Raw genomic sequence first — 56,783 nt, forward strand, 5'->3', positions numbered from 1 at the left:
TTCGAATAACTTTCCAAGAATAATCAATGTAATTAAAATAGCACTTGTTTCAAAATAAAGTCCTTCGATATGGGTTCCATTTTTGAGCCAGTCGATGGATAAATACAAGCTGTAAAAATAAGCGGCTGATGTACCAAGTGATACGAGTACATCCATATTGGCACTGCCATTTCTAAGTGCTTTATAGGCTCCTACAAAAAAATGTTTGCCGATATAAAATTGAACAGGAGTCGCTAAAGCCATTTGAACCCAAGGATTCATGAATGCATCTGGTACATATAGGAAAGAAGTGAAACTAAAATGACCAACCATCGCCCATAAAAGCGGAAGCGATAATATAAGAGAGAAAATAAACTTCCCTTGCTGTGTCTCAATTTCCTTCAATCGTTTATCTACCGTTTCTTTTTCGCTTTCATCACTTTTTACACTTGCTCCATATCCTAATTTTTCAACCTTTTGGATCATTTCTTTCGGTGAAAGCAAGGATGGATTATATTCCACAGATGCCTTTTCTAGGGCAAGATTCACGTTAGCGTTCATAACCCCATCCATTTTGTTAAGCCCTTTTTCAATTCTTGTAGCACATGCGGCGCATGTCATTCCTGTAATATCGAACTCAGCTTTTTCTGTAACTACATCGTAACCTAAGTCTCTGATTTTTTTCTGAATATCGGCAGGTCCCATCGAGCTTGAGTCGAATTTAATTGTAGCCTTCTCTAGGGCGAGATTGACGTTTGCCTCCTCTACGCCATCCATTTTCTTTAATCCTTTTTCAATTCGGATTGCACATGCTGCACATGTCATTCCTGTTATTTGAAATTGGCTTTCTTGGATTTTTTCACTCATATCCATTCTCCTTATACCTATATAGGGTATATTTTTTTGAAAAAGAGAGCGTGCTATTTTCTAGCACGGTCTCTTTTTGCGTAATCTAGCGCAAGCGTCCTAGCCCCAATGTACATGATGTACTAGTGTCGACAATACGACAGGACGTCGAGTTTTGTTTAGTTAACATCATATCCTTGATCATCAATTGTTTCTTTAATCGCATCTAAAGTTACTTCAGCTGAATTGTATTCTACATCCACTGTTCCATTTTCAAGATGAACCTTAACACTAGAAACTCCTCTTAACTCACCAACGCTACCTTCAACTGACTTTACGCAATGTCCACAAGACATACCAGCTACATTTAATGTTACTTTTTCCATGATTATCGTCTCCTTTTATTTTGGCTGTTTTAAAATAGCCTTATTTTTTCATTAATCGTTGAATGGTTACAAGAACCTCATCTAGAACTTCCATATCGCCTTCTTGAATTCTATCAGCAACACAGCTTTTCAAGTGACCTTCTAACAAAACCTTTGCCACACTATTTAATGCAGATTGGGTCGCTGATATTTGGGTAATGACATCGTCACAATACGTGTCCTTTTCAATTAATCCTTTAATTCCGCGTATTTGTCCTTCAATCCGATTTAAACGAGTAACTAAATTTTTCTTTACTTTATCGGAGTGATGGCTTTTGCGATCGCTAGAAACGGTGCAACAATCTTCTTCGATGTGGAGTGGATCATTTTCAAATTCATTTACCATTTTCATTCCCTCCTTGGTTTTTATTATATTATACCCCCGTACAGTATGTAAAGTACTAAATTAAACTTTTTTTATTATTTTCTATAAAAAAGAAAGAGATTGAATTAATACTTCATGCATTTTTGAAAATGAGACATGAGCAAAAGAAATTTATAATAGTATGAACAAAATTGAGTACTTGATTTAGGAGGTTCAAAATATGCTAAATTGGGAGCAGATAAGAGAAAAGAGAAAACGACGTTTTGTCATGCTTTATGGATAGTCCTATCAGTACCCTTTATTCTTGACTATTATCTCATTAAGTTTATCATTCATTCATTCATTCATTCATTTAGGTTGGAGTTTATCTTTTTTGAATTTGTAATATTTTGGATAACTTACATTTCCCTTGGTTCACTCTTTGGTCTATATGGTTGGAGTAGGATGGAAAAGGATATTGGGGTTATATATAGAATTATAGGATAAGCTAATGAGATAGGTGGATATGTATGAGCAAAATAATAGATTATTATAATCAATTTGATGAATGGGGAAGACTAGATCGGGAACCGATTGAATTCCAGGTTAACTGGCACTATATTAAAAAATATTTACCTAAAAAAGGATGTGTTCTTGATAATGGTGCTGGACCGGGTAAATATTCAATGGAACTTGCCAAAGATGGTTACCGCGTAACACTAACGGATCTAACTCCAAAATTAGTTGAAATTGCTGAAACAAAAGCTAAAGAACTTGATTTAGTCAAACAATTTGATGGTTTTTATTCTGCTGATGCTAGAGAACTAATCATGATTAAAGACGAACAGTATGACGGAACCTTAATGCTTGGGCCAATGTATCATTTACAGGAAGAGGAAGACCGTGTGAAAGCCGTGCAAGAATTATTTAGAGTTACAAAAAAGAATGGATTGGTCTTTGTTGCTTTTATGCCTAGAATTAGACATATACTGACATCACTTTTATCCCCAGAAAATTGGAAACCGAATAATAGTATGGATACAATCATGCAATTTTCTAGGTCAGGTTGCTTTAACCACCAAGATGAGGGGCGTTTTACGGGTGCTTATTACATTAATATAGAAGAGATTAATCCTTTTATGGAGGCACATGGATTCGAAAGTTTGGAACTAATTGGTTCAAATGTTGGAGCTATATTATCCAATGACAGTTGGAAATACTGGAGAGACAAAGGAGAAAAGGAGGTGAATAAAATAATTAACTTAATTAAAGATAGAGCTTCAGATCCCTACATTCTAGGGGTTTCCTCACATTTGCTTTATATTGGGCGAAAAAAGTAGCTTAATATCAAAACTTTTAATTTTTGTGAAATATTTGAGAAAAGGAATTAGTAAAATGACAACTTCAAAAAAAAATCTAAGGACCTGCAACAAAGGACACAACTATTATAAATCCAGTGACTGTCCAACCTGTCCGATTTGTGAGCAGGAACGTAAACCTAACAATGGATTTCTCTCAATTCTCTCAGCACCGGCCAGACGTGCGTTGGAAAACAATGGGGTAACCTCATTAAAACAACTATCAAAATTTAGCGAAAAAGAGATATTGCAATTTCACGGTATGGGGCCAGCTTCTTTACCTAAACTTAGAAATGCTTTACATGAAAATGGCTTATCTTTTAAAAATTAACACATGATGTCAATCCTAGCCTAGATTTTGCGGACATCATTTCCGTTATTTATGGAAAAATGGGTTAATATCTTATTTTTGTGGACTAATGTATGTTCTCTTAGTCTTTAAATTAAGGTCAGTTTATTTAAATAACGTACTCAGTGTCCGCGAAAAAAATTAATTTAATTGATCATCTGTTTTGCTTACTGAATTACTTCTTCTTTTTATCTTTTTCAAAGTGAACAAGCATTCTCTGGTTTCCTAGGTCTTCTTACAAGTTCTCCCCCACAATTTGGACAAATATGATTCATTTCGTCCGAGCAAGGGGAGCAAAATGTACATTCATGAACACAAATATAAGCGTGAGAATGATCCTCAATTGATGAATTACAACGTTCACATTTATTTCTCATCTCTAATGTCATATTAATAGTTGCCCCTTTCTAATATGATTACAGGATAAATATAACATTATAATCCAATCGATTTAAGGGACAGTTTTTGACTTGAATTTGGGGACAGGTTTACGTTTTTGCACTCCTGAATTTAAGCGCTCGTTTATAGAAAGTGATTTCGTTGCAAGTTCCAAAGCCATATCCTTGGTTTTCCCTAAATTAGATATATAGAACCATCAAATCCTCGTCAAAATATTGACCGTTAAATTTTAAGGCATTTCGTTCTACGCCATAGACTTCAAATCCCACCGACTTGTATAGCCTCTTTGCGAAGTCATTTTTAGATACAACAGCTAAGTTTATTTGTTCCAAACCATCAAAATTGCTTGCCTTTTTTATAAGTTCAAGCATTAGCGATTTTCCTATACCTAGCCCGCGACTTTCTCGTGCTACATACATTCCGAAAACATTCCCTTTATGATTTGTTTTAAGGCTGTTTTCACGTATAAAAGTAACGATTCCAACTAACGATCCCTGATCATTGCAAGCACCAAGAACAAATTTATCCGCAGTTGGTATTATTCGCTCTCCGACAGTTTCTAGTGAGAATTCTACTTCTCTTTCATATGTTGAGCCAAATGCTTCAGGATTCACTTTTAATGCAGTCAATCGTAATTCTTGGTAAATCTGAGCATCAAACTCATTTAAAACTCGTATATTCATTAGCTTTCCCTCATAAATTAATGTTTCACTTCTATAAAATACATGGTATCCAACTAAAAAGCTTTTTTCTACAAAAAAATAACATCATCGCCATTAAATTAGCTCTGATGTTTATTAATTTAGCTTAGTACACCTTAGATTGAGCCATTTTCCTAATTTCTCTAAAAGCCAAAAATATATAAGTCGGCTTTACTTAGGTTTCTCAACCATTCAAATTATTTTTCCGACTTATCAGCCTTTTTCAACCCCGTCATTGATCGATATATTTGGGTATACATACTTCCTTGAACAATGTTTTCTATGAAAAATTCACTGATTAGTGTCTTATATTCTTCATCCTCAAACATCTTCTTATTTTGTAATTCCATTTCTGCTAGACCTTCGTAGGTTGATAGAAAAACATAGGTATGATCCTCACCAGATATAGGTGCTAATAACTCAACCTTATGATCATATTGTTCTTTCCTGTAACTCTGGATCATTCTTAAATTCTTAATTGCATCCACGAATTTATCCTGTTTGATTTCGAATGTTTGGTACACATAAACTGACATTCATAAGGCCTCCAAGCGAATCAAAATAATATCGTTAGAATACCCTACATTGTTACAATATATTCCAAAAGGGAAATGATCGATCAATAAGCTTCAAAAAAACAATAGCATTTTTCATATAGTTTTGGAGCTACTATTACAAAACTAGTTGTATGTTTGGTTATTTTCTTTTAGTTTTAAATTAGTAAGATATTCATAAAAAGGAAGCGAATTAAATGGAAGCCGTTTTACATGGAATCATTTTAGCATTCGGTCTCATATTACCTTTAGGAGTACAGAATGTATTTGTATTTTCCCAAGGAGCCACACAACCAAGACTCCTTCGAGCACTCCCAGCAACTATTACAGCTGCTCTATGTGACACATTTTTAATCCTTTTAGCTGTCTTTGGATTATCTGTTATCGTTTTGCAATTTGAATGGCTTCGACTTAGCTTAATGATTGTAGGAATTTTATTTCTACTTTACATGGGGTATGCAATTTGGCGATCCAAACCAGCAACGACTGAAACGAATAAAGCATTACCAATCCGTCAGCAAATCATCTTCGCTTTATCTGTTTCTTTATTAAATCCTCATGCGATATTGGATACAGTAGGCGTCATCGGTACAAGTGCTTTAAAATATGTCGGAACGGAACAGGTTTTATTTACCATCGCATGTATTACTGTGTCTTGGATATGGTTCCTTGGATTAACACTTGTAGGTACAATCATGAAGAAGTTAGATCGATCAGGAGGTCTGATGAACATATTTAATAAATTCTCTGCTTTATTTATTTGGGGAACAGCTCTCTATCTTTTGATTGGAATTATCTAACACAATAAGAAATTGGAAAATAAATTATCATCTAAATAAATCGATACATAGAAGATAAAATTGGCAAAAAATAGGCAGTCAAGAAAGTCATTGCAAGCGACTTTTTTGACTGCCCTGTTAGATTCAATTTATATGGTTGATACTAGTCTTCCAGTCGTATCATCATTGATAGTCTGGGCTGGATAGAGGTAGACATCTGGGTTACGCTTACATAATTTATCCCAAGCTTCTACACATTTAGGATCAAAGTGACTACCTTTTTGCTCTATCAGGTACTTCATTGCATCTTCATGTGTCCACGCCTTCCGATAAGATCGCTCTGAGGTCAAAGCGTCATACACATCGGCAACAGCTACAATTCTAGCTAAATATGGAATTACTTCGCCCTGTAGTTGCTCCGGATAACCACTACCATCCCATTTTTCATGGTGAGATAAGATAATACTTAATTCCTCTTTTGTAAACCCAAGATCTCTACACATCTCATATCCTTTTACGGGATGTGCTTCAATCAGAATTCTTTCATCCAAAGTTAATCTTCCTGGCTTATTTAATACTTCATCAGGGACACTCATTTTCCCGACATCATGAAGTAATGTTCCTTGAACAATTGAACGAAGCTTTTCTGGTTTTAAGTGTAGTTCCTCTGCTAGTTTTAAAGCATACATCGTTACTCTAAAAGTATGACCGGCTGTGTATGTATCTTTTTTTTCTGTAGCAATAACGAGATCTTTAACCCTTGGTGATATACTGCTCGTAATTCTTTCAATTGGGTCATTCGTGAACAAAGCAAGTAAAGAACCAACAAAATTCCCTCTAATAAAGTATTGCTTTATTAAACCGACAAGCATAATAATCATCGAAGCTAGTAATAAAAAATGGTATAACCACCAACTCAATTTCCAAACTTCCCCAAATGTCATAATCACCTGTGAAACGATAATCCAACCAGAGCTGTAAACAATAGAAATTTGCAGTGGAAACTGTGTATATTCATAGGATTGATAGTATCGATACATTGAAAAAATATTTAAGATGACAGTAAATGCCATAAAAATCCAATTAAATGGTTTGTTCGTAATTGGAATGAAATCGACTAAATGCGGAGCAAACATACTTGATAGCCCAAAGATCGTTAAAGCCCCGATCCATATCGGAAGTAAAAATCGCTGACGTTCCGCAAACCATTCTACTAATCGATGATCCGATGGCAAGGAAGATAACCATATCCAAAATGTAGCGAGAAGCATACTTAGCTGAGCAGCTATACTCGGTAAATGTGACATTTTAATAAGAAAATCTGGTGTCGATAATCCATGCACGGAAAACATTTGCGCAAGAGAAATAAAAGACAAAGCGAGAAAGCTGATCTTTATATTCCTAAGCTTACTCCCAACAATCCCTACTGAAATAGCTATAATACTAGATAAAAAAGACACAGCACTTACAATATAAAAATGACCGTTTGGCGCATGTAAATTTGGATCCACAAATAAACCTAAGTTGAAACATTCGAACAGTAATAAAGGTAAGGTCATAGCTATAACTAAACTTACCAAACGGTAATTCTTCATGGATTACCTCCAATTTTCGACAAATTCAAACAATTTATTCAATTTAATATTACCACATTTAGATTAATCCTTCTATTCCTTAGATGTCAGAAAATTATTATTTTTTTGGAGATAGTAGTAATGACCTTTAGTCTTAATTTTATAGATAAAGGAGAAGCTTGATAATAGAATAATAAAAATCCCTGACACGATTAAACGTGACAGGGATTTTTTTATTCCTTCGTTTCCAGCATAAGCTCTAATATCAATTGATCTGTTTGCAGTGTACCTTGATTTCCCAGCTTACAAAAGCTTTCGATACTTTTTTCGACATTATTATGAATAAATCCATCTGTGGCTTGGATTTTTTTCTGATTCATAGCTAATAATGCAGATTGAACGGCTACATTTGAACAGGTGGATACTTTCATTGCACAACCTGCCTTTGCCCCATCACAAATCATTCCTGTTATATTACCGATTGTGTTTTGAACAGCGGCTTCCACTTCAATAAGTCCTCCACCTAATAAGAAAGCAATCGCACCGCTCGCCCCCATCCCTGCAGCAGTGACACCGCAAAGAGCTGAAAGTCTACCAAATTTAGATTTAATGTGAATCGTTAAAAGATGGCTTAGTGCCACTGCTCGAATCATCGTGTCTTGATCGACATTTAATTTTTCGGCTACTGCTACAACTGGCAAGGTTACGGCAATACCTTGATTACCACTTCCCGTATTAGCCATAACCGGCATAGTTGATCCGGCCATTCTTGCATCAGAACCCGCTGCGGCCAGTGACATTGCTCTTGTTGCCAAATCATCTGATAAATAACCATTTTCAACGTTTTCCCGAATAGTTTTACCAACACTGAGACCGTAGGGATTTTCTAACCCTTCCAAACCAATGGCTTTGTTTAATTCAATACTTTTTTTCACAAGATCAAGTTGACCCAAATCTACCTTTGTAATAAATTCAAATACTTCAGCAATATTAATTTCTTCTAATGAATCTTGATCGGATACGATTCCGATATTCTCACATCCTCCTTGATAAATGGCTTTTCCATTTACTTCAATGAGGGTAATATTACTATGATTATCTGCGATAACGACCTTTACTTGTTCTTCGTCTGATTTTGCGGTGATCTCAATGTAAAGCTTTTTTGGGGATTCTGCTATCGCAACATTGATTCTCCCAGTTTGAATTAATTTCAACGCTTCTGTTTCATCTTCAGCTGTTAGATTTTCAAGTACCTCCAATTTTTTATCTGGATTACCTGCGACAAATCCAATGGCAGTTGCAAAATCTATTCCCGTTGATTTCATCCCCGGAATTCCGACCGCTTTTGCATTTTTTAAAATATTCCCACTCACTTGAACTATAATTTCTTGTACAGGTTTTTTTATATATTTCTTAGCCGTTGCAGAGGCTAATGCAATGGCTACTGGTTCCGTACAGCCTAATGCGACAACTAATTCTTGTTCGAGAATCCTAATCATTTTTTGCTGATCCATTCTGACATCCACCTCTATATTGTGATTATCTACATTATCTAATGGGACGATTTAATTCCTTAGTATAAAGTATAAGTGAATAATCAAAATATTGCACCGAAAAGAGATTTAAAAAACGCAACTAGGTTCCTCACCTAATCACGCTGTAAAATCTTTTTAAAGTAATTTGATGACTTAAGGCTTATTTGATGATCCCAGTTTCAACAATTTCCGTTTCAATTTTAGTATTTATTTCAATTGTGGGGTAAACCTTCTCCCAATTCATAAGCTTCCATTCCTTAGGATGGTACGCTTTTATTCTCTTACCAATTCCGAAATAATCACTATTTGCCTTTTGGAGTTCACTTATTACACGATCCGACATTTTAGCTAATTCTTCATTAATCCTTTTGGTCAATTTATTTATCTCTCTTTTACTTTCTAAGTTGTCTAAAGGATATTCTATAATATGCAAATTCAATTTTATCTTAATCTCCGCCTTAATGTGATCACCAGAACCTACCTTTATTTTAAGATCATGTTTTTTTAAAAAAGCATGTATATTAACAAATTGATTTCTTTTTCTTTTCTCCTTTGGGTTTACTTTCAAAGTAAATCGAGTTAAGTTACTTTGTTCATTATTTAATAGTAATAAAAGGGTTGCGTCTTCTCCGGTAAGACTCACTCCAGAATACTTTTTTCCATGAAAAAGTGCCATTCCAGAAATTTTTATTTGATCATTATCCGATTTTTCAATCATAGGCAAAGCAAAATCTTGTCCTTCATTAAAGATGATCGGGCATATGGACTGGATATTTACTTTCGGAATAAAAGTATCATCTTCCGCACTTTCAATTATTTTTAGAAGTGCATCACTAACCATCTTTTCTTCGACCAGCTTTAAGGAAATAATATCTTCAGCCCTCCCTTTAGTTATCGCTATTTTTGCCCCTAATGAATTCCTTGGATAGCGATACAGCACATCAAAAATAGGGTAAATATCTTTCTTCGCTAAGTCCTCCCCTATCACATAAGCCAATATTTTATTTGGAGCATAGTTCCCAGCTACTTCTTTCTCTAAATTCATCCTTGCTTGGCGAAAAGTATTCCCACTTGATTTCATAATAACCGATGTAAATGCTGGTCTGCCTGTTCCAGCCGCATCTTGCTTTGGGACATGGATATCAGTTGTTTGGCGTAACTCTCCATTTTCAGTTTCATCTAGCCCAATTCCTATAGCTAACCGTGCTTCCTTGAGTTGCTCTTGATCCCAACATCCTGAGAGTAGGAAAACGGAAACGGATAGAACAAAAATCAATAATGGTATCTTCATGAACTAAAACTCCTAGTTTTGAACTTTTTCAATATTAATGAAAGGGCTAAAAGAATCAATGGAATGACAGCAATAAATATATAACTAGCTAATGAAACATACTTTCCAAACGCCTGAATTTCCTTCTCTGATGATGGAATAAGGGCTATACCGTAAACAAGAATGGATAAATACCAAACCGGATACTTTCTTTTTCCTTTATGAAACAGCTTAGCCGCGCCCATACTAGCGATATATAAATAAACAACGCACGAGGTCATCATTGGAAAAATCCAATAAGACAGCACAATCATGTCCACTCTTTCAATCAAGCGAAAACTCAAGCCCTTCAACATATACAGAACAGGTTCAGGAATGATAGCTATTTCCTTTGGGCTAAATATAACTAGGCTTAGTATTGAAAAATATAGATAAAATAGAATAACAGCCACATTGGCCCATGCAACTCGCTTATACGATCGAAATTCTATTCCTTGTGTAAGTGGTAGAATGATTAATATAATCTCAAATCCTAATAAAGAAACGATAACTTCATGAGCTCCTAATACAATAGGTTTAAATCCCGTGTGACCAATCGGTAGTAGATTAGTAAAGGATAAATTTTGGGAAAAAGTAAAAAGAGATACGACAAACAGAACTATCAATATCACATTTACTATTGTAAAAAATCGAGCAATCACTCTTAAATTTTGTTTGCCTAGGTAAATTCCCGCAGTTAATATCAACAGAAGAGTCACCGCTTTAGGTGTCGTTTCTAATATCCATCTTTCGATCAGATCCCCAAATAAAACCAATACTAGACTCATTACCATTACACCATACAGTATATATGCGGTATTAATTATACTTCCCACATACTTCCCTAATACTGTTTTAGAAATTTCAAAAATCGTTTTACCTTTATGCTCTCTCATTAATAGCCATATAAGCAATATGAAAATCTGGATGCAAACACCCGCCATTATAACGGAAATCCATGAATCACTTTTCGCATAATGATGAGCATTATAGGGTAGCGATAGGAAACCAATCCCAATTTGTGCTTGAATAATAACGAAAAACAATTGATTTTGAGTAATTGTTTTTTCATTCATTTTTCTTCCACCCTCTTGGATTACCCATTCTTCTCACATCTTGTGATCTCGTTGTTGATGGCCTTTTTTTCATCGTCCAAATTGGAAAACGAAAAAAAGTATCCTTGTTTTCTTCCAATTTAAAGGGTGCTAATGGAGAAAAATATGGTTGTCCAAAGGATTCTAATTTACATAAATGAATGAGAATAATCATTAAAGCAAAAGCAATTCCGATAAATCCAAATAAAGAAGCTGCTATACTAATAGGAAAACCTAATAATCGAATTGTTGAACTCATTTCATTTACGGGTATCGTATAGGATGCAATCGCTGTCAATGCAATGACAATAATCATCGAATTGGACACTAAGTTGGCTTCTACTACAGCTGAACCAATTACTAAACCTCCGACAACACCGATGGTTTGGGCAATCGGACTAGGCAGACGGGTGGCTGCCTCACTTAATAGCTCTAAAATAATCGCCATCGATAATGCTTCAATAATTGGAGGGATAGGAACATATTCTAACGTTCCTTTTAATGTGAGCATAAACTCATAAGGAACCACTTCATAATGGAAGGATACTACGGCAATATACACTCCAGGCAACACCAAAGCAATATACAGGCTGAGGAGACGAATCATGGTAAGAAAAGATCCAATAAAAAAGCGGATATTATAATCATCTGGTGATTGGAAAAAGGCAAAAAAATTAATCGGTGCAATTAGTGCAATCGGACTGCTATCTGCTAATAGCGCAAATCTACCCTCCATTAAATTCGCAACGACACGATCAGGTCTTTCGGTACTCAACATTTGCGGAAAAGGCGAAAAAGATTCGTCCTCAATAAACTCAAGTAGATATCCTGGTGATTGAATATATCCTACTTTTGAGTAGGATAATCTATATTCCAATTCTTTTAAGACTTCTTTATTAATAAGGTTATCAATATAGACAATCGCAATTTTTGTATTTGACCTTTCCCCAAATTCCATATATTTAACAACCAGCTTTTCATTTTTGGCGACTCTTCGCACCATCTGTATATTTGTAGATAAGCTCTCAATAAAGCCATCATGTGAACCTCTAATAATATGCTCACTTGAAGGTTCTTGTATGGCTCGATCCGTTAATCCAGATGTACTAAAAATATAGGCAAATTCCTTATTTTCTTGCAGTAATATAGAATAACCATTTAATAGTTGGACATTTAAATCATCCAAATTATCAATTTTTTGCGCTTTTAACAGGATATCGTCAGACTTGTTCAAGCCTTGAATGATAATCGTTTCTATTTTTTCTTTATCTACTAACGTATCGATAAATATTAATGTTCCAATATGATCAATTTCTCTTTGAACTAAATCGCCTGTTTGTACAAAACTTTCGGTAATACTATGAATATTCTCCTGTAAGTGTGGGGAGAGTTTTTTTCGATCCTCACTGACAGAATAACTAATTTTCGTTTCATCACTTTTTCTTCGTATTCTCTTTTTAAACATCCTCACCCTACCTTTATATTAGTCATAGGAAAATACTTGTAGGTTATTTTGTTATATTCAGTAGTTACTATTCATATTAAAATGAAAAAATATGCAAAAAAATGCCCTTCATTTATAAATGAGGGCATTCGTTCATTATCTATTCATATACTGACCAATTCACTAATTTCTCTAATAAAATTGAAATCAATACTCCCATAATCAGTCCATTTGTTATAAAAGGCTGTACAAGTATAGGCAGGTTTGAAAAAACGGTAGGTGAGATATTCATCAAGCTAATCCCGACTAACACAGGTGCCGCTAAACGAAAAATGGTATTAGAGTTGAAGGTTTTTCCATTAAGACTGCTAAAAGCAGTACCGAATAATTGAAGATAGGCAACAAAGAGTACCGCATTTCCCACCGTAATCGGCATTGTTGCCAAAAAAGTACCTAGTACTGGTATTAGACCCATAAGCGATAATAATCCTCCCCCAATAAAGAAAGGCTCTCGTTGAAAAATACGGGTACTCTGTAAAAAACCAATCGATGATGTAAACGGTGTGTAAGGTATAAGTCCAAATCCAGTACCGATTATTGAAAATAAAGTCGTTATCACAATCGAGTTTCGGTATTCCTTCTTTGAAGCTTTTTGTTGTAAAAGACTTTCTGCAGCAGAAATGGACGCTACCGTATTACTTAAATTCATAATCCCTGCAAAAAAGGACACCCCAATAATTCCTAATTCCAAATTTGGTCTCCCTAATGGAAACAAGGAAAAGGCGAAATCTCCAGTCCCTGAAACGGGCTGAACTTCGTGAATAAATAAAATTTCGTAGCCAATCCAGCCGACTAATAATCCGATTAAAATTGAAAAGTTACTGATAATTTGATTTCCTTTTAATTTTAACAAGCTGACTAAAATGACGAGACCTACTGAAAACAGACCGACTGAACCATTGATTGTTCCTTGATCTGTAACAGGTAACATCCCTTTAAAAAAGATAAAAACTAGTTGGACAGATAATAAGAAGAGATACACCGTCATCACCATCGGGCTAAACACCGCTTGAAGAAGCTTTATTCCATTGAACACTGCAAGAATCAAAGCAAAAAGACAGGCAAAGAGAATTCCTGTTGCAATTCCACCACCAATCGCAGACAAGCTTATACCCATAGAAGATGCAGAAAGTCCTAAATTTAGAATGACTCCCCATAACAATCCAGAATGTCCCTCCATGAGTGGAAATCGATGCCCACCCCAGCCTTGTATAATACAGGCAATCCCTGTAAAGATGAGCGAACTTCTTAGCATCATGGCTGTAACTTCTGGGGAAAGATGAAACGCAGAGGAAACTGAAATTGGCACCACTACTGTATTAGCAAAAATAAAAAAGAGCCACTGAACGGAAGAAAATAATGTCATTGATGAAAACCATTTGTTCATGAAAAGACCCGCTTTCGAATGAAAGATATGTAAAAAACCATCTAATTATACTATATTTTTTTAACTGGATTCACTTCTTACTTAAAAAACTGTTTGCTAATACTAGTTTTATTTACCAATCATTAATTTTAATAATTGAGCAATACTAGTTTTGTAAAATACCTAATTGGAAAGAAGGAATCACTAATGACAGTAGGTACTCAGGTTAAACAAACACTAGCGAGTTTAAAAAGTGCACAAGCTAGTTTAGAAACTTTTTCATTAGGAACTGAAAATCAAGCTGCAAAGCAATTATATCAAACTGCAGCCACACAAACTCAAGCCATTATCGACAGCATTGAACCCCGATTACAAGAAATCGAGCAAGAAGAACCTCAGTATAAGCAGTAATAAGAAAAGCGGAAGCGCGCTAAAAAAGACTGGTTGATTGGCGAGAGTAGCGAAGCCAGAGACCTAGTCGCGCTTATGCAAACCGTTCTTTGATTTGCCAAGCAAAGCTTGCCACCCAGAAAGTCGCTCTTAGACTTTTTGGGTGGCGAACAATTGACCTCAAGGTCGACAAAAGCTCGGGTGTCCTGTCGCACTGACGACACTAGTACATCCTGTACGTCGGGGCTGGACAAAGATTATTATGATGGTTGGCTTCTAGCCAACCCTATTTATTATCAAATTTCTTTGATAGGAAGATGAAGAAAATGACTGTAGCTGCAAATGTGAATCAATGTGTAGCAACGATCAAAAGCATGGAAGCACAGCTTTCAATTTTGGCGATCAATTCTCTTGATGAGGAAGCAAGGAGAATTTTTCATGAAATGATGCTAATGATGGATGAAATAAAAAAAGATCTTCAAGCACGTGTAACTGAAATTGAACTAGAAGAACCGCAATACAAAACTAATTAGGTTTGAGGTGGTGTAAATGTCCGATCCGGGTCATATCATCATTCGTGCTTTAGTATTTATTTTTGTATTATTTTTGTTCACAAAAATCTTAGGTAAAAAACAAATTTCTCAAATCTCCTTTTTTGAATACGTATCAGGCATTACAATTGGTAGTATTGCCGGTGAAGTGATAATGGGTTTGGATGGTAGGTTGTATCATGGATTAATAGCCATTTTCATTTTTGGTATCATCACCCTTTTGGTCGACATCGCCTCTTTGAAAAGTAAAAAATTCAGAGACATCGTTGAGGGTAGAGGTGCCGTCTTTATTAAAGATGGCAAAATCCAAGAGGAAATTTTAAAGAAAGAGAAGTATTCCACTGATGAATTAGTTAGTTTACTTCGAAAAAAAGATGTATTTAGCGTAGCTGATGTGGAATTTGCCGTCCTAGAGCCTACAGGTGACTTAAGTGTTTTATTAAAGAAAGAAAACCAACCCATTACCCCAAAGGATCTTCAACTAAAGGTTGCCAATGAAAAAGAAACACATACCGTTATTATGGACGGACAAGTGCTTAATGACCCTATGTCCGACGCTGGGAAAACGCGTGCTTGGCTTCATCTGGAATTGGAGAAGCTTGGTGTGACGATTGAAAATGTGTTTCTTGGTCAAATCAATTCCTACGGTGAACTAACAGTGGATTTATATGATGATCTTGTAAAAGTTCCTTCACCTCAGGAAAGACCTCTATTAATGGCCATGTTAAAAAAATGCCAAGCAGATTTAGAACTCTTTGCCTTGGAGACTAATTCTCAAGAAGCGAAAAAAATGTACAATAAGAATGCAAAGCGAATAACAGAAGCAATTCATAAGTTGTCACCTTATTTAAATGGATAAATTAGGGCCCCTAGTATAATGGGCTCTATTTCTATTGGTTGACTAGTTTATCAAAAAACGATATAGTTACCTAGGTAAATAATTGATTAGGGTGATTAACATTCTTAATAATAGCCATGATTTATTTCATACTCTAAATCAAATATCACGTCATGTAACTAATCGTGTAAATGATGTATTAAAGCCTCTTGGAATATACAGTTCGCAATGGACTGTTATTTTTGTTTTGTACTCAAAAGGAACAATGACTCAAAAGGAATTATCCGAATATTTATCGATTGAGGCTCCACCGATGACCAGAACCATTCAAAGACTTGTTGCTAACGGTTTTGTGAAGCAAATTCCAGGGAAAGACAAGCGTGAGAAATACATTCAATTAACAAATGAAGCACTTGTCAATTATCCGAAATGGGAGGCTGCTGTCACTGATTTGAACCACATATTACTTTCCTCTTTACCAAACCATTCTCAGGAAGAACTACAAAAACTGTTGAATGGTTGGTTAGGAAAACTATCTTAGACAGGAGAACATAAAATGGATAAATCAACTAGACTATGGACAAAAGATTTTATTAGTATCTCTTTTAGTAATTTTTTTCTTTTCATGACCTTTTACTTTTTACTCGTTAGCTTACCAGTCATGGTCATCCAACAATTCGATGGCAGTAAAACAGAAGCAGGTTTAATTACAACTGTCTTTTTAATTTCTGCCATATTAATTAGACCCATTGCAGGGGTTGGAATCGAGAAATTTGGAATCCGAAGCATTTTATTAACCGCCCTTATCATTTTCCTTTTTGCCTCTATATTGTATTTTTTTGCACCTTCTTTAAGTATTCTTTTAGTTGTTCGCTTCTTACATGGGATCGGATTTGGAATGGCAACAACTGCTACAGGCGGACTTGTAGCCAATATTGTTCCCGACTCCCGTCGGGGCGAAGGAATGGGATATTTTATTATGTCGTCCAATTTAGCGATGGTTCTCGGACCTTTTATTGGTTTAACGTCAATCCAATTATGGGATTCTAAAGTATTATTTTCCATTAGCGTTTTTTGTGCAATGCTGGCATTACTCGCAGGATTAAATGTTCATTTTCCCACTAGTAAACAGAAAGATAAAATTCATGTCCCGTTCCGTTTTCAAAACTTCTTTGAACCATCGGCAGTACCTATTTCTCTTGTCGGTGCCTTCTTTGCAATCGTTTATTCAGGGGTTCTTTCGTTCGTTTCTGTTTATGCAAAGGAAATTGGATTGATCGAAGTTTCTAGTATTTTCTTCGTTGTCTATGCTGCTGTTCTATTATTATCTCGACCTTTTACAGGAAGATGGTTCGATCGTTTTGGACCTAATGTTATCATTTTCCCTTGTATTATACTGTTTGCGATTGGGTTATTTTTATTAAGTGTGAGTCACTCTGCTAGTGTTTTTCTAATTTCTGCGGCATTAATTGGTGTAGGTTGGGGAACAATTTTTCCTAGCTTACAAACGATTGCCATTCAAAAAGCGGCACCTGGTAGAAGTGCAACGGCAACAGCAACCTACTTATCCATTTTTGATACTGGAATCGGATTTGGTTCATTTATAGTCGGAATGGTCGTGGCAGAAATCGGATTCCGTGCATTTTATATTAATGGTTCTTTATATGCTTTAGTAGGATTAATTGTTTACTATGTACTTCATGCACGAAAGCAACCATCAACCCTTGTTCATAAAGAATCGAGTATTGCTGGTTGATTTGAAAACGAGGCATGATAATCAAATTATCATGCCTCGTTTCTTTTCTAAAATTGATAACAAAGATTGCTTAATGTTCCAAACTCATAGTTTCGAAAAATAACTTTGGCATTTGAAAGTGTATCTGCACTTCCCATAGCTATATAGAGCGGAACAAAATGTTCTGGTCTTGGCACAGCCATTTGTGCATTTGGAGCTAATTTCTCATATTCAAAAAGGGATTCGTAATCTTCCTTTTCTATTCTTTCAATTAACCAATCGTCAAATCTTACTGCCCATTCTTCGGGTGTTGTTTGACCCCATTTAATAATTCTTAAATTATGGACGGTTACTCCACTTCCGATAATTAAAATATCTTCTTTCCCTAGGCCACGTAAAGCTTCTCCAATTTGGAACTGCTTTTCAGGGTGTAAGAAGGGATTAACTGAAATTTGCACGACTGGAATATCTGCCTGAGGAAACAATCTTTTCAACAAAGTCCATGAACCATGATCGAGTCCACGCGAATAATCTTTCTTCACAGGTATCCCTTTACTCGTTAATCTTTCTTCAATACGATTAGCTAATTTGGAATCGCCTTTTGCTGGATATTTCATTTGGTAGAGTTCATCAGGAAATCCATAAAAGTCATATATCGTTTCATAAGGCTCATCAGAGGATGATATAGTAAGAACTTCACTCTCCCAATGGGCTGTAAATAAGACAATAGCTTTTGGTTGAAGGGTTTTACCGAAATTCTCAAGAAATCGAGTATATTCTTTATCTTCAATGGCATTCATCGGAGAACCATGTGCCAAAAATAATGATTGCATATTATTTACCTCCTAAAGCTTTTATAGTATACTTACTTTATGTAAGTTAGTATAAATTTATAATTAAAATACGTCAAGTAAGTTTTAGGTGAAATATAAATATGTTATCAAAAATAATTTTGGGTTATAATACGTTAAGAGAGGTGAAAGATAATGGATCGTTCTTCTTCATTATGTCCACGATTTGAAAAAGCGATGAAAATCATGAGTCAACGTTGGACAGGTTTAGTCATTTATCAGTTACTAGCAGGACCCCAACGGTTTTGTTCGATTGAATCGTCCATTCCCATTAGTGGAAGACTTCTTTCTGAAAGATTAAAGGATTTAGAACAAGAAGGAATTGTTAAACGAGATGTATTCCCGGAGACACCGGTCCGGATAGAATATTCGTTAACTGAAAAAGGGATGGCTTTAGAGCCACTCATACGTGAGCTTGAAAAATGGTCGCAAAGCTGGATAGAAATCGAAGAGTAAATTTTTCAACAGATAAAAGGGCAGCGTTTTGCTGCCCTTGTTTTCTTTTATGATGCGTTTTCCGATTCTTCCATGTACATTTCGCCTTTTGGTCCATGATGCCCTTTATGTCCTTTTGGCCCCTCACCTTTATGGCCTCTAAAGAACATATCATGATTTCTGAATAGATTTAATTCCTTTACTTTGTCAGAATGATTAGCCATAATTTCATGGAATATTTCTCGAGTATTTTTATCCTTTGTATCGATTCCTAATTTCTCAGCTGCTTGGAGAACTCGCTTATCCCAAACTTCACGGGCAACCTCTTTAAGGTCTTTCCCTTCTATGGATATCCCTAATTCTTTCGCTTGTTTTTTTATTTGTGCATCATGCACCTCTTTAGCTAAAGTATCTAGTTCCTTGCCATCCGTGCTAATACCTAGTTCTTTTGCTTCATTCTTAAGCTTTGTTTCCCATACTTCTTTTGCTAGTGCTTTCATTTCTTTTCCTTCTGTGGAAATCCCCAATTCTTTTGCTTCCTTCTTGACTTGCGTTTCGAAGATTTCCTTTCTTAATGTTTCAACATCCTTGCCCTCTGTTTTGATTCCTAGCTCTTTTGCCTTGCTACTGAAATGATGGAGCATAATTTCTTGACGTATCGTATCGAAACTCTTTCCTTTCGTTGAAATACCCAATTTTTCAGCATGCTTCTTTAATTTAGCTTCATGTACTTCTTTAGCTAATGTTTCATTATCTTTTCCTTCTGTTTTAATACCTAGCTCTTCCGCCTGCTTCTTAAGAAACTCACTATCCTTAGTAAAACCATGCTGATGGTAGTGTTCAACTTTCATATCTTGCACTGTGGTATTATTTGCTGCAAATGCCGGAATGGATCCAACAAAACCAAGTGTTAGTGCTCCAGCTACAACATATGTTAACGTCTTTTTCATAAGCATAACTAACCTCCAAGATATTGTATTATTTATTGGTTAATAAATTTTTGATTTCATAATCTTTTTTCACTTCATCTAACCAAGTAGGATATTCGGTTTGCATTTTTTCTTGGAATATCGCTTCTTTAATTTCTTTCTTATGATCGGCAAAAACGGCTTCCTTCGCTTCTTTTTTGTCAACGACTTTAATAATATGATAGCCAAATTTAGTTTTTACTGGATCACTTATTTTGTTTTTTTCTAAAGAAAAGGCGACATCGTCAAACTCTGTAACCATCGTACCTCTCTCAAAATAACCTAAATCTCCACCCTGATCAGCATTAGACGTATCAGTAGAATACTCTTTTGCTAGCTTAGCAAAGTCTCCTCCAGCAGCCAGCTTTGCAGTAACTTCTTTCGCTGTGGCCTCATCTTTAACTAAAATATGGCTAGCTTTAATTTGTTCTTTTTGAGCGTAAGTTTCTTTATTTTCTTCAAAATATGTTTTCATTTCGTCTTCCGTAATTTTAATTCTCGGCTCTAATAATTTCTTTGTCATTAAATAATCGACAATCTGTTGTTTCATACTCGCCTTTGACACACCGTTTTGCTCTAGAGCAAGATTAAAGGATTCTTCACCTCCCGTGGAGTCAATTAGTGCTTGAAACTCCGCATCCGTTTCTTTTTCGGAAATTGTTACTTTTTGTTTTTTTGCCTCAAGCTGGGTGACCTTTTTAGAAATTAATGATTCTAATGTATCCGCTCCATATTGTTCCACTAATGTCGTATATAATTCATCCTTACTTATCGATTCATTACCAATCTTTGCTACGACCTCTTTTTTTGAAAAGCCGATACTGAAAATAATCGCGATTGCAAGTATTGCCCCAATTAATGTTAAATAGATTTTATTTTGTAATATTTTTTTCAAAAAAGGTTCCTCCAATGATTTTTAATTGGTTACTTTATTGCTAGTTAATTTCAACTTAACACTAGTTAGTTTACCTTGACGGTACAACTTGATTGTTACTTCGTCCCCTACCTTTAAGTTGGAATAGAGGAATTTTCTTAAATCGCCAGAAGCTTTAATTTCCGAATTGTTTATGGCGACAATAACATCATGCTGTTGAATGCCTGCTTTTGCTGCGCTTGAGTCAGGATCAATATAAGTAACCAATGCCCCTTGCTTCACCTTTTCTGGGAGTTGAGGCAAATACATTTCTGGAACTTCCTCTAAACTTACTAGACTTACGCCAATATATGGGCGCTCTACTTTTCCGTTTTCAATCATTTCATTCACAATTGGAATAAGGTCATTACTTGGAATAGCAAATCCTAATCCTTCTACTCCACTCTCTTTTATTTTTAAACTATTGATTCCGATGACTTGTCCTTGTGTATTAATGAGGGCACCTCCACTATTTCCCGGATTGATTGCAGCATCTGTTTGAATAACATTTAACTCCCACTCCCCAGCTGATGTTGACACCGAAATGCTACGGTCAATCGCACTTACAATCCCCTGTGTTACTGTTCGTGATAGGTCTAAGCCAAGTGGGTTTCCGATTGCTAGTACTTGATCGCCAGGGCGTAGCTTCGATGAATCGCCAAAGTCGATCACGTCTGTCGCGTATTTAGGATCGATTTTCAACACAGCTAAGTCGGTTAATGCGTCTGCCCCAATTAATTTTGCTTTCGTTTTATCTCCGTTGTAGAGCGAAATCTCAATTTCTGATGCCCCTTCAATCACGTGATTGTTTGTGACAATATAAGCAGCATCATTTGTTTTTTGAAAAATCACCCCAGAACCTGAACCGGTTTGAACATTCTCTGATCCTTCAGAGAAAAAGGAATTTTGCTTTTGATTTTGCATATTTACGATACCTACAATTGCTTTTGATGCATTTTCCACGATGTCTGCTATTGAGCCATTTGTTGGCTTTGCTGACGTTTGTGTTGCTGTAATTTTAGAAGAATTCGTAATTGATTCAGATGATTTACTTTCTACCGTGGGAGTATTTTTTTGAAAATAATCAGTATGTGGTGCAATCGTTAACGTTAATGCGGAGCCAATTACTCCCGCTGATACTAAACTAAGAAATCCTTTAACTTTAGATGGAGCTTTCTTTTGGACATTTATCGGTTCCTCATATCTTGTTGGTTGAAGTTCATTAAAATCATTCATGTATTTATCCTCCTCTTAAGGAATTAGCTTTAGATTGATTAACATATTCCTATCTTAGCCAACAGTTATGACCAAACTATGAACAAATTTTTAAGAGGTTGGGAAGAATTGGGGAAGAAAATAGAAAGGTTTCATTTAAAGATATAAAAAAGAGTCCCTATTTCACCATTGGAAAAGGGACTCTTTTTTATAAAGAAGCTAAACGATTCTTATATGTGACCTGCCACTACTTTACCTTTATAAATAACAGCTTCACGTTTTGGCGTTCTAGCAACTGCTTCCGCTGAGCACGATGCATGAACCAGAACTAAATCCGCCGCATCTCCTACAAGTGGCCACTTAACCTCACCATCCTTATTTAATGGTGTAGGTCCACCAGTCGCCCATTTTAACGATTCTGCTAATGAACGTTCATCACTTTTGCGGAAAAGTTCACCGAAACGAGTTACCTTTTCTAATACATCCCCGGTGCCATAAGGCGACCATGAGTCATAAAAACCATCGCAGCCTAAATAAACTTTTACTCCTTTACGATCTAAAAGATCAATAGGTGGGAGCGCCTTCGTAATTGGAATCGTCGACATAATGGACATACCGAGTTCACTTAACTTATCGGCGATAATCTCTTGTTGAGGCACTGGTACTTCTCCTAAGCTAAAGGCATGGCTGACAGCCGCACGTTTATGCCACTTCGCATCTTCTACCATTTCGGTGAGCTTATCGACTGTATAAAAACCAACATGTCCACCATCATGTAAATGGATATCTACATCCGCATCAAATTCAGTTGCAAGATTCATCATTTCATAAAGTGATTTCTCAATATTGCGATCAATTCCAGCAGGATCCAGACCACCAACAATATGTGCTCCCGATCTCATCGCCTCTTTCATAAGAGGAATCACATTCTCTCTTAGAAGTCCATGCTGAGGAAAAGCAACAATTTCATAGGTTAATTTATCAGAGTAATCCTCTAAGGCAGCCTTTACACCTTCTAAATTTTTCAATCCAATATAAGGATCGATATTCACATGGGTACGAATATGTGTTGAGCCATGTGAAAGAAGTAATTCGATCATTTTGCTTGCTCGTTGCTTTGCTGTAGGCGCTAGTTCTTCAAGCTCCATCGCTTCAAGTCGTAAGCGCTCCTCTAAATTTTTCACCGGTATACAGGACTTCCAATCAAGCGATAAATACGTTTTATCTAGATGGTTGTGCATTTCTTTAAAGGTTGGTAACGCTAAGAATCCTTTACCATCGACGATTTTTTCACCTACTGGTATGGTAAAACTATAATTCTCTTTTTCTACTATTTTTCCATCTTGAATTTTCAAATGGAAAAGTTCCGTCTTAGTTGAATAGATACCTTGTTCATCTTGTACATATCCTGTTTCTAACCGAATATTTGTTAACCAATAAGGTGTGGTCATTTGAGTTCCTCCTTTACTTTATACTTCAACTGTCTTCGTTTCAGTTAGCTTGCTTTCAACTTTTTTCCCTTTAAAAAATAATGCATCCACACTTGCCCTTCTTGCAATTGCTTCTGCCGAACAAGATGCGTTTACTAGCATCATCGTTGCTTCATCGCCAACCTTTGGCCAAACTCGTTCGCCCTTTTCATTTAAAGGGGTAACACCGCCGGTCGCATACTTTAAAGCTGAGGCTAAGGAATATTCATCAATCATACGGAATCTTTCTGCAAGAACTCCTAATTTCTGAATGGTATTTCCTGTTCCAAATGGAGACCAGTGATCGGTAATGCTATCATGACCAGTAGAAACTGAGATACCTAGTTTATCAAGAGTTGGAATCGGAATGGTTGCTCGGTTAACTGGAACAGTAGTAGTTACGTCAATTTCTTGATCTTTTAAAATCGCAGCCATTTCCGTAAGTGCATCACCTTGTAGATCACCTAATGCAATCCCATGGCTAATAGTAGCTCTACCTTTAAGTCCTGCTTCTTTCGTATAATGAGCCATTCTTTCAAATGTAAAGGCACCTAAAGTATTCGGATCATGCAGATGGATATCCACACCTTTATTGTATTCAACTGCAATGTCAAAAATTGTATGTAATGATTTTTCAATATTACGTTCTACTGTTGCTGGATCCACACCTCCAACTAAAGTAGCCCCGTTTTTCATGGCATCACGGATGAGCTGGACAGAGTCGCTTAAAAGTAAACCGTGCTGCGGGAAAGCTACAATTTCGTAAGTGAGAACATCTTCATATTTTTGTAAAGCATTCACAGTTGCCTCTAAATTTTTCAATCCTATCACAGGATCTACATTACAATGAGTTCGAATATGCGTATGACCATTTCTCAAATATAATTCAATCATTTTCTCTGCACGCTCTTGTGCAGTCGGTAAAAGTTTAGGTAGTAGTTCTTTTTCTTCTTCTAATCTAGTAAAAATACCTTTTGTAATCGGTGTACAGGCTTTCCATGTTCCACCATAATAGGTTTTGTCAATATGAATATGCATGTCTCTTAATGAAGGAAGTAGAAGCTGTCCGTGTGCATCAAAATGATATTCAGCAGAATCTGGAGCAGTATACGTGATTTCTGTGATTCTTCCTTCATCAATTTTCAAGTGGCAAATTTCAGTTTCTGTACCAACAATTCGCTCATTTTTATAGATGAAGCCTTTTTCTAAGCGAACATTTGTCATCCAAAAAGTAGTCATTTCTTTTCCTCCTATTGTTAATAACCCAAATGTGCAAAATACTCTAAATCAAGTCATTGAATTTCTCCAAATTCACTCGTCGTAAAACATCTAATTACAAAGGTGGGTTGTAAACAAAAATTTTCCTTATTTTTAAGGCGAGCATTATCTGCATTGTTGGAAGCATATTTACGCTCCAACACGGAGTAGCATTTCTACTATTTCCACAAAACCTCTTTCTTCTGCTTGTTGAAGTGGAGTTTTCCCTTCTGAATCAGGAATGTTTACATCTGCTCCATGCTTAATTAATAATTCAATTGTCTCCTGCTGCTTTTTACCACCATCACTAAGGACTATGGCTTCCATTAAAGCTGTCCATCCTAGATGATTAATATGATTCACATCGATTTCTGTATGTTCGAGTAGCTCCTTTACAACTTCAGTATACCCATGCTCTGAAGCCGGGATGAGTGCTGTACCACCATATCGATTTAATATTTCTGGATTAGCACCCGCTTCAATCGTAAGCTTTAAAATTTCTAAATAACCTTCAGCACCAGCATAAAGAAAGGGATTATTTTTCATATCATCTTGAATATGAATATCCGCCCCTAGTTCGATGAGCCTTTTGACCGTCTTGTAATCATTAGCATAAGTAGCTATCATGATTGCTGTTCTTCCCTGACTGTCCTTACTATTGATATCTGCACCTTGTTCAAATAGATCATTTATTTCCTCAATATTACCTTTTTCTGCTGCTTGGAAAAATAATTCCTCCATATCATTGGTACTCCCTTCTATCCTTTCTGATACTTTAGGATTTTGGCAACCCATTAATAAAAAAAGGATTAGAAAAAAGGCCATCCTGTTCAATTTCTTCTCCCCCTTCCTAAACCTTTGAATCGTTTTTCAGTATTATACGGTTAACCGATATCCCGCTCCCCAGACCGTTTCAATATATTGAGGGTTGGAAGGGTCTAGTTCAATTTTGTTGCGAATTTTTCTAATGTGTACGGTAATCGTCGTAATATCGCCAGAAGAATCTAGCCCCCAAATTCTTTCAAATAGTTCTTCTTTACTAAAGACACGATTTGGATGACGTGCTAAAAAAAGTAAAATGTCAAATTCCTTTGAAGTTAAGGATATTTCTTGATTGTTGACGTAAATTCTTCTTGCAGATTCATCCATTACTAGTCCCCGAATCCTAATTTCCTTTTTTTCTGTAACGCTATTTCCAATTAGCCTCTCATACCTTGCTAGATGTGCTTTCACTCTAGCCACTAGCTCACTTGGACTAAACGGCTTAATGATATAATCATCCGCACCAAGTCCTAATCCTCTAATTTTATCAATATCTTCCTTCTTAGCAGAGACAATTAAGATGGGAATATTTTTTACAGCCCTTACCTGCTTACAAATCTCGAAGCCATCAACCTCAGGTAGCATAATATCAATGATTAATAAGTCATAATCATGATGTAGCGCCTTATCTAACCCTCCACTTCCAGTTATTTGTAAATCAACGTCGTACCCGCTCATTTCCAAATAATCTTTTTGCAATTCCCCAATATCTAGATCATCTTCAACGATTAAGATTTTTTTCATTTTTCTCACCATACTTTTTTAGAGTAAAAAAGATACTTGTTCCTTTATCAACGATACTTTCTGCCCATATTTCTCCACCATGCTCAGTGATAATCTGCTTTGCTATGGCTAAACCAAGACCACTGCCTCCTGTTGAGATGTTTCTTGAAATATCTCCCCTGTAAAAGCGCTCAAATATATTAGGAAGGAAAGCAGATTCAATTCCTGAACCATTATCACTGATTTCAATTTCAACAAACTCCTCATTTTCAATAACACGAATCTTTATTATTTTTTCTGTTTTTTTCATATGTTTGATAGAGTTATCAATAATATTGGTCATTACTCGACTTAAATTATCACGGTCAGCTATGACTGCCATCTTCCCATTATCCAAATTTTCAAAAATGAGTTGAATATTTTTTTCTTCTAAATCAAAACTTATTTCTTCAACAAAATTTTTAATATAACGGTTAAGATCCATATCCTCAAATGTAAAAGGTAATTTTTTTAAATCTAGCTTAGAAAAAAGAAATAGATCATCAATGAGATGATTCATATCGGTTGTCTTTCTTTTGATCGTTGAAAGGTATTTCTCCATTTTTTCCGGAGTATCAGCGACCCCATCCTGTATTCCTTCAATATATCCTTTTATGGCTGTAATGGGAGTTTTTAAATCATGCGAAATATTGGAAATAAGCTCCTTTCGGCTCTCTTCATATTGAAACTGCAGCTCAATCGATTCCTTTAGCTTAAGCCTCATTTTTTCAAATGTGTTACTCAACTGGCCGATTTCGTCCTGTCCAAATTTCTCTATCTTAACATTCAAATTACCTTCACCAATTTGTTCTGCTGCTTTTTGAAGTGAAAATAACGGCTTGCTTATACTTTTTGAAACAAAATAACTTAATAAACCGTTTACTAGAATTAATGATAGAAATAAAAGCCCAAATAATATAGGAAATAAGCTTCTTGTTAATTCTACAAAGGGGCTTACTTCCTTCATTACATACGCACTTCCACTCTTTTGATCCCCAAAAAGGAAATCAAATTTCACGTAGGAGTAATAATGTCCATCAACATTGATTATGTCTCTAACATTTATATTTTCTGGTTCAAACGGAGGAAGCTTTTTGATTTCTTGAAAAGTTTCTAATTTCTTAGAGGTGTATATAGCTTTATTGTTTTTTCGAATGATTAACCCAGAATGTACCGTTCCAAGCTTTTCGTCATATTGTTTTAAAATAGACCGGTTCAACAATTCATCAGATTGTTTTTTTGCTAAAAATTTCACATCAAGAAAAACACTTTCCTCTTGTTCTGTTAAAGGTTTAAGCGCATACTGTCTCGTATACAAATCTTTAATACTGCGTACATCACCTGTAATGGCCATAAGCATTAATAAACCACTGACTATGAAGAAAGCTAGTGTTACGATTAGCATCGTTGTATGTGAAAATATTAATCGCAACCGAATAGACATAGATAAAGCCCCCACATAATATTATTGGAATGTAGCACAAATAGAATAAAGGTTGTCAATCTTAACAAAGACAACCTTTATTCATTTTACTCTAATTAACACGCTACTATTTAAGATTTATATTTATTTTGCCTTTAATGTGACACCTTCTGCTGTAGACCATTGACCTACAGGCTCAATTTTATACGTTTCCCCTGAAGTTAATTTAGCCCCATTTTGAAGAACAAACGTCCCATTTACTCCTTTACGAGTTTGTAGTTCGTATTGTGCAATCAATTCTTTACCGTCTGTCCCGATTAATTTAATTTGACGGAATGCAAACAATTCGTCCATTGGATCTTCTGATAACGTCACTGTTAATTTTGTGTCATCAACTTGGGTAATTGAGTTGATTTTTAATGCCGCGATTTCACCAGCAACAAAAGTGCCTTGTTTAATATTCGTCCAATCGGAAGTAACGGTATATTTGACTCCTGTTTTAAAAATAACACCTTGAGGTAAGCGGAATTTTGGCTCTTGTTTGCCGTCAGTTGATTGAGTGAATCCTAAATAGTTAGCAACCATCGGCTCTCCGCCTTCAGGTGTAATGGTCACGCTTCTGTTTCTTAAAGAAGAGATGATTTGGAATGGTTGTCCTTGATACATATTGTTCTCATCAAGAATAAACGCATCTGCCCCACGTCCCCCAGAATAAGCGGAGATGATGTACCCATAATCAACGACGCCATCTTTCTTTAAGGCTTCCACTTCAAAAGTATCAAAAGAAACTTGACGTGCTTCATTCATATTAATCTTTTCTTCATTACCTTTAAATGTCCCTGCCTGATTGCCTTTATATGTTAATGTATAAGTGGTTCCAGGAATCTGAGTTGTAGTAGGTACAATATAGGTTGAAGTTGAACCCGTTTTTAGACGTGGTTGATTGACAATTGTCAATCCATTATCGAATTTGAAGTTATTAGCTGACACCTCAATACTCTCATCATTTGACGTTAGTGGAGCATCAAATTTAACCTCTAGTGTAATTTTGTTTAAAGCTTTTATTTCTACAACTTTTGCTGCTTCTTGGCGGATCGACTTTTGTGAGATTAGTAATAACTGTGCAGTTTCTCCGCGAGTTGCATGATTCTGTTTAGAGATAAAATCCTTTAGCCAGTATTGAACGGACTTTACGTCTCTTTGAAGTGCTTTTGCCATCATTTGTGCAAGTTCCTCATGGGTTACAGGTGCATTGGGTTGAAATTTAGCATCTTCTTTAATAATACCTAGGGCAATCAGTGTATTTACATAAGAATAGTACCATTTCTTGGAGTACTTACTATCAAGACCTTTGATATCTGTTGCATCTGCTTTTAATCCCAATGAAAGGACGACCATTTTAGCCAACTCTGCTTGGGTAACTTGTCTTTCAGACTTCATCGTTCCGTCCGAATACCCCTGTATTATCCCTTGCTGTGCAAGTTGACGCATTCCCGCTTCTAAATCGATTTGTTGAGTTGCTAAAGTTGCTTGTTTGACAAGATGGTCATTTGCCATCACATTTACAGGTAAAAGCGAACCCATTCCTACTGCTGCTGTTAGTGCTAGTTTTGCAAGTTTCTTATTTTTAAGATTCATGTGTACTCTCCTCCAGATATCTATTATCTAATTGCTTTACATAGATAATGATAGAGCACATATCTTAATAAACGAGAGAAAAGATATTAAGAATTTCTTAACAGAATCGAAACTTTTTCTTATCTTTTCTCCATTTCATAATAGTACGCTAAGCAACAAAAAAAGCCGCGCTCAGGCGACTTTCTTAAAACGGCAATTTTATAATAAATTTTGTTCCTTTACTCGGTTCGCTCGTTACTTCAATATTACCGTTATGGAGATGGACGAGCTGTTTGACAATGGACAGACCTAGACCAAATTCTCCGTATGGGTTGGTCGTTCTTGAAAGATCAGCTTTATAAAAACGGCGCCAAATATTTTCGATCTCGACTGGGTCGATTCCTATTCCCGTGTCTTCAATTTCAATCACTGTTTCATTGGCACCTGCTTTCCCTCTTAACCATATGATTCCATTTTCAGTAAATTGAATACTATTAGTGGCAATATTAATAATAATTTGCACTAACCGATCATAATCTGCATGAACCATCACTTGTTCATCAACATCCATCAATATTTGATTGTTCTTTTCTTCTGCTAGTATTTCTAATTGATCTTTTATAATTTCAAATACTTCAAATAACTGGATCTGTTCTTTCATTAGCTTTACTTGGTTAGACCTAATTTTTTCATAATCTAAGTTTTCATTTACGAGTCTTATTAGTCTTTTCGTTTCTTTACTCACTAACTGCATGCCTTTTTCTTTTTCCTCTTCGGCTATCATATTGTTTCGAAGACCTTCGATGACACCACTAATAGTCGTTAGAGGCGTGCGCAGTTCATGGGAAACATCTGCCATAAACTGGCGTCTTCGATTTTCTAAGCTTTCAATTTCCTCATTCGATGTATTTAATTTCTCTACCATTTGATTAAAATCCTGAGCTAGTTCACCAATCTCATCAAAATTGGAAGAGTCTAATTTTACCGTATAATCGCCTGCTGAGACTAATGATGTCGCCTCTTGGATTCTTTTGATTCGATTAACATGGAATCGTGATAGCACCCAGCTAAGCAATAATGATACCCCGAGTGCAATGAGGACCGTATAAAATAAGTAACGATTAATTTGAGTAATCATTTCTCTTGATCCACTAATAGGGGACGTTAAAAGAATCCCACCAACAAGCTCACCTTCATCTAAGTAAGGAAGAGCTACGAGTGAAACCACTTGATCAAATCGTTTAAAATCTTGTTTGACTATGACTGTCTCACCTTTGGTAATTTTTGTCCATTCCTCTTCAGTAATTTTAAATTTTGGACCTGTTCGCTCTCGTGGAAACAAGATCAATCCGTTTCGATCAAATACACTTAAATAAATATTTCTTGCTAAAAGAACATCATGATACTGAAATAATACATTCTCTTGATTAATCCTAGGGTCTTGAAAATCCTCTAATACATTCTGTCCGTACGTGATTAATTCTTCTACTTTATTTTGGTACACTAATGTTTCCACATAATGAGCAAATAATAAGCTTAAAATTAAAAAGGCAACAATGATAATACTAATATGGCTTAAAAATTGTTGATATATATACTTAATTTTCATTCGTTTCCACCAGAGATTCGTCGAACTTATAGCCTACCCCCCATACAGTATGGAAAAAAGGCTGTTCAGCTGTTCCGATTTTTTTTCGGAGCCTCTTAATATGGACATCTACTGTTCGCTCGTCCCCATAAAATTGATAGCCCCAAACTCTTTCTAAAAGCTGCTCTCTTGAAAAAACTTGGCGTGGATGCTGGACGAAATAATAGAGTAAGTCAAATTCTTTTGGGGTTAAGTTTGTGATGGACTCATTATTTAAGAGAACTTCTCGTGTCTCCTTATTAATTTTTAAATGTTTAGATTCCATTGATTTGGATTCTTCTTTTTCTATTTTTGCATATCTGCGTGCTACTGCCTTTATTCTTGCCATTAATGCAAGCGGACTGAAAGGTTTTGTTACATAATCGTCCGCTCCCATTTCTAAACCGAGAACTTGGTCAGATTCACTGTCTTTAGCCGTTAACATGATGATAGGAATTGAACTATTCTCTTGTCTAATTTTTCGACATAAGGTGACCCCATCCATGCCTGGAAGCATCCAATCGAGGATTAAGAGATCCCAATTTTCTCCTTTAAAACGGTTGTAACCATCCAAACCGTTATGGACAAATTCACCTGATATTCCTTCCTTTGAAAAAAACATTTCAATCATCGTACATACACTTTCATTATCTTCTATCACTAATATTCTCATCCGCTTTGCACCTCTTTATAGAAGTTTCTACTTAAATTAAAGAATGAATTTGCAAGATTATCAACTCTTTTCGGATGATTTCTTTGAATGTTCATGCTTTCTTAATAGTTTATTCATATTTCTTATGGTAACTCTGTTGTACTTATATGCTAAAATCATCTTAAATTCTATAAAAGGGGAAAAGAATGAAAAAAAGCCGTTTATGCTTATTACTTGAGATTTGGCTTGTATCGACAAAGCTTGGTTTGACTTCCTTCGGTGGACCTGTTGCGCATTTAGGGTATTTTTATGAAGAGTATGTTCGTAAACGAAAATGGATGGATGAACGGAGTTATGCTGATCTCGTTGCACTATGCCAGTTTTTGCCTGGACCTGCTAGCAGTCAAGTTGGAATTGGGATAGGAGTTGTTCGTGCAGGGGTGCTCGGAGGAATACTCGCCTTTATCGGCTTCACCCTTCCATCTGTTATTGCTCTCATTTTATTTGCAACTTTGTTTCAAGGTTATGAGATTGCAAATGCTGGCTGGATACATGGTTTAAAAATTGTAGCCGTTGCCGTTGTTGCCCATGCGATTATCGGTATGGCAAAAACTCTCACTCCTGACCTCCATAGAAAGTCACTTGCTTTAGTTGCCTTACTTGTAGCTTTACTTTGGCAAAATACCCTTACTCAAGTAGGGATTATCCTAGTTTCAGGAATTATTGGTTATTTCTTATTTAGAAATCAGGACAAATTTGTGGATTCGACTATTGAGGTACCTATTTCACATATCTTTTCTTCACTATGTCTACTTCTTTTTTTCGGATTGCTTGTTTTCTTGCCAATTATGGCTAGGTTTACTACTTTTGAGTGGATAGACGTGTTTGACCGATTTTATCGATCTGGCTCTCTAGTATTTGGTGGTGGCCATATTGTTTTACCATTACTAGAAAGTGAATTTGTAACTACAGGCTTGTTAAATGAACAAACCTTTTTAGCGGGATATGGAGCAGCTCAAGCGGTTCCAGGTCCATTATTCACTTTTGCCGCTTATATTGGTGCTGTGATGAATGGTTGGAAAGGTGGCATTCTGGCGACCGTTGCTATTTTTTTACCTGCTTTTCTTTTAATCTTTGGTACTTTACCTTTTTGGACTTCTTTGCGAAAAAATCCCAAAATGAAAAGTACTTTAATGGCTATCAATGCGGCAGTAGTAGGTATATTAATTGCTGCATTTTATCAGCCGATTTGGACAAGTTCTATTTTTAAACCTATCGATTTTGCTTTAGCAGCTCTACTTTTTAGCATGCTTACTTTTTTGAAATGTCCCCCATGGGTCGTAGTGTTGGCAGGGGCAATCGGTGGTTATTTAATATTTGTGAATGCATAGGGCAAGCATTTCTGCTTGCCTTTTTGCTGCTCGTTGAAGTGGAAACTTTTTTTCAAAAAATATGTATTGACAATATAGTTAACGACATCTTATAATTTATCTCAGATTGACATATCTTGAATTTGAGATAAACAAGATCAAAATATATTTATAAAATGGAGGAATACAAAATGACAATTTCAAAATGGGCTTTAGATGCGGCGCACAGCAGTGTTGACTTCTCAGTTAGACATATGATGATTGCAAAAGTGAAAGGGTCTTTTAACGACTTCAATGCAACAATTGAAGCAGACCCTACTGATTTAACTACTGCAAATATTCAATTTACGGTTAATTTATCAAGTGTGGATACACGCAATGAGGACCGTGATAATCACTTACGTTCTGGTGACTTCTTTGATGTAGAAAACCACCCTTCTATGACTTTTGTTTCAACTACGATCGTTAAAACAGGTGATGGGGAGTATGACGTAACTGGTGACTTAACAATTCGTGGCGTTACACGTCCTGAAACATTTGTTGTAACCTATGAAGGTACAGGAAAAGATCCTTGGGGCAATGAGAAAGTTGGATTTAATGCAGAAGGTAAAATCAAACGCAGTGAATTTGGATTAACTTGGAATGCTGCTTTAGAAACAGGTGGCGTACTAGTTGGAGACGAAATCAAAGTTTCACTTGAAATACAGGCTGCGAAACAAGCTTAATATTTTAGTACATTAAAGCGGTGGGGGACTGTCCCCCGCCGCTTTAATGCGATAAAGGAATTTATTTATTATGCTTTGGGTATTTTCCAACGAGGTGGATGGCGCTAATGATGCGTTTATTAATCCATTTTCGATTTTCATTCGTGTTTAATTGCTCAAAAACTCTCATTCTTCCCTCATCCGTTGTAACATAATGGCTTGGTAAAGTATTTAGGCTTAGTGCAATGATATCGTTTATACATTTCTTACATTGGCAAAAGGTTTGGTATTCTGTCCCCATCATTAGAACTGTTACTAGGGTAGAAACCATCTCCTCCATCACATTTACATAATCATTATCCAACTTCCTCACTACCTTCCGAAGAACCATATTCCAATCTTAAATCAACAATCGTACTATTCATCTGATGCATATTTTGTTGGAGTGACAATTATTTTATACAGAATTTGTGGAAGTCTTAGCTTAATCGTGCTGTCAGTATATTTTTTCTTAAACTTGTAAAAATAATAGGGTCAAATCATCCTAATTAAGTGGATTGGAAGTGAAATAATGGACCAAACTTTAGGATATTTAAGGGAGACTTTGTCAAACTATACGGAAGAACATGCAATTTGTCAACGAATGTATGAGAAAATAAAACAAAATCATTACACTTCAGAAGGGGCTTTTGTCAGAGATTTATCAGCAACTGAAATCGATTTCTTAAACAAAATCCTTCCTGACGAAATACACTATGCTAAGCAAGAGCAGGATCAAAAACGTGCACATGAATTAAATGAAGTATATGAATTATTATTATAAATTATTTGGAAGCTAAACTTACATAAAAAATGATAGGAGTGCGAATGATGGATAAAAATAATAAAAATTTAAATCTTGCCGGCAGAAATTATCAAGTAGATGATTATAAAAAGGAGAACGAGCTTTCATCAGGTTTAGCAACTACTCATGAACAAGTTAGTGATTCTTACATGGAGGGAGAAAGTTTTTCATTAGTAGGAGATATAAATGGAAAAAATGTCTCTATTCCTTTGGACGACGATAGTGAAAATAAGTAAAAAATTAAAACAGCTTCTACATCTTTCATGTAGAAGCTGTTTTTCTATTCTTCTTTATCCTTCTCAACATAAGGATCATGTTCATATGCGGGCAAATCCCCAAATGTGGTCATGACCCCTTCCTCATCGAGCTCTTGTTCATATTTTTCATGCTCGGCGTTAGGAAAAATCGTCACATTGTTCCCATGCATATCATTACCAACGAAGTTCTCAAAGTCCTCCACATAGCCGATATTTTCATCCGATTCGATGTAAACATCACTATAATGTCTTTGTGGATCGATGAAATCAGAAGGTGTTTCTGAAGTCCCCCAGCGGGCAACCTCTTGCCATGAATCCTCAGCATCAAATGCCACATCTTCATCTTTTTCATCCATATCAAACCTTCCAAATGGAGGTGCTAAAACTTCTTCTTCGATAGGCCGATTATAAGAGATATGTTGATCAGGACTATGTTCAATACAATAGGTGGTAGTTGGTAATGCCTCTAGTCTTTCAATTGGAATATCCTTACCACATTCCTCACACTTCCCATAAGTCCCATTCTGGATAGCTTCAAGAGCATGATTGATACTTCCTAACTCCAGTTTTGCATGCTCCTCTAAAGCAACATCCTTTTCCCGTTCATATAAAGCTGTTCCTTCGTCTGCAGGATGGTTATCATAGGTAGATAGTTCCCCTAATGATTCCTGGTAATGAGTTTTATTAAGATCAAAACTACTTACGAGAAGTCCCTCAACCTGTTTTTTTTCATTCATTAAATAAGCTTTAAGCTCGGAAAGTTTCTTTGATGAAAGCATTTCTTTACCCCTTTCGGTTCTTCTCATACCACTTTTCGCCCTATACGATATATTGTTCCGTTTCAAACGGATACCATTCAACTAAATTCAGCCGTTTGAAGCATAGAAAATGTTATTTTGAAAAAAATAATGGTAAATATTCTTTGAAGGTGGTAAATATAATGGTAAACGAAGACTTCAAAAAATTCCGTGAGGTACAAAAAAAGCATGAAGGTATTTATATAGGTGGAAAGAATCAGCCACAGGGACTAAATGATGAAAGCTACAATAACCAAGAAAATACCGACAAATCTGTTGGTGCAACAGGTCTTCAAGAAAAAGGGTAAGAATCTTTACTCTTTTTTTATGTTGTCTCACCCGAGATTCCTAGTTGGAAGTACCGAATTGTGCTAAAATTGGAAATAATAAAAATTTCATAAACGGAGGAATTCAATGAATATCCAAAAGTGGCAACTCCCATTACAAACAAGTACTTTAATCATATCATTTATGGTATGGGTGTTGATTTCTTCCTTAATTCCAAATATTAGATTGGACATCCCCCTAACAGATGGTCAAGTTGCTTTAGTAACAGCGGTACCTGTCATTTTAGGTTCATTACTTAGAATTCCCTTAGGAATCTGGACGACCCGATTTGGTGCTAGGGCAATGTTTATTATTTGTTTTATCGCTTTACTTTTCCCCGTTTTTTTCTTAAGTGTTGCCAATAGTTATTCAGACCTCATTATCGGCGGGTTATTTCTAGGAATAGCAGGTGCAACTTTTTCTATCGGGGTTACTTCACTACCTAAATACTATCCGAAGGAAAGACATGGTTTTATTAATGGGATATATGGGGTCGGAAATATCGGAACCGCCATTACCGCGTTTTCCGCTCCGATTGTCGCTAAACAAATTGGCTGGACAACTACGATCCAACTGTATCTTATCTTACTCCTAGTCTTTGTTGTCTTAAATTTTTTAATCGGAGACCGAAAAGAATCTCGAGTAAAGACTTCCTTAGTTGAACAGGTTAAAGGTGTTTATAAAAATGAAAAATTATGGTTTTTAAGTTTTTTTTATTTTATTACTTTTGGTGCTTTCGTTGCTTTTACCGTCTATTTACCAAACTTTCTTGTGAAAAACTTCGAATTAGACCCTGTGGATGCTGGGTTTCGGACAGCCGGATTTATTGCTTTAACGACTTTTGTTAGACCATTAGGCGGATGGTTGAGTGATAAGTATAATCCTTTCGTTATTTTAATGTTCGTTTTCGGTGGTTTAACTCTATCAGGCGTTCTTTTATCCTTTTCTCCTACCATTGGACTGTATACTATTGGATGCCTAACCATTGCTTTTTGTTCTGGTATTGGGAATGGGACTGTGTTTAAACTTGTTCCATTATATTTTTCTAAACAAGCAGGAGTAGTAAACGGAATTGTTGCGGCTATGGGTGGTCTTGGAGGCTTTTTCCCTCCACTTGTTTTGACTTTCGTTTTCAATATTACTGGACATTATGCGATTGGATTTATGGCTCTTTCTGAATTTGCGCTTGCAAGCCTTGTCATGGTTCTATGGGTTTATTATCAAGAAAAGCTAAGCCTTGCTAGCAAGATTATTGAAAGCACAGCAGAAGGAATGATGGTTACAGATACAAACGGTGTCATCCAGAATATTAACCCTGCCTTTTCAAAAGTTACTGGCTATAAGCCTGATGAAATTATCGGGCAAACGCCAAGTATTTTACAATCCGGACGTCATGACAAAGATTTTTATCATAAAATGTGGGAAACCATTCATAAGGAAGGATCTTGGAAAGGCGAAATTTGGAATAAACGTAAAAATGGTGAAATCTATAGAGAATGGTTAACCATTAGTGAAATTAAAAACGAAGCAGGCGATGTTAAAAACTATGTAGGACTGTTTAGTGAATTAAAATGATCATATGTGCTATACAATTAAAGAAGACTGATTTTAATCATTTATTAACATCAGCCTTTTTTCTTTGATCATCCACCAAAAAAGAAATCAAGGACATTACTACCTGTTGATGAATTTTTATTATAAAACTCCGAATAACCGCAATTTTTACAAAAGACCACTAAGAATTGATTATTTTGAATGTCAAACATTTTTGATAATCCTGTGCCTGTCATTGCTACTTCTTTTGAACCTGCATCTCTACTTCCACATTTAATACATCCCTTTTCACTCATACTATCCCAACTTTCTAGTTTAGTTGGTTTATTTTACGGATCACTTATACTATTTGTTTCAAAAAAAGAAAAAAGACTAATTCATTTTTCTGATGAATTAGTCTTTTTCTTTTTTCGCGCATTAACGGGCAGTAATTCCCCCACCTCAAGGTAATGAGTGAAACTAGATATCCTAGGTGGGGGACAACTGCCCGTAAAAGCCCAACGAAGGACAGGATGTCCTAGTCAGGCGAAGGCACAGGACGTGCCGTTCTGAGCGTAATTAGTTTAACTAACCATCAGAGGGGGATGAAGAAAACCCCCTCTGATGGAAGTTTCACTTTATATTACAGCCATGAAGCTCCTACAATAATTAGTAGGATGAACAATACAACGATTAGGACGAAACTTCCGCCGTAACCTCCACCATATCCATAGCCACAGCCGCCGAATCCATATCCATAAGGCATTTGACTTCACCTCCATCTAATCTAGGATAACGTCTCATTTCTAATATATGAAAAACATAAAAATTGGTTAGGGAAATTACTCAAAAAAGAATATAAAAACCCTTAAATTTTGTTTAAGGGTTTTTACGATTTTATTTTTCTAAATGATATTTGTTTAATAATTCATCTAATTCTTGACTGCATTGTAAAACGGAAGGATTGGTATAACCATACAGAGAGGCTAAATTGATCATGGAGAGTCTCATTTCTTCAATTTTATTTAATAATGAATTAGCATATGATTTCATATGAATCCCCTCTTCTCTGTTATTTTAGGGCAGGACTATATTACTACTAATTTAGATGTTTATGGAGAGAAAGACAAGTAAAATATATTAATTAAAATAAACAAATTTGTGAACAATCGTACGAAATTATTTATTGAATGAAACTTGGATGATTTTTTCACTTTCGTTCTTTTAAAAAGATTAGTTACTGTCCATAATGTTTAAAGTAATTGGACGGAAGGTGGTGGAAGGATGCATCATACATTATATTTATTATTTTTACGATTACCCCCAGTAATACGAATGTTTATCCTTGCTACAAGTTTTATTTTATTATTTGGATGGATCATACATTTAGTGGAGCCTAAAACTTTCCCCCACTATTTTGATGGAATATGGTGGGCAATTATTACGGCTGGAACGATCGGCTACGGAGACTTTGTTCCCGTTACTACAATTGGAAAAACAGTCGGAATTATATTAATTTTCCTAGGGGCGGGTTTTTTCTCATCGTATTTTATAAGCCTTGCCTCAACGGCAGTTTCAAAACAAAATGATTTAAAAGAAGGGAAACTTTCTTTTTATGGGGAAAGTCACATGATTATTATTGGTTGGAATGAACGTTCCCGAAAGTTAACGAAGGCCCTTCTCCATTCCGAAGATTTTAAATGTATCGTCATTATTGATGAAACCTTAACTGAAAGTCCGATACCTAATAAAATGGTTCATTTTATCCATGGTCGGGCATCAAAGGATGAGGTCTTACATAAAGCGAATATACAAACAGCAAAAAAAGTCCTTATCACATCTGATCAGCACAAGGATGAACTAGATTCAGACATGAACGGTATACTAACACTCATCACAATCAAAGGCCTAAACCCAAACCTTCCCTGCTTAATCGAAATCCTTACTGTAGACCAAGTAGAAAATGCCAAAAGAGCTGGTGCCGACATCATCATCGAAACCAACCAAATCGTAAGCAAATACATATTAGAAAGCCTAAGCAACCCTTTATTACATTAAAGCAGTGGGGGTCAGTCCCCCACCGCTTTAACTTGGTAAAGAAAATTATTGTAGGGCATTTTCTAATTGGCTTACTAATCTTTTTCCTCGATCGATTTGATTTTCGGGGAAGCTAGCGTCTTTGTCTACTGGTTCTTGGAATTGGTTAAAGGAAGCCGTCCAATTTGAAGATTGTGCATCTTCCTCTATCCCTCCTTCATAGACATGTGATAACAAAAATGGTTTTTGCAACTCTACAGTACAATTTCGAGAATCAAGTTGGCCGTCGATAGCTTTGAACGGTACTCTTAAAAACTGATAGCCATCCTGATCATCCAATTTGTAATCAAAGGAACCATGATCATAATCCCAGTTTCCACCGATGCTATATCCAAGTGGCTTTAAAATTTGCTCCAGTTTGTAAAGATCATATTGTCTTCCTTCAATCGTTGATTCAATTTCAATCATCTTATTCCCTCATTTCCCTTTTTTCTTAGTTTCTCCTCCATCTGGTTATTTCATGAGTGAAATAAGAAAAAGAGCGCAGGAATGAAATTTCCCACACTCTATATCAACTTATTTCAAACGTTTTTCCAGCTCTGCCTTTTTCTCTTCAAACCCAGGCTTCCCTAAAAGGGCAAACATATTTACTTTATATGCCTCAACTCCTGGCTGGTCAAATGGATTAACTCCAAGTAAATATCCACTCATCGCACAAGCCTTTTCAAAGAAATAGACTAAATAACCAAATGTGTATTCATCCATCTTTGGAATGGAGACAATTAGATTCGGAACCCCACCATCTGTATGAGCTAAAAGTGTCCCTTCGAATGCCTTATTATTAACAAAATCAATCGTTTTGCCTGCTAAATAATTTAATCCATCCAAGTCGCTGGCAGCCTCTTCTAACAATAATTCATGTCTTGGATTTTCCACTTTAATGATCGTTTCGAACAAATCACGGCGTCCTTCTTGTACGTATTGTCCCATCGAATGTAAATCGGTTGAAAAATTTGCAGATGCTGGGAAGATTCCTTTCTGATCCTTTCCTTCACTTTCCCCAAATAATTGTTTCCACCACTCAGAAAAATATTGAAGACCTGGCTCATAGTTAATGAGCATTTCAATCGTTTTTCCTCTGTTATAGAGCGCTTTTCTAACGGCTGCATATTGATAAGCAATATTATCTTCAAGCTCTGATTCGCTTAAATCCTCGCTCGCTTTGGCAGCACCCTGCATCATATCCTCAATATTCGCTCCACTTACAGCAATAGGTAATAGCCCAACAGCTGTTAGCACTGAATATCGTCCACCTACATCATCTGGAATAACAAAGGATTCATACCCTTCTTCTGTAGCTAACGTTTTTAACGCACCACGAGCCTTATCTGTCGTCGCATATATGCGTTTACGCGCTTCTTCTACTCCGTATTTTTCTTCTAGTAGCTTTCGGAATATACGGAAGGCAATAGCCGGTTCTGTTGTAGTCCCTGATTTTGAAATGACATTAATTGAAAAATCTTTCCCCTCTAACAGATCCATTAAATCCGTCATATAAGTCGAACTAATATTATTTCCAACAAATAATATTTGTGGGGTTTGACGTTTTTCCTTTGGCAAAGCATTGTAAAAACTGTGCTGAAGCATTTCTAAGGCTGCTCTAGCTCCTAGATAAGAGCCCCCAATTCCAATAACTAATAAAACATCCGAATCCGACTTAATTTTATCAGCTGCCTTTTGAATACGTTTAAATTCTTCTTTGTCGTATTCAGTTGGTAGTTCGATCCATCCTAGAAAATCACTGCCAGCTCCTGTCTTTTCGTGCAGGGAATGGTGGGCTACTTTTACAAAATCACGTAAATATGTAAGTTCATGTTCTCCAAAGAATGATAAAGCCTTCGAATAATCAAAGCGAATATGTGTCATGTAAGATCCTCCGTCATGATTAGTTTCATTTACCACTTTAAACAACTTAGATAGGATAATCAAGAAACTCTATGAAAAAATGGCCCCATACAAAAGGGCCATCTTCTCATTATAAAGATGCTCGCAAAATAGCGACTACATCCTCTCGATTCAATTTTTTAAAATTACCAAATTCGCCATTTACCATTGCTTTATCGGCCATTAATTCAATTTGTGCATCATCAATTTCGTAATCCGCTAATCGAGAAGGGGCACCAATACTTGACCAGAATTTACTTAACTTATCAATTCCCTCTAAACCTGCTTCTTCATCGGTTTTTCCAGATGGGTCAACACCAAAGACTCTTACTGCAAGCTGTTTAAATCGAGCTGGATTTTCCTTTAAATTATGTCTCATCCAATGAGGGAAAAGGATGGCGAGTCCTCCTCCATGAGGAATATCGTATACCGCTGATACTGCATGCTCAATATTGTGTGTCGCCCAATCGCCACGATAACCCATTTGCAGCATTCCATTTAGGGCAATTGTTCCGCTATAAAGAATCGTTTCACGATGGTCATAGTTTTCGAGATCTTCCACTAGCTTTGGTGCTACTTCCATCACTGTCGTTAATGTTGATTCACAAAGACGGTCTTGAAGAGCCGTATTTTCAACTTGATGAAAATATTGTTCAAAAACATGGGACATCATGTCAACTATTCCATAAATTGTCTGGTCCTTTGGAACCGTAAATGTATTTGTTGGATCAAGGATTGAGAACTTAGGGAACGTTAAAGGGCTTCCCCAGCCATACTTTTCATTTGTTTCCCAGTTCGTAATGACAGAACCTGAGTTCATTTCTGATCCAGTTGCCGCTAACGTTAAAATCGTTCCAAACGGCAAAGCCTCTTTCGCAAATGCCTTTTTCACCACTATATCCCAAGCATCTCCATCATATTTTGCTCCTGCTGAGATGAGTTTAGTACAGTCAATCACACTTCCACCGCCCACAGCAAGGATGAATTCAATACCTTCTTCCTTACAAATTTGAATACCTTTTCGAGCAGTAGAAACTCGTGGATTAGGCTCCACACCAGCAAGTTCGAAAACTTCTGCATTCATGTTCTTCAAAACAGCCATTACTTGGTCATAAAGACCGTTTCGTTTAATGCTTCCACCACCATATACGAGTAACACTTTTTTCCCATATTGCGGGATTTCATTTTTTAATTCTTCTATTTGACCTTTCCCAAAAATTAATTTTGTTGGATTCCAAAATGTAAAGTTTTGCACAATCCTCACGCTCCTTAAACTTATTATGAAAGAAAAAATATTGTTTTGCAAAAAGACTGCACTTTAATTTTTACAATAGATTGACCTTTATGCATAAAATAAAATTTTTGTATCACTCTAATTAGTGAATCCACTTTTAAGGAGGAAATAATATGAGTACGATCCAACGTCTTGCACTAGTTCTTACCATTATTGGAGCGATTAATTGGGGTTTAATCGGATTTTTCCAATTTGATTTAGTAGCTTCAATATTTGGTGGACAAGACTCAACCGTTTCCAGAATTATTTATGGTCTAGTTGGACTGGCTGGATTAATTAATCTAGGTCTTCTATTTGTTCATCGAGAAGAGCGCGAACGTGTACCAGAGGCAGATTTAAGATAAATTTTTAGAAAAAAATCCTTGCAGAGCACCTGCAAGGATTTTTTGCACTATGTGATTATACCCAACCTCTAAAACGTGAAGCCTCAGACATTTTGCGAACCCCGACCATATAGGCCGCTAAACGCATATTTACATTGCGTGTTTCTGCTGTCTCATACACATTATCAAAGGATCTTACTAAAACTTTACGAAGCTTTTCATTTACTTCCTCTTCACTCCAGTAATAACCTTGGTTATTCTGAACCCATTCAAAGTAAGAAACGGTTACTCCGCCAGAACTAGCTAATACATCTGGAACAAGTAGAACTCCGCGTTCTGTAAGGATTTTCGTAGCTTCTAATGTTGTTGGACCGTTTGCCGCTTCTACGACAATCGATGCTTTAATATTATGAGCATTATTTACCGTAATTTGGCTGGAAATAGCAGCCGGTACTAAAATATCACATTCTAGCTCTAATAGTTCTTTATTTGTGATTGTTTTTTCAAACAATGTTGTTACTGTTCCGAAACTGTCACGACGATCTAATAAGTAATCGATATCTAAACCATTTGGATCGTGTAAAGCACCATATGCATCGGAAATTCCAATTACTTTCGCTCCTGCATCATGCATGAATTTCGCTAGGAAGCTTCCTGCGTTTCCGAAGCCTTGAACAACTACTCGAGCACCTTTAATATCGATTCCACGTTTTTTAGCTGCTTCCTCAATACAAATAACGACTCCTTGTGCCGTTGCCTTTTCACGGCCTTGGGAACCTCCAAGCACGATTGGTTTACCTGTAATAAAGCCTGGAGAATCGTACTCACGAAGACGGCTGTATTCATCCATCATCCAAGCCATAATTTGAGAGTTCGTATATACATCTGGTGCAGGAATGTCTTTTGTTGGCCCTACAATTTGGCTTATTGCACGAACGTACGCACGGCTTAAGCGCTCAAGTTCACCCATAGACATTGTTCGTGGATCACAAATGATTCCACCTTTTCCTCCACCATAAGGTAAGTCAACAATTCCACATTTTAAACTCATCCACATGGATAAAGCTTTCACTTCTTCTTCATCCACTTCTGGGTGGAAACGGACTCCACCTTTTGTTGGTCCTACAGCATCATTATGTTGTGCACGGTATCCGGTAAAAATTTTTACAGAGCCATCGTCCATACGAACTGGCATACGAACCGTTAGCATTCTTAATGGTTCTTTTAATAGCTCATACATTTCTTCCGTGTAACCAAGCTTTGTTAACGCTTCGTTTATCACTACTTGTGTGGAAGTTAATAAATTTACTGATTCTTCATTTTTCTGTTCCGTCTTCTGTCCAGTTACGCCAACTGTTCCCATTACGGCACCTCTTTGTCCCATGATAGTAATTGTTTGTACAAATTATATTATAAAGGTAAAATTCAGGTTCAACTAGTCTTAGGAGAGAACTTTTTTAATTCGCTCAATTGCCCAATCCAATTCTTCTTTTGTGATGACAAGAGGTGGAGCAAAACGAATAACAGTGTCATGCGTTTCTTTACATAATAAGCCCTCTTCTTTTAGATCTTCACAATATTTTCTAGCTGGCTCATGAAGCTCAACACCAATAAATAGTCCGCGGCCACGTACGTCTTTTATTATTGGGTTATTAATTTCTTTCAATTTACTGATGAAATATTCGCCCATTTCTAAAGAACGGTCTGCTAGCTTTTCATCGACTAGCACATCAATGGATGCAAGGGAAACTGCACAAGCCATTGGATTTCCACCAAATGTAGAACCGTGAGATCCAGGATTAAAGACACCTAAAATATCTTTGTTTGCAACTACGCAGGAAATAGGGAATACTCCACCGCCTAGTGCTTTTCCTAAAATGTACATATCAGGATCTACATTTTCCCATTCACAAGCAAACATTTTCCCCGTACGAGCTAAACCTGCCTGAATTTCATCTGCAATGAAAAGAACATTATTTTCTTTACAAAGCTCAGATGCCGCTTTAAGGAATCCTTCCTCTGGAATAACGATTCCCGCTTCACCTTGGATCGGTTCAATTAGGAATGCAGCTGTGTTAGGTGTGATCGCTGCTTTTAAAGCTTCAAGATCTCCGTAAGGAATTAATTTAATTCCTGGAAGCATTGGGCCAAATCCGCGTTTATATTCTGGGTCAGAGGATAAAGAAACTGCTCCCATTGTACGTCCATGGAAATTTCCGATACAAGCAATAATTTCTGCTTGATCATTCGCTACTCCTTTTACATCGTAAGCCCAACGGCGAGCCGTTTTAAGAGCTGTTTCAACTGCCTCAGCACCTGTATTCATAGGTAGGGCCATATCTTTATTTGTAAGTTTACAAATTTTTTCATACCATGGACCTAATTGGTCATTATGGAATGCTCGTGATGTTAATGTAACACGATCTGCTTGATCCTTTAATGCTTGAATAATTTTCGGGTGACGATGTCCCTGGTTAACAGCTGAATAGGCACTTAACATATCCATATATTTATTGCCTTCTGGATCTTCCACCCAAACACCCTCTGCCTTTGAAATAACAATCGGCAGTGGATGATAATTATGCGCACCAAACTTCTCCGTTTGCTCAATAATCGACGTAGACTTCACTAATTCTGTCATAATAACTCCTCCATTCCCCTATTTTAACACTTTAAAGTAGTGGGGGTCAGACCCCCGTTACGGTTATGCGTTAAAGCGACGGGGGAATGCCCCCCACTGCTTTAACGTTGTACAGCACAAGCGTCCTAGCCCCGTCAGACAGCTTAGGCTTTTCTTACTAAAATAATTCAGATGTTGTTTTGCCTTGCATGTGTTGTAATAGATAGTCAGGGCCGCCTGCTTTGGAGTCGGTTCCGGACATGTTAAATCCGCCAAATGGTTGGTATCCAACGATGGCACCTGTACAGCCACGGTTGAAGTATAGGTTTCCAACGTGGAAGTCTTCACGTGCTTGTTGGATTTTTTCACGGTTGCGAGTGATCACTGCACCAGTTAAACCGTATTCCGTGTTATTCGCAATTTCAATCGCATGGTCGAAATCACGAGCTTTACAAATACCAACAACTGGTCCGAAGATTTCTTCTTGCATGATGCGTGCTTTCGGATCTAGATCAGCGATAACCGTTGGTTGAATGAAATATCCTTTAGAGCTATCTCCTTCTCCACCAGCTACAAGACGTCCTTCGCCTTTACCAATTTCAATATAATCCATAATTTTATTGAATGAGCTTTGATCAATAACAGGACCCATAAACGTTTCTTGCTTTTCAGGGTTTCCTACTGTTTTTTCCTTAGTAAGTTCAATCACACGATTTAATACTGTATCATAAACATCCTCTACGATAACCGCACGAGAACATGCGGAACATTTTTGACCAGAGAAACCAAAAGCAGAAGCTACAATTGATTGAGCTGCTAATTCTAAATCTGCTTCACTATCAACAACGATCGTGTCTTTACCACCCATTTCAGCGATCACACGCTTCAGCCAAATTTGACCTTCATTTAACTTAGAAGCACGTTCGAAAATACGTAATCCAACATCACGAGAACCTGTAAATGAGATGAATCGAGTATCTTTATGATCTACTAAATAGTCCCCAACTTCCGCACCACTACCAGGTACGAAATTAAGAACACCAGCCGGAAGACCTGCTTCTTCCATCACTTCTACGAATTTAGCAGCCACAATTGGTGTTGTAGAAGCTGGTTTCAATAGTACTGTGTTCCCCGTTACAATCGCTGCCACCGCAGTACCAGCCATAATTGCAAAAGGGAAGTTCCAAGGAGAGATGATGATTCCTACTCCTAATGGGATATAGTCATAACGGTTATATTCATTTGGACGGCTATTTACTGGAACACCATCTTTAATAAGTAACATTTGACGAGCATAGAACTCTAAGAAATCGATTGCTTCAGCTGTATCTGCATCTGCTTCGTTCCAAGGCTTCCCAGCTTCTTTCGTTAAAAGGGCAGAAAACTCATGCTTACGGCGACGGATAATCGCAGCTGCTTTGAAAAGGACATCTGCACGAATTTCAGGCTTTACTTTTCTCCATGTTTTAAATGCTTCAACCGCTGCTTGCATCGCTTGCTCAGCTAGATCACGGCTTGCTTTTGACACGCGACCAATCAATTCTTCTTTATTGCTTGGATTATAAGAAGCAATTTTATCCTCAGTCGTAATTTTCTCTCCACCAATAACTAATGGGAAATCTTGACCTAAATAGCCCTCTACTGTTTGTAAACCAGTTAAATAACCTTTACGATTTTCTTCCTCATTAAAATTCGTAAATGGTTCATGTTTATATGGTTGTACCATTATATAAAATCCCCCTCATTAATAACTTATTGACACCATTATATATTATTGCAATTTCCGTGCCAAAATAAAGACATAGTCATGGTGCTTATTCTTTCCATTGATACGCAAAAAAAATTTGCAGATTGAAAACGTTTTTTTCTTTATATGTGCAAAAATTCATTGCGCCATTATAGTTTTTCTTTTACAATAATTTTTTAAGGAAAAGAAAAGGAGTTTCCCATGAATCCAGAACTTGAAAATCTTTTAAATATAAATAAAATATATCAACATGTTTTAGATGAAATTGATATTGGTATTCACGTAGTCAATGCCGAGGGAAAAACCATTATTTACAATAAAAAGATGATGGAAATCGAAAGCATGGAAATTGAAGATGTTTTAGATAAAAATTTATTAGACGTATTTTCTTTTGATAAAAATGGACATAGCACTTTATTGGAAGCTCTCCATCAGCGAAAAAGCATTCACAATGCAAAACAAACGTATTACAACAATAAAGGAAAGGAAATTACAACGATCAACAATACGTTCCCCATTATCGAGAATGACATCCAAGTTGGAGCAGTCGAAATTGCAAGAGATGTAACGAAATACGAGCGTCTTCTTCGGGAAAATCTTTTAAAAAAAGGAGACACGAAATTCACATTTGACAGCATTATTGGAAGTAGTAATAAAATCCAAGAGGTTATTGATGCTAGTAAGCGTGCTACCCGAACCAATTCTTCGATTCTAATTATTGGCGAAACAGGGACTGGAAAGGAATTATTTGCTCAAAGTATTCATAATGGAAGCACACGGTCATCAAAACCGTTTATTTCTCAAAACTGTGCTGCTCTTCCTGACAGTTTAATTGAAGGAATACTTTTCGGAACGAAAAAAGGAGCATTCACTGGTTCCATTGAGCGTCCGGGACTATTCGAACAAGCAGATGGTGGAACGCTTTTATTAGATGAATTGAATTCATTGAATCCCAATCTTCAAGCGAAACTTCTTCGTGTTCTACAAGAAAAAACCGTTCGTAGAGTGGGTGATACGAAGGATCGGGAAATCGATGTAAGAATTATTGCGACAATTAATGAAGATCCTATTGATGCGATATCAGAAGGAAGATTAAGAAAAGACTTGTACTACCGGCTTAGTGTCGTGACATTATTTATTCCCCCATTAAAAGAGCGAAAAAAAGATATAAAAGAGCTAACACAATTTTTCATCGATAAGTATAATCATTTGTTCGCGATGAATGTGAAATCTATTTCGGATGAAGTCCTTCAATTATTTTATGAATATGAATGGCCAGGAAATGTGCGGGAGCTTGAGCATATAATTGAGGGCTCGATGAATTTAATGGAGCATGAAGAGCATCTAACTTATTCCTGTCTTCCAATCCAATTCCGTAATAAGCCACAATTTCAATCAGAAACTAAGAATTTAGGTGAAATGGACGACTTACTTATTTTAAAGGGTCGAACAATAAAACCTCTTGAGCAATATATGGAAGAGGCCGAAACGTATTATTTAAAAAAAGTGCTCGGACATCATCACTTTAATATTACAAAAACAGCTGAAGCACTTGGAATGAGTAGACAAAACCTTCAATATCGGATCAAAAAATGGAAGCTACGTAAAACGTAAAAGGAGTGGGGATTCCCACTCCTTTTAACATTGTCCGCAAGCGTCCTAGCCCCTCGAGGCGCTTCCGCTTTTCTGATTAAGCTTGTGATTGATTAATCCACTCTTGAAGTTTGTCTTTAAGTGTATTAAACCCTTGTTCCATTTCTGATTCTGTTTTAATCGGAACTGGACGTTTTGCAGGGCGTTTTTTTGCTTTTTCAATTGGATTTACTGGCGCTTCTTCAGTAGCACGGATGGAAAGGCCAATTTTTCCAGCTTCTTCATCAATGGATAAAACTTTCACTTTAACTTCTTCACCCACTTTTAAATGATTGTGGATGTCTTTAACGAAACCATGTGTGACCTCTGAAATATGAACCAATCCTTGGTGAGTTTCATCCAATGCAATAAACGCTCCATATGGTTGAAGACCTGTTACTTTACCTGTTACTACACTGCCTACTTCGATTTTTTCTGTCATAGAAACACTCCTAATATTTTGATTAATTTATCCTGTATATACGCAATTAAAAATTATATCATAATAGATCGTCAAAGACAAAAATGACTGCTTGAAAATCCTTTAATATATGTGATAGAATGTTATATTTTTATAAATAACACTATCAAATTTTGTCGAAACATAGTAAGATGTAAAGAAATATTTTTTCACCAAAGGGGTTTTCTATTTGAGTCAACAAGAGCAATGGACATCTAAGATTGGATTTATTTTAGCAGCAGCTGGCTCTGCGATTGGGCTAGGAGCGATTTGGAAATTCCCTTATATGACAGGCACAAATGGCGGCGGATTATTTTTGCTATTATTTTTACTTTTAACCTTGTTTATTGGTGCCCCCATACTGATGGCTGAGTTTATTATTGGTAGAAGAGCTCAGAAGGATGCTGTGAGTGCCTATAAACTACTCGCTCCAAAAACTCCTTGGTATCTCCTTGGATACATGGGAGTTATCGCTTCCTTCATTTTACTTTCCTTTTATAGTGTAGTGGGTGGATGGATTTTATCCTATCTTGGACGGAGCGTGACAGGTAGTCTTTCCGGGCTTTCTCAACAGGAGTATGGAACGCTTTTTGAAAAAATGATTTCCAACCCAATCGAAGTGGTGATTGCACAATTCGTATTTATGGTATTGACCATTTGGGTTGTTCAAGGTGGGGTTCAAAAAGGGATTGAGCGAGCAAGTCGGTACATGATGCCTGCCCTTTTTATTCTATTTATTGTGTTAATGATTCGATCTTTAACATTAGAAGGAGCATGGAAAGGGATTGAATTTTTCCTCAAGCCTAACTTTGCACACATAACTGGTGAGACGATTTTGCTAGCTTTAGGACAATCTTTCTTTGCGCTTAGTGTTGGTATCTCAGTTATGGTGACTTATGCTTCTTATTTATCAAAAGAAGAAAATATAACAAAATCAGCTTTTTCCGTCGTTTTATTGAATATTTTTATTTCCATTTTAGCAGGTCTGGTTATTTTCCCAGCTGTATTTGCTTTAGGGTTTGAGCCCGGCGCAGGGCCAGGTTTGGTATTTGTTGTATTACCGGCTGTGTTTAATGAGATGGCTTTTGGTGGCTTATTTTTATCGATATTCCTTGTTTTATTATTGTTCGCCACATTAACCTCTGCCTTCTCCATTTTAGAAATTGTCGTTGCTTCAATTACAAAAGGAGACACAAAGAAAAGAGGAAAGATTTCTTGGGTTTCAGGAATTCTAATTTTTATCGTCGGTATTCCTAGTGCATTGTCTTTTGGTATGATGTCAGATATGGAAATTTTCGGGAAATCATTCTTCGATTTCGCTGATTATTTAGTAAGTAATCTTGCACTACCGCTTGGTGCATTATTCATTTCTATATTTGTTGGAGTTAAATTGCCTAAAAAAGTAGTCAAGGAAGAGCTAGAATTCGGTTCAAAAGGTATGGGGATGCTTTTTCAAATATGGTACTTTTCCATTCGATTCGTAGTCCCAATTGCTATTATTGCCGTGTTTCTTCATACAATCGGTCTTATTTCATTTTAGTGTATAAAAAGTAAAAAGCCTGGTAAAACTAGGATTGTAAAGCTTTCTAGTATTCCCCCCTTTTTTGTAGAGGACAAACCTAAATGGTCTGTCCTCTTTTTTTATCTCTTAATAGGGTTACTTTAAAGGGAATGAACAAATCTCTTCATTCTACTGATTGCTTCCTGAAGTTGCTCCATTGAAGAAGCATAGGAACAGCGAACATATCCTTCCCCACTCATACCAAAGACATTTCCGGGCACAACAGCCACTTTTTCTTGAAGAAGAAGTCGCTCAGCAAACTCTTCCGAAGTAAAACCTGTTTTCTGAATGGAAGGAAATGCGTAGAAAGCCCCACCTGGTGTATGGCAAGCTAATCCGATTTCGTTTAAAGATTGTACAAAATAATTTCTACGTTGACGATAACTTTTCCGCATAGCTTTCACATCGTCATGACCATTCTTTAATGCTTCAAGTGCCGCAAACTGAGCCATAGTCGGTGCACACATCATGGCATATTGATGAATCTTGAGCATTGCTTGTGCGATATCTTGTGGAGCACAAACAAAGCCAAGGCGCCAACCAGTCATCGCAAAGCCCTTTGAAAAACCTGAAATTAATATGGTTCTATCTTTCATCCCTTCTAAAGTGGGAAAACTTGTATATTCATCGTCATAAACAAGTTCAGCATAAATTTCGTCCGATATTACCAATAAATCATACTTTTTGGCAACTTTAGCTACTGCCTCCAAATCACTTTTTTCGAGTAATGTTCCCGTAGGATTATTAGGGGAGCAAAGCATAATCGCCTTTGTTCTAGCTGTGATAGCCTCTTCTAATTGTGTAGGTACGATTTTAAAATCATTTTCTTGAGTAGCTTGTACCAAAATAGGCGTTCCACCTGCTAAGCTTACTAACGGACTATAGGAAACAAAGCTTGGTTCAATGATAATTACCTCTTCACCAGGATTTAATATTGCCCGCAATGCAATATCCAATGCTTGGCTTGCTCCTACAGTAACTATCATTTCTGTCTCTGGATTATAAGAAACATTAAACCCTTTCTCTAAATAGATTGCAATTTCTTTTCGAAGCTCGATTAAACCAGCATTCGCTGTATAGGAAGTGTGGCCTTGTTCAAGCGACAGAATAGCTGCTTCTCTAACAGACCAAGAGGTCACAAAATCAGGTTCACCTACTCCTAATGAAATGACTCCTTCCATTCCTGCTGCTAAATCAAAAAACCGGCGGATTCCAGATGGTTTCAATTGTTCAACTGTACTTGAAAGATAAGAGTTTATGGTTTTCATTATGGCGCCACCACGATTCGTTTGTCTTCATCATTTTGATCAAAAATCGTTCCATCATGTTTATATTTTTTCAAAATGAAATGAGTAGTTGTAGAAATAACGGATTCAAGAGTTGATAGTTTTTCAGAAACAAAGCGTGCCACCTCATTCATCGAACGACCTTCGATTATGACAGATAAATCATAGGCACCAGACATTAAATAGACCGACTGAACTTCATTAAAACGATAGATTCTTTGGGCAACTTCATCAAAACCTACTCCACGCTTTGGTGTCACCTTTACATCTATCATTGCAGTTACCGCTTCTTGCCCATCTACCTTGGTCCAATCAATAACAGATGAATATCGTACAATAATTTTCTCATTCTTTAACTTCTTTATGATTGCCTCTGTTTCTTCTAATGACAGATTAATCATTTTGGCCATATCATTTATTTGAAATGAGCTACTTTTTTCCATAATTTCTAACAGTTCAATCTCTTTATCAGTTAGTTTCATCGTAATCCCCTTTTCATATCACCTAAAATAAATATCATTATATTACGAAAGTTTTAAGTAGTGAAGAATTTCTTTCTAGTAAAATAGACATCTTTTTTGTATTTTTAGAAAACAATGCGTGAAGTTGTAATAAATAGGGAAAAATATTCTAAAAGCGAGCAATATTTTTTACGAGGAGGAAAGAAATGAATAAGCTAGAAGTTAGCCATCTTGAATTGGATCATATTTCTGTTTACTACGAGCATTATCGACACCCTAATGCGGATAAAACGGTCGTACTTCTTCATGGATTTCTCTCTTCCACCTTTAGCTTTAGAAGATTAATACCTTTATTATGTGAAAATTTTCATGTCATATCAATCGACCTCCCCCCTTTTGGAAAAAGTGGGAAATCGCGTCTTTACTCCTATTCCTATCAAAATCTTGCAATGACGGTAATACGTTTACTTGAAAAACTTGATAAAGATAAAGTGATATTAATTGGTCATTCGATGGGTGGACAAATTGCCTTAAATGTTAGTTATCAAAAGCCCGAATTAGTTGAACAAATCATTTTATTATGCAGTTCCGGTTACTTAAATCGTTCGAAACTTTCATTAACTATTGTTAGTTATGTTCCTTTTTTTTATTTGTTTGTGAAGTTTTGGTTAGCGAGGTCTGGGGTTATGAAGAACCTACTAAATGTGGTTCATGATCATGGCTTAATTGATGATGCTATGGTAAGTGGATATTTACACCCGTTTATCCAAGATAATGGAATCTTTAAAGCATTAACGAAAATGATTCGTGACCGGGAGGGAGACTTATCAACAGAAGTTCTTAGACAAATTGAGACTCCTTGTTTACTCATTTGGGGCGAACATGATAAAGTCGTACCCGTTCAAAAAGGAACTCGACTAAACAAAGACCTAAAACATTCAAATATGATCATACTTCCTAACACTGGCCACCTAGTCCCAGAAGAACGTCCAGAAGAAATCTACCACCACATCAAACAATTCACCCTTTAACGCACTAACGCACTGGGGGACAGACCCCCAGTGCGTTAATACTGTAAAGCGCCGGGGGGCTGTCCCCCGGCGCTTTGCTGTATTAAAGTGTGCAGCTTTGTTGATTTTTTATATTTAATAGTTCGGTGGCGATTGTTTGGCAGTTTTCGATTGGGATGATTTGTTCGAATGAAAATTCGTAGATATTTTGAATTTTCCTTGCCAGCTTTTGTGGGTCATCTGATGTATGCACCACCTGAACAACATCAGCGATTTCCGTTTCATAGTTTCCAAACCCTAGATTAAATGGATCCCATTCATTCAGAGCGATAACAAGTCTAATGTGCATTTCTTGAACTTCCATATATTATCACCTTTTCATATACACCTTTACTTTACTTTACTTTACTACCTTAGAACTATTTCTCCAACCATTCAGTATGGAATGTCCCCTCTTTATCAACACGTTGGTATGTGTGGGCACCGAAATAATCTCTTTGTGCTTGTAGCAAGTTTGCAGGCAATACTGCCGATCTATAGCTATCATAATAAGTTAAGGCGGTTGCCAAGCCTGGTGTCGGGATTCCTAACCTAACAGCTGTTGCCACAACTTCGCGAGCATCATCCTGATATTTCTCCATAATCCCTTTAAAATAAGGATCTAACAATAAATTTTTAATTTGTGGGTCACGATCGTATGCATCTTTAATGTTTTGAAGGAATGCAGCACGAATGATACAGCCGCCTCTAAAAATCATCGCAATTTCGCCCGGCTTTAAATCCCAGCCAAATTCCTCTGAAGCTAAACGGAACTGTGCAAAGCCTTGGGCATAGGAACAAATTTTACTTACATATAATGCACGACGAATTTTTTCAATAAATTCTGTCTTATCTCCAATAGACAACTGCATTTTAGGTCCGTTTAAAATCGTACTTGCCACCACACGTTCCTCCTTCATCGCTGACAGGAAACGTGAAAAGACCGATTCAGTAATAATCGGTAATGGTACACCTAAGTCTAAAGCACTCTTGCTTGTCCACTTTCCAGTACCCTTTTGGCCTGCGGTATCCATAATCACATCGACTAGTGGTTTACCGGTCTCTTCATCAACTTTTGTAAAAATATCAGCTGTAATTTCTATTAAATAACTATCCAACTCGCCTTTATTCCACTCTGAAAAAATGTCATGCAGTTCCTCGGCAGTCAGCCCAAGAACAGATTTCATTAAGTGGTACGCTTCGCAAATTAATTGCATATCACCATACTCAATCCCATTGTGGACCATTTTCACATAATGCCCCGCTCCATCTGGACCTATATAAGTACAGCATGGCTCACCATTTACCTTGGCTGAAATCGCCGTTAACATCGGTGCCACTGCATCATATGCCTCTTTCTGACCACTTGGCATAATCGCAGGACCTGTTAAGGCTCCTTCTTCGCCACCAGAAACGCCTGCTCCAATAAAATGAATCCCTTTCTCAGATAAATAATGGTTACGACGAACTGTATCCTCGTAATAGCTATTGCCACCATCAATTAAAATATCACCTTTATCTAAATAAGGAAGCAATGAATCAATCGCTTTATCTGTAATTTCTCCCGCATTTACCATTAATAATATTTTTCGCGGAAGCTCTAATGTACTGATAAATTCTTCTACCTTCCAAGATCCTTGAATATTTTTTCTTTCATGTTCAAGAAGAACAGCCTCAACCTTATCTTGCGATATATCATAAACAGCAACTGAGAATCCTTTGCTCTCAAAATTTAGTGCCAAACTTTTACCCATTACACCGATTCCGACAACACCAATTTGTTGCTTCGTCACTTCGATCATCCTTTCTATATAACAAAAATACTCTCCCTATTATAATGATATTTGACTAGAAAGACCAAATTTCTCTGACTAAAATGTACAAGAATCTCCCTCATTCATTCGCTTCTTCACCTAACGGATAGGTATCCCTAAATTGCTTCGGCGTTATTCCTGTATATTTTTTAAAAAGAGCTGAATAATAACTTTGGTTACAGAATCCAAATAATAGGGAAATATCGCTCAAGCTAGATGTGGAATGTAATAAGAAGTATTTCGACTCCTCCACTCTCTTTCTTGTAATAAATTCAGAAATAGATACACCGACTGATTTTTTAAAAACTTTTGAAAGATAGCTAGGATGAACTCCCACATGTTCAGATATTTTTGCGAGAATTAATTCATTCAAAATTTCCTGATGAATAAAAAGGATTGCTTTATTAACGACAGAATTATACGATAGCTTACTTTCATTCTTTAACCGGTCAATAAAAGTTTCAACCATTTCATATTCTAATAAAAATAGTTCCTTCATATCACTTAGTTTCTCAATTTGTTGAATATAAATATCACTCAAATTAAATGCATCCTCTGGGAGCACTCCTCCCCTTATGACAGCTCTTGTAAATAAAGTACAAGAACAGATCATTGAATTTTTATAAGAACGTACAGGATCCTCTGCTAATTTCGCCCGATCTAACTGGTTAATTTTATTGAGGACTTCCCTTGCCCCTTTTTCATCACATTTCATAATTGAGGACATTAATTGTTGTTCAAGATTAAACGAAGGGTGAAAGAAGAGATCCTGTTGATTTTGGATGCGAGTTTCATAAAATTTTTTGATAATGGATGACTTAATCGATGTCTTGCTCATTTTCCACACTCATTTATGATTAAAATTTTAATATAAAGGTAAATTATTTAATATCATTGTAAATATTGAATTTATACAATTCAATTATAAAGGCCTAAGGGGGTTATAAAAGATGAAGAAGAAAAAGTTTTTCACGAAAATGTTAGCGTTTTCATTTGCAGCAAGTATCGCATTAACCGGTTGCAGCAAGGACAATGCGGATACCGAAAAGAAGGATAATAACGATGCAGGTGACACAAAAGAAGAAGTGGTATTAAAATTTGCTGCCCAAAATGACAATACAC

The 56,783-nt window shown here is 36.4% G+C and carries 62 protein-coding genes (2 of these 62 cut by a window edge); 21 read left to right on the forward strand and 41 right to left on the reverse strand.

The genetic code is table 11. The features are described 5' to 3' along the window. The 3 genes from ACFSO7_RS10470 to ACFSO7_RS10480 all read right to left on the reverse strand — a co-directional run. Positions 1-846 carry the 5' portion of a heavy metal translocating P-type ATPase gene (locus ACFSO7_RS10470; RefSeq protein ID WP_377877242.1) on the reverse strand. It extends 1,569 nt beyond the left edge of the window, so 846 of the gene's 2,415 nt are visible here — the first part of the coding sequence; it begins with the start codon at positions 844-846; the stop codon falls past the left edge of the window. A gap of 158 nt (positions 847-1,004) precedes the next feature. Further along, the gene (copZ, locus tag ACFSO7_RS10475) at positions 1,005-1,211 is read right to left on the reverse strand and encodes a copper chaperone CopZ (RefSeq protein WP_377877243.1); all 207 of its coding nucleotides are present in this window, start codon (positions 1,209-1,211) and stop codon (positions 1,005-1,007) included. A gap of 40 nt (positions 1,212-1,251) precedes the next feature. After that, positions 1,252-1,596, reverse strand: coding sequence for a metal-sensitive transcriptional regulator (locus ACFSO7_RS10480; protein ID WP_377877244.1), 345 nt, complete (start codon positions 1,594-1,596; stop codon positions 1,252-1,254). A gap of 488 nt (positions 1,597-2,084) precedes the next feature. Here ACFSO7_RS10480 and ACFSO7_RS10485 point away from each other — a divergent pair, with 488 nt between their 5' ends. Together ACFSO7_RS10485 and ACFSO7_RS10490 are read left to right on the forward strand one after the other, a co-directional pair. Further along, the gene (locus ACFSO7_RS10485; protein ID WP_377877245.1) at positions 2,085-2,894 is read left to right on the forward strand and encodes a class I SAM-dependent methyltransferase; all 810 of its coding nucleotides are present in this window, start codon (positions 2,085-2,087) and stop codon (positions 2,892-2,894) included. Between the two features lie 55 nt (positions 2,895-2,949). Beyond that, complete coding sequence (locus tag ACFSO7_RS10490; protein ID WP_377877246.1) at positions 2,950-3,243, forward strand: RNA polymerase alpha subunit C-terminal domain-containing protein; 294 nt, start codon at positions 2,950-2,952, stop codon at positions 3,241-3,243. A 215-nt stretch (positions 3,244-3,458) separates the two neighbouring features. Here ACFSO7_RS10490 and ACFSO7_RS10495 read toward each other — a convergent pair whose 3' ends face one another. The 3 genes from ACFSO7_RS10495 to ACFSO7_RS10505 all read right to left on the reverse strand — a co-directional run bounded on the left by ACFSO7_RS10495 (position 3,459) and on the right by ACFSO7_RS10505 (position 4,897). Beyond that, on the reverse strand, positions 3,459-3,650 hold the full coding sequence (locus tag ACFSO7_RS10495) for a DUF1272 domain-containing protein (RefSeq protein ID WP_377877247.1): 192 nt from the start codon (positions 3,648-3,650) through the stop codon (positions 3,459-3,461). Positions 3,651-3,839: 189 nt separating this feature from the next. Beyond that, a complete protein-coding gene (locus ACFSO7_RS10500; RefSeq protein WP_377877248.1) occupies positions 3,840-4,343 on the reverse strand; it encodes a GNAT family N-acetyltransferase in 504 nt (167 codons plus the stop codon). Between the two features lie 215 nt (positions 4,344-4,558). Further along, positions 4,559-4,897: a hypothetical protein gene (locus tag ACFSO7_RS10505; protein WP_377877249.1), complete on the reverse strand. Its 339-nt coding sequence runs from the start codon at positions 4,895-4,897 to the stop codon at positions 4,559-4,561. Positions 4,898-5,112: 215 nt separating this feature from the next. Between ACFSO7_RS10505 and ACFSO7_RS10510 the strand changes: the two genes are divergently transcribed. Then, the gene (locus ACFSO7_RS10510) at positions 5,113-5,715 is read left to right on the forward strand and encodes a LysE/ArgO family amino acid transporter (RefSeq protein ID WP_377877250.1); all 603 of its coding nucleotides are present in this window, start codon (positions 5,113-5,115) and stop codon (positions 5,713-5,715) included. A 128-nt stretch (positions 5,716-5,843) separates the two neighbouring features. On the opposite strand, the gene ACFSO7_RS10515 is transcribed toward ACFSO7_RS10510, so the two are convergent. The 6 genes from ACFSO7_RS10515 to ACFSO7_RS10540 all read right to left on the reverse strand — a co-directional run bounded on the left by ACFSO7_RS10515 (position 5,844) and on the right by ACFSO7_RS10540 (position 14,097). Next, positions 5,844-7,289 (reverse strand): HD-GYP domain-containing protein, encoded by a 1,446-nt coding sequence (locus ACFSO7_RS10515; protein WP_377877251.1) that lies wholly within the window; start codon positions 7,287-7,289, stop codon positions 5,844-5,846. A gap of 212 nt (positions 7,290-7,501) precedes the next feature. Beyond that, the gene (locus ACFSO7_RS10520) at positions 7,502-8,782 is read right to left on the reverse strand and encodes an L-cysteine desulfidase family protein (RefSeq protein WP_377877252.1); all 1,281 of its coding nucleotides are present in this window, start codon (positions 8,780-8,782) and stop codon (positions 7,502-7,504) included. 181 nt (positions 8,783-8,963) lie between these two features. After that, a complete protein-coding gene (locus ACFSO7_RS10525) occupies positions 8,964-10,094 on the reverse strand; it encodes a Ger(x)C family spore germination protein (RefSeq protein WP_377877253.1) in 1,131 nt (376 codons plus the stop codon). Next, a complete protein-coding gene (locus tag ACFSO7_RS10530) occupies positions 10,091-11,188 on the reverse strand; it encodes a GerAB/ArcD/ProY family transporter (protein WP_377877254.1) in 1,098 nt (365 codons plus the stop codon). The genes ACFSO7_RS10525 and ACFSO7_RS10530 overlap by 4 nt, the downstream gene beginning before the upstream one ends. After that, a complete protein-coding gene (locus ACFSO7_RS10535; protein ID WP_377877255.1) occupies positions 11,181-12,671 on the reverse strand; it encodes a spore germination protein in 1,491 nt (496 codons plus the stop codon). Before ACFSO7_RS10535 ends, ACFSO7_RS10530 begins: the two co-directional genes overlap by 8 nt. A 139-nt stretch (positions 12,672-12,810) precedes the next feature. After that, on the reverse strand, positions 12,811-14,097 hold the full coding sequence (locus tag ACFSO7_RS10540; protein WP_377877256.1) for a uracil/xanthine transporter: 1,287 nt from the start codon (positions 14,095-14,097) through the stop codon (positions 12,811-12,813). Positions 14,098-14,283: 186 nt separating this feature from the next. Between ACFSO7_RS10540 and ACFSO7_RS10545 the strand changes: the two genes are divergently transcribed. From ACFSO7_RS10545 to ACFSO7_RS10565, 5 genes are all read left to right on the forward strand, one after another. After that, a complete protein-coding gene (locus tag ACFSO7_RS10545; protein WP_377877257.1) occupies positions 14,284-14,487 on the forward strand; it encodes a DUF1657 domain-containing protein in 204 nt (67 codons plus the stop codon). A gap of 305 nt (positions 14,488-14,792) precedes the next feature. Beyond that, complete coding sequence (locus tag ACFSO7_RS10550; protein WP_377877258.1) at positions 14,793-14,999, forward strand: DUF1657 domain-containing protein; 207 nt, start codon at positions 14,793-14,795, stop codon at positions 14,997-14,999. A 16-nt stretch (positions 15,000-15,015) separates the two neighbouring features. Next, positions 15,016-15,876, forward strand: coding sequence for a DUF421 domain-containing protein (locus ACFSO7_RS10555; protein WP_377877259.1), 861 nt, complete (start codon positions 15,016-15,018; stop codon positions 15,874-15,876). A gap of 91 nt (positions 15,877-15,967) precedes the next feature. Then, positions 15,968-16,396 carry a MarR family winged helix-turn-helix transcriptional regulator gene (locus ACFSO7_RS10560; protein WP_377877627.1) on the forward strand — a complete coding sequence of 143 codons (429 nt, stop codon included), beginning with the start codon at positions 15,968-15,970 and terminating at the stop codon, positions 16,394-16,396. 15 nt (positions 16,397-16,411) lie between these two features. Next, positions 16,412-17,611 carry an MFS transporter gene (locus ACFSO7_RS10565; RefSeq protein WP_377877260.1) on the forward strand — a complete coding sequence of 400 codons (1,200 nt, stop codon included), beginning with the start codon at positions 16,412-16,414 and terminating at the stop codon, positions 17,609-17,611. Positions 17,612-17,658: 47 nt separating this feature from the next. Here ACFSO7_RS10565 and ACFSO7_RS10570 read toward each other — a convergent pair whose 3' ends face one another. After that, on the reverse strand, positions 17,659-18,423 hold the full coding sequence (locus ACFSO7_RS10570) for a DODA-type extradiol aromatic ring-opening family dioxygenase (protein ID WP_377877261.1): 765 nt from the start codon (positions 18,421-18,423) through the stop codon (positions 17,659-17,661). A gap of 153 nt (positions 18,424-18,576) precedes the next feature. Here ACFSO7_RS10570 and ACFSO7_RS10575 point away from each other — a divergent pair, with 153 nt between their 5' ends. Continuing rightward, entirely contained in the window at positions 18,577-18,897 is a 321-nt protein-coding gene (locus ACFSO7_RS10575) for a winged helix-turn-helix transcriptional regulator (protein ID WP_377877262.1), read from the forward strand. Between the two features lie 47 nt (positions 18,898-18,944). Here the strand turns inward: ACFSO7_RS10575 and ACFSO7_RS10580 are convergent, their stop codons facing one another. The 11 genes from ACFSO7_RS10580 to ACFSO7_RS10630 form a co-directional block, all read right to left on the reverse strand. Then, a complete protein-coding gene (locus ACFSO7_RS10580; protein WP_377877263.1) occupies positions 18,945-19,832 on the reverse strand; it encodes a hypothetical protein in 888 nt (295 codons plus the stop codon). A 22-nt stretch (positions 19,833-19,854) separates the two neighbouring features. Beyond that, complete coding sequence (locus tag ACFSO7_RS10585; RefSeq protein WP_377877264.1) at positions 19,855-20,739, reverse strand: foldase protein PrsA; 885 nt, start codon at positions 20,737-20,739, stop codon at positions 19,855-19,857. A 21-nt stretch (positions 20,740-20,760) separates the two neighbouring features. Continuing rightward, entirely contained in the window at positions 20,761-21,993 is a 1,233-nt protein-coding gene (locus ACFSO7_RS10590; RefSeq protein WP_377877265.1) for a S1C family serine protease, read from the reverse strand. Between the two features lie 209 nt (positions 21,994-22,202). Then, positions 22,203-23,423 carry an amidohydrolase gene (locus ACFSO7_RS10595; protein WP_377877266.1) on the reverse strand — a complete coding sequence of 407 codons (1,221 nt, stop codon included), beginning with the start codon at positions 23,421-23,423 and terminating at the stop codon, positions 22,203-22,205. An 18-nt stretch (positions 23,424-23,441) separates the two neighbouring features. Next, positions 23,442-24,680 carry an amidohydrolase family protein gene (locus tag ACFSO7_RS10600; RefSeq protein ID WP_377877267.1) on the reverse strand — a complete coding sequence of 413 codons (1,239 nt, stop codon included), beginning with the start codon at positions 24,678-24,680 and terminating at the stop codon, positions 23,442-23,444. 168 nt (positions 24,681-24,848) lie between these two features. After that, positions 24,849-25,523, reverse strand: coding sequence for an ankyrin repeat domain-containing protein (locus ACFSO7_RS10605; protein ID WP_377877628.1), 675 nt, complete (start codon positions 25,521-25,523; stop codon positions 24,849-24,851). Positions 25,524-25,574: 51 nt separating this feature from the next. Beyond that, positions 25,575-26,264 (reverse strand): response regulator transcription factor, encoded by a 690-nt coding sequence (locus ACFSO7_RS10610; RefSeq protein ID WP_377877268.1) that lies wholly within the window; start codon positions 26,262-26,264, stop codon positions 25,575-25,577. Next, positions 26,242-27,726, reverse strand: a complete 1,485-nt coding sequence (locus tag ACFSO7_RS10615; protein ID WP_377877269.1) for a sensor histidine kinase — start codon at positions 27,724-27,726, stop codon at positions 26,242-26,244. Before ACFSO7_RS10615 ends, ACFSO7_RS10610 begins: the two co-directional genes overlap by 23 nt. Before the next feature lie 123 nt (positions 27,727-27,849). Next, complete coding sequence (locus tag ACFSO7_RS10620) at positions 27,850-29,343, reverse strand: S-layer homology domain-containing protein (RefSeq protein ID WP_377877270.1); 1,494 nt, start codon at positions 29,341-29,343, stop codon at positions 27,850-27,852. Positions 29,344-29,527: 184 nt separating this feature from the next. Further along, the gene (locus tag ACFSO7_RS10625; protein ID WP_377877271.1) at positions 29,528-30,931 is read right to left on the reverse strand and encodes a sensor histidine kinase; all 1,404 of its coding nucleotides are present in this window, start codon (positions 30,929-30,931) and stop codon (positions 29,528-29,530) included. Next, positions 30,921-31,622 (reverse strand): winged helix-turn-helix domain-containing protein, encoded by a 702-nt coding sequence (locus ACFSO7_RS10630; protein ID WP_377877272.1) that lies wholly within the window; start codon positions 31,620-31,622, stop codon positions 30,921-30,923. The genes ACFSO7_RS10625 and ACFSO7_RS10630 overlap by 11 nt, the downstream gene beginning before the upstream one ends. A gap of 185 nt (positions 31,623-31,807) precedes the next feature. Here ACFSO7_RS10630 and chrA point away from each other — a divergent pair, with 185 nt between their 5' ends. Next, complete coding sequence (gene chrA, locus ACFSO7_RS10635) at positions 31,808-32,992, forward strand: chromate efflux transporter (RefSeq protein WP_377877273.1); 1,185 nt, start codon at positions 31,808-31,810, stop codon at positions 32,990-32,992. A gap of 170 nt (positions 32,993-33,162) precedes the next feature. Beyond that, the gene (locus ACFSO7_RS10640; RefSeq protein WP_377877274.1) at positions 33,163-33,696 is read left to right on the forward strand and encodes a YceI family protein; all 534 of its coding nucleotides are present in this window, start codon (positions 33,163-33,165) and stop codon (positions 33,694-33,696) included. A gap of 61 nt (positions 33,697-33,757) precedes the next feature. Here ACFSO7_RS10640 and ACFSO7_RS10645 read toward each other — a convergent pair whose 3' ends face one another. Beyond that, on the reverse strand, positions 33,758-34,039 hold the full coding sequence (locus ACFSO7_RS10645; RefSeq protein WP_377877275.1) for a late competence development ComFB family protein: 282 nt from the start codon (positions 34,037-34,039) through the stop codon (positions 33,758-33,760). A 207-nt stretch (positions 34,040-34,246) separates the two neighbouring features. Here ACFSO7_RS10645 and ACFSO7_RS10650 point away from each other — a divergent pair, with 207 nt between their 5' ends. Further along, complete coding sequence (locus tag ACFSO7_RS10650; protein WP_377877276.1) at positions 34,247-34,498, forward strand: sigma-G-dependent sporulation-specific acid-soluble spore protein CsgA; 252 nt, start codon at positions 34,247-34,249, stop codon at positions 34,496-34,498. 47 nt (positions 34,499-34,545) lie between these two features. Further along, positions 34,546-34,755 (forward strand): YozQ family protein, encoded by a 210-nt coding sequence (locus ACFSO7_RS10655; RefSeq protein ID WP_377877277.1) that lies wholly within the window; start codon positions 34,546-34,548, stop codon positions 34,753-34,755. Positions 34,756-34,799: 44 nt separating this feature from the next. Here ACFSO7_RS10655 and ACFSO7_RS10660 read toward each other — a convergent pair whose 3' ends face one another. Next, positions 34,800-35,555, reverse strand: a complete 756-nt coding sequence (locus ACFSO7_RS10660; RefSeq protein WP_377877278.1) for a TraR/DksA C4-type zinc finger protein — start codon at positions 35,553-35,555, stop codon at positions 34,800-34,802. A gap of 161 nt (positions 35,556-35,716) precedes the next feature. Here ACFSO7_RS10660 and ACFSO7_RS10665 point away from each other — a divergent pair, with 161 nt between their 5' ends. After that, positions 35,717-35,881: a hypothetical protein gene (locus tag ACFSO7_RS10665; protein ID WP_377877279.1), complete on the forward strand. Its 165-nt coding sequence runs from the start codon at positions 35,717-35,719 to the stop codon at positions 35,879-35,881. Positions 35,882-35,987: 106 nt separating this feature from the next. Next, complete coding sequence (locus ACFSO7_RS10670) at positions 35,988-37,475, forward strand: nitrate/nitrite transporter (RefSeq protein ID WP_377877280.1); 1,488 nt, start codon at positions 35,988-35,990, stop codon at positions 37,473-37,475. Positions 37,476-37,543: 68 nt separating this feature from the next. On the opposite strand, the gene ACFSO7_RS10675 is transcribed toward ACFSO7_RS10670, so the two are convergent. From ACFSO7_RS10675 to ACFSO7_RS10685, 3 genes are all read right to left on the reverse strand, one after another. Next, positions 37,544-37,750, reverse strand: a complete 207-nt coding sequence (locus ACFSO7_RS10675) for a zinc ribbon domain-containing protein (protein WP_377877281.1) — start codon at positions 37,748-37,750, stop codon at positions 37,544-37,546. A 326-nt stretch (positions 37,751-38,076) separates the two neighbouring features. Then, a complete protein-coding gene (locus tag ACFSO7_RS10680; RefSeq protein ID WP_377877282.1) occupies positions 38,077-38,199 on the reverse strand; it encodes a YjcZ family sporulation protein in 123 nt (40 codons plus the stop codon). Positions 38,200-38,330: 131 nt separating this feature from the next. Continuing rightward, positions 38,331-38,486 carry an aspartyl-phosphate phosphatase Spo0E family protein gene (locus ACFSO7_RS10685; RefSeq protein WP_377877283.1) on the reverse strand — a complete coding sequence of 52 codons (156 nt, stop codon included), beginning with the start codon at positions 38,484-38,486 and terminating at the stop codon, positions 38,331-38,333. Positions 38,487-38,717: 231 nt separating this feature from the next. Between ACFSO7_RS10685 and ACFSO7_RS10690 the strand changes: the two genes are divergently transcribed. Beyond that, on the forward strand, positions 38,718-39,491 hold the full coding sequence (locus tag ACFSO7_RS10690) for an ion channel (protein WP_377877284.1): 774 nt from the start codon (positions 38,718-38,720) through the stop codon (positions 39,489-39,491). A gap of 45 nt (positions 39,492-39,536) precedes the next feature. Here ACFSO7_RS10690 and ACFSO7_RS10695 read toward each other — a convergent pair whose 3' ends face one another. The 3 genes from ACFSO7_RS10695 to ACFSO7_RS10705 all read right to left on the reverse strand — a co-directional run bounded on the left by ACFSO7_RS10695 (position 39,537) and on the right by ACFSO7_RS10705 (position 42,669). After that, complete coding sequence (locus ACFSO7_RS10695; protein WP_377877285.1) at positions 39,537-39,938, reverse strand: YugN-like family protein; 402 nt, start codon at positions 39,936-39,938, stop codon at positions 39,537-39,539. A 108-nt stretch (positions 39,939-40,046) separates the two neighbouring features. Then, entirely contained in the window at positions 40,047-41,396 is a 1,350-nt protein-coding gene (locus tag ACFSO7_RS10700; RefSeq protein WP_377877286.1) for a glucose-6-phosphate isomerase, read from the reverse strand. A 109-nt stretch (positions 41,397-41,505) separates the two neighbouring features. After that, positions 41,506-42,669, reverse strand: a complete 1,164-nt coding sequence (locus ACFSO7_RS10705) for an iron-containing alcohol dehydrogenase (protein ID WP_377877287.1) — start codon at positions 42,667-42,669, stop codon at positions 41,506-41,508. A gap of 152 nt (positions 42,670-42,821) precedes the next feature. Here ACFSO7_RS10705 and ACFSO7_RS10710 point away from each other — a divergent pair, with 152 nt between their 5' ends. Further along, positions 42,822-43,052 (forward strand): DUF378 domain-containing protein, encoded by a 231-nt coding sequence (locus tag ACFSO7_RS10710; protein WP_377877288.1) that lies wholly within the window; start codon positions 42,822-42,824, stop codon positions 43,050-43,052. 55 nt (positions 43,053-43,107) lie between these two features. Here ACFSO7_RS10710 and ACFSO7_RS10715 read toward each other — a convergent pair whose 3' ends face one another. From ACFSO7_RS10715 to pruA, 3 genes are all read right to left on the reverse strand, one after another. After that, positions 43,108-44,394, reverse strand: coding sequence for a Glu/Leu/Phe/Val family dehydrogenase (locus tag ACFSO7_RS10715; protein ID WP_377877289.1), 1,287 nt, complete (start codon positions 44,392-44,394; stop codon positions 43,108-43,110). Positions 44,395-44,472: 78 nt separating this feature from the next. Further along, on the reverse strand, positions 44,473-45,672 hold the full coding sequence (locus tag ACFSO7_RS10720) for an ornithine--oxo-acid transaminase (protein WP_377877290.1): 1,200 nt from the start codon (positions 45,670-45,672) through the stop codon (positions 44,473-44,475). Between the two features lie 157 nt (positions 45,673-45,829). Continuing rightward, positions 45,830-47,377, reverse strand: a complete 1,548-nt coding sequence (pruA, locus tag ACFSO7_RS10725) for an L-glutamate gamma-semialdehyde dehydrogenase (protein ID WP_377877291.1) — start codon at positions 47,375-47,377, stop codon at positions 45,830-45,832. A gap of 222 nt (positions 47,378-47,599) precedes the next feature. Between pruA and ACFSO7_RS10730 the strand changes: the two genes are divergently transcribed. Beyond that, on the forward strand, positions 47,600-49,012 hold the full coding sequence (locus tag ACFSO7_RS10730; RefSeq protein ID WP_377877292.1) for a sigma-54 interaction domain-containing protein: 1,413 nt from the start codon (positions 47,600-47,602) through the stop codon (positions 49,010-49,012). A gap of 76 nt (positions 49,013-49,088) precedes the next feature. Here ACFSO7_RS10730 and yugI read toward each other — a convergent pair whose 3' ends face one another. Continuing rightward, on the reverse strand, positions 49,089-49,472 hold the full coding sequence (gene yugI / locus ACFSO7_RS10735; RefSeq protein ID WP_377877293.1) for a S1 domain-containing post-transcriptional regulator GSP13: 384 nt from the start codon (positions 49,470-49,472) through the stop codon (positions 49,089-49,091). A gap of 208 nt (positions 49,473-49,680) precedes the next feature. Between yugI and ACFSO7_RS10740 the strand changes: the two genes are divergently transcribed. After that, positions 49,681-51,030 carry a sodium-dependent transporter gene (locus ACFSO7_RS10740; RefSeq protein ID WP_377877294.1) on the forward strand — a complete coding sequence of 450 codons (1,350 nt, stop codon included), beginning with the start codon at positions 49,681-49,683 and terminating at the stop codon, positions 51,028-51,030. 122 nt (positions 51,031-51,152) lie between these two features. On the opposite strand, the gene ACFSO7_RS10745 is transcribed toward ACFSO7_RS10740, so the two are convergent. Together ACFSO7_RS10745 and ACFSO7_RS10750 are read right to left on the reverse strand one after the other, a co-directional pair. Beyond that, positions 51,153-52,319: an aminotransferase gene (locus ACFSO7_RS10745; protein ID WP_377877295.1), complete on the reverse strand. Its 1,167-nt coding sequence runs from the start codon at positions 52,317-52,319 to the stop codon at positions 51,153-51,155. Next, complete coding sequence (locus tag ACFSO7_RS10750; protein WP_377877296.1) at positions 52,319-52,819, reverse strand: Lrp/AsnC family transcriptional regulator; 501 nt, start codon at positions 52,817-52,819, stop codon at positions 52,319-52,321. Before ACFSO7_RS10750 ends, ACFSO7_RS10745 begins: the two co-directional genes overlap by 1 nt. Positions 52,820-53,004: 185 nt before the next feature. Between ACFSO7_RS10750 and ACFSO7_RS10755 the strand changes: the two genes are divergently transcribed. After that, positions 53,005-53,829 (forward strand): alpha/beta fold hydrolase, encoded by an 825-nt coding sequence (locus ACFSO7_RS10755; RefSeq protein WP_377877297.1) that lies wholly within the window; start codon positions 53,005-53,007, stop codon positions 53,827-53,829. An 82-nt stretch (positions 53,830-53,911) separates the two neighbouring features. On the opposite strand, the gene ACFSO7_RS10760 is transcribed toward ACFSO7_RS10755, so the two are convergent. The 3 genes from ACFSO7_RS10760 to ACFSO7_RS10770 form a co-directional block, all read right to left on the reverse strand. Further along, positions 53,912-54,172 (reverse strand): DUF1871 family protein, encoded by a 261-nt coding sequence (locus ACFSO7_RS10760; RefSeq protein ID WP_377877298.1) that lies wholly within the window; start codon positions 54,170-54,172, stop codon positions 53,912-53,914. 55 nt (positions 54,173-54,227) lie between these two features. Further along, entirely contained in the window at positions 54,228-55,640 is a 1,413-nt protein-coding gene (gene gndA / locus ACFSO7_RS10765) for an NADP-dependent phosphogluconate dehydrogenase (RefSeq protein WP_377877299.1), read from the reverse strand. 100 nt (positions 55,641-55,740) lie between these two features. Further along, positions 55,741-56,499, reverse strand: coding sequence for an AraC family transcriptional regulator (locus ACFSO7_RS10770; RefSeq protein ID WP_377877300.1), 759 nt, complete (start codon positions 56,497-56,499; stop codon positions 55,741-55,743). Between the two features lie 112 nt (positions 56,500-56,611). Here ACFSO7_RS10770 and ACFSO7_RS10775 point away from each other — a divergent pair, with 112 nt between their 5' ends. Beyond that, positions 56,612-56,783 carry the start of an extracellular solute-binding protein gene (locus ACFSO7_RS10775; protein WP_377877301.1) on the forward strand. 1,091 nt of this gene lie beyond the right edge of the window, so the window shows 172 of its 1,263 coding nt (coding positions 1-172); the start codon lies at positions 56,612-56,614; the stop codon falls past the right edge of the window.

The sequence above is a fragment of the Bacillus sp. CGMCC 1.16607 genome, from assembly GCF_042683745.1.
In the GTDB taxonomy this organism is placed as follows: domain Bacteria; phylum Bacillota; class Bacilli; order Bacillales; family Cytobacillaceae; genus Pseudoneobacillus.

What these genes read in the sequence shown, in the direction of transcription:
- ACFSO7_RS10660 (WP_377877278.1), bottom strand. Translation starts at nt 35,555, where the DNA reads ATGCTTTCATCAAAGAAACTTTCCGAGCTTAAAGCTTATTTAATGAAT.
- ACFSO7_RS10495 (WP_377877247.1), bottom strand. Translation starts at nt 3,650, where the DNA reads ATGACATTAGAGATGAGAAATAAATGTGAACGTTGTAATTCATCAATT.
- ACFSO7_RS10715 (WP_377877289.1), bottom strand. Translation starts at nt 44,394, where the DNA reads ATGGGAACAGTTGGCGTAACTGGACAGAAGACGGAACAGAAAAATGAA.
- ACFSO7_RS10600 (WP_377877267.1), bottom strand. Translation starts at nt 24,680, where the DNA reads ATGACTACTTTTTGGATGACAAATGTTCGCTTAGAAAAAGGCTTCATC.
- ACFSO7_RS10535 (WP_377877255.1), bottom strand. Translation starts at nt 12,671, where the DNA reads ATGTTTAAAAAGAGAATACGAAGAAAAAGTGATGAAACGAAAATTAGT.
- ACFSO7_RS10680 (WP_377877282.1), bottom strand. Translation starts at nt 38,199, where the DNA reads ATGCCTTATGGATATGGATTCGGCGGCTGTGGCTATGGATATGGTGGA.
- ACFSO7_RS10640 (WP_377877274.1), top strand. Translation starts at nt 33,163, where the DNA reads ATGACAATTTCAAAATGGGCTTTAGATGCGGCGCACAGCAGTGTTGAC.
- ACFSO7_RS10665 (WP_377877279.1), top strand. Translation starts at nt 35,717, where the DNA reads ATGGTAAACGAAGACTTCAAAAAATTCCGTGAGGTACAAAAAAAGCAT.
- ACFSO7_RS10700 (WP_377877286.1), bottom strand. Translation starts at nt 41,396, where the DNA reads ATGACACATATTCGCTTTGATTATTCGAAGGCTTTATCATTCTTTGGA.
- ACFSO7_RS10575 (WP_377877262.1), top strand. Translation starts at nt 18,577, where the DNA reads ATGGATCGTTCTTCTTCATTATGTCCACGATTTGAAAAAGCGATGAAA.
- ACFSO7_RS10595 (WP_377877266.1), bottom strand. Translation starts at nt 23,423, where the DNA reads ATGACCACACCTTATTGGTTAACAAATATTCGGTTAGAAACAGGATAT.
- yugI (WP_377877293.1), bottom strand. Translation starts at nt 49,472, where the DNA reads ATGACAGAAAAAATCGAAGTAGGCAGTGTAGTAACAGGTAAAGTAACA.
- ACFSO7_RS10525 (WP_377877253.1), bottom strand. Translation starts at nt 10,094, where the DNA reads ATGAAGATACCATTATTGATTTTTGTTCTATCCGTTTCCGTTTTCCTA.
- ACFSO7_RS10555 (WP_377877259.1), top strand. Translation starts at nt 15,016, where the DNA reads ATGTCCGATCCGGGTCATATCATCATTCGTGCTTTAGTATTTATTTTT.
- ACFSO7_RS10580 (WP_377877263.1), bottom strand. Translation starts at nt 19,832, where the DNA reads ATGCTTATGAAAAAGACGTTAACATATGTTGTAGCTGGAGCACTAACA.
- ACFSO7_RS10690 (WP_377877284.1), top strand. Translation starts at nt 38,718, where the DNA reads ATGCATCATACATTATATTTATTATTTTTACGATTACCCCCAGTAATA.
- ACFSO7_RS10545 (WP_377877257.1), top strand. Translation starts at nt 14,284, where the DNA reads ATGACAGTAGGTACTCAGGTTAAACAAACACTAGCGAGTTTAAAAAGT.
- ACFSO7_RS10615 (WP_377877269.1), bottom strand. Translation starts at nt 27,726, where the DNA reads ATGTCTATTCGGTTGCGATTAATATTTTCACATACAACGATGCTAATC.
- ACFSO7_RS10650 (WP_377877276.1), top strand. Translation starts at nt 34,247, where the DNA reads ATGGACCAAACTTTAGGATATTTAAGGGAGACTTTGTCAAACTATACG.
- ACFSO7_RS10655 (WP_377877277.1), top strand. Translation starts at nt 34,546, where the DNA reads ATGGATAAAAATAATAAAAATTTAAATCTTGCCGGCAGAAATTATCAA.
- ACFSO7_RS10480 (WP_377877244.1), bottom strand. Translation starts at nt 1,596, where the DNA reads ATGGTAAATGAATTTGAAAATGATCCACTCCACATCGAAGAAGATTGT.
- ACFSO7_RS10485 (WP_377877245.1), top strand. Translation starts at nt 2,085, where the DNA reads ATGAGCAAAATAATAGATTATTATAATCAATTTGATGAATGGGGAAGA.
- ACFSO7_RS10760 (WP_377877298.1), bottom strand. Translation starts at nt 54,172, where the DNA reads ATGGAAGTTCAAGAAATGCACATTAGACTTGTTATCGCTCTGAATGAA.
- ACFSO7_RS10625 (WP_377877271.1), bottom strand. Translation starts at nt 30,931, where the DNA reads ATGAAAATTAAGTATATATATCAACAATTTTTAAGCCATATTAGTATT.
- ACFSO7_RS10490 (WP_377877246.1), top strand. Translation starts at nt 2,950, where the DNA reads ATGACAACTTCAAAAAAAAATCTAAGGACCTGCAACAAAGGACACAAC.
- ACFSO7_RS10605 (WP_377877628.1), bottom strand. Translation starts at nt 25,523, where the DNA reads ATGGCCTTTTTTCTAATCCTTTTTTTATTAATGGGTTGCCAAAATCCT.
- ACFSO7_RS10750 (WP_377877296.1), bottom strand. Translation starts at nt 52,819, where the DNA reads ATGAAACTAACTGATAAAGAGATTGAACTGTTAGAAATTATGGAAAAA.
- ACFSO7_RS10530 (WP_377877254.1), bottom strand. Translation starts at nt 11,188, where the DNA reads ATGAATGAAAAAACAATTACTCAAAATCAATTGTTTTTCGTTATTATT.
- ACFSO7_RS10515 (WP_377877251.1), bottom strand. Translation starts at nt 7,289, where the DNA reads ATGAAGAATTACCGTTTGGTAAGTTTAGTTATAGCTATGACCTTACCT.
- ACFSO7_RS10720 (WP_377877290.1), bottom strand. Translation starts at nt 45,672, where the DNA reads ATGACAGAATTAGTGAAGTCTACGTCGATTATTGAGCAAACGGAGAAG.
- ACFSO7_RS10620 (WP_377877270.1), bottom strand. Translation starts at nt 29,343, where the DNA reads ATGAATCTTAAAAATAAGAAACTTGCAAAACTAGCACTAACAGCAGCA.
- ACFSO7_RS10670 (WP_377877280.1), top strand. Translation starts at nt 35,988, where the DNA reads ATGAATATCCAAAAGTGGCAACTCCCATTACAAACAAGTACTTTAATC.
- ACFSO7_RS10610 (WP_377877268.1), bottom strand. Translation starts at nt 26,264, where the DNA reads ATGAAAAAAATCTTAATCGTTGAAGATGATCTAGATATTGGGGAATTG.
- ACFSO7_RS10675 (WP_377877281.1), bottom strand. Translation starts at nt 37,750, where the DNA reads ATGAGTGAAAAGGGATGTATTAAATGTGGAAGTAGAGATGCAGGTTCA.
- ACFSO7_RS10745 (WP_377877295.1), bottom strand. Translation starts at nt 52,319, where the DNA reads ATGAAAACCATAAACTCTTATCTTTCAAGTACAGTTGAACAATTGAAA.
- ACFSO7_RS10565 (WP_377877260.1), top strand. Translation starts at nt 16,412, where the DNA reads ATGGATAAATCAACTAGACTATGGACAAAAGATTTTATTAGTATCTCT.
- pruA (WP_377877291.1), bottom strand. Translation starts at nt 47,377, where the DNA reads ATGGTACAACCATATAAACATGAACCATTTACGAATTTTAATGAGGAA.
- ACFSO7_RS10540 (WP_377877256.1), bottom strand. Translation starts at nt 14,097, where the DNA reads ATGAACAAATGGTTTTCATCAATGACATTATTTTCTTCCGTTCAGTGG.
- ACFSO7_RS10685 (WP_377877283.1), bottom strand. Translation starts at nt 38,486, where the DNA reads ATGAAATCATATGCTAATTCATTATTAAATAAAATTGAAGAAATGAGA.
- copZ (WP_377877243.1), bottom strand. Translation starts at nt 1,211, where the DNA reads ATGGAAAAAGTAACATTAAATGTAGCTGGTATGTCTTGTGGACATTGC.
- ACFSO7_RS10695 (WP_377877285.1), bottom strand. Translation starts at nt 39,938, where the DNA reads ATGATTGAAATTGAATCAACGATTGAAGGAAGACAATATGATCTTTAC.
- ACFSO7_RS10710 (WP_377877288.1), top strand. Translation starts at nt 42,822, where the DNA reads ATGAGTACGATCCAACGTCTTGCACTAGTTCTTACCATTATTGGAGCG.
- ACFSO7_RS10510 (WP_377877250.1), top strand. Translation starts at nt 5,113, where the DNA reads ATGGAAGCCGTTTTACATGGAATCATTTTAGCATTCGGTCTCATATTA.
- ACFSO7_RS10730 (WP_377877292.1), top strand. Translation starts at nt 47,600, where the DNA reads ATGAATCCAGAACTTGAAAATCTTTTAAATATAAATAAAATATATCAA.
- ACFSO7_RS10550 (WP_377877258.1), top strand. Translation starts at nt 14,793, where the DNA reads ATGACTGTAGCTGCAAATGTGAATCAATGTGTAGCAACGATCAAAAGC.
- ACFSO7_RS10570 (WP_377877261.1), bottom strand. Translation starts at nt 18,423, where the DNA reads ATGCAATCATTATTTTTGGCACATGGTTCTCCGATGAATGCCATTGAA.
- ACFSO7_RS10500 (WP_377877248.1), bottom strand. Translation starts at nt 4,343, where the DNA reads ATGAATATACGAGTTTTAAATGAGTTTGATGCTCAGATTTACCAAGAA.
- ACFSO7_RS10755 (WP_377877297.1), top strand. Translation starts at nt 53,005, where the DNA reads ATGAATAAGCTAGAAGTTAGCCATCTTGAATTGGATCATATTTCTGTT.
- ACFSO7_RS10520 (WP_377877252.1), bottom strand. Translation starts at nt 8,782, where the DNA reads ATGGATCAGCAAAAAATGATTAGGATTCTCGAACAAGAATTAGTTGTC.
- ACFSO7_RS10505 (WP_377877249.1), bottom strand. Translation starts at nt 4,897, where the DNA reads ATGTCAGTTTATGTGTACCAAACATTCGAAATCAAACAGGATAAATTC.
- ACFSO7_RS10590 (WP_377877265.1), bottom strand. Translation starts at nt 21,993, where the DNA reads ATGAATGATTTTAATGAACTTCAACCAACAAGATATGAGGAACCGATA.
- ACFSO7_RS10630 (WP_377877272.1), bottom strand. Translation starts at nt 31,622, where the DNA reads ATGAGAATATTAGTGATAGAAGATAATGAAAGTGTATGTACGATGATT.
- chrA (WP_377877273.1), top strand. Translation starts at nt 31,808, where the DNA reads ATGAAAAAAAGCCGTTTATGCTTATTACTTGAGATTTGGCTTGTATCG.
- ACFSO7_RS10770 (WP_377877300.1), bottom strand. Translation starts at nt 56,499, where the DNA reads ATGAGCAAGACATCGATTAAGTCATCCATTATCAAAAAATTTTATGAA.